This window comes from Paenibacillus tianjinensis (assembly GCF_017086365.1).
GTDB lineage: Bacteria > Bacillota > Bacilli > Paenibacillales > Paenibacillaceae > Paenibacillus_AQ > Paenibacillus_AQ tianjinensis.
Genome location: NZ_CP070969.1, coordinates 4,372,788 through 4,430,458, shown reverse-complemented (window position 1 = coordinate 4,430,458; position 57,671 = coordinate 4,372,788). Strand labels below are relative to the sequence as shown.

Here is a 57,671-nt window from a genome sequence, read left to right as displayed (position 1 = left end):
GACGTGCTGGTGCACGGGGAATTCGAGCGGACGGACATGGTCGAGTTCTTCGGCGAGAAGCTGGCCGGATATCTCTTCACCAAAGGCGGCTGGGTACAGTCCTACGGCTCACGCTGCGTGAAGCCACCGGTTATTTATGCCGATGTCGCTTTCATCGAACCGATGACAGTCAAGGAAAGTGTCTATGCCCAGTCCTTGACGAAGCTGCCGGTTAAAGGGATGCTGACCGGACCGGTGACCATTCTCAACTGGTCCTTCGTGCGGGATGACCTGAGCCGCGAAGAGGTAGCGAAACAGATTGCGCTCGCCCTCCGGCAAGAGGTGCAGGCACTGGAGCAGGCCGGTATCGAAATGATCCAGGTGGATGAGCCTGCCATCCGTGAGGGGCTGCCGCTGAAGGCGGAAGATCATGAGCACTATTTGAACTGGGCCGTCCGGTCATTCCGGATCGCTACAAATCCCGTGAAGGCTACGACGCAAATTCATACCCATATGTGCTACAGTGATTTCAATGACATGATCGGTTCGATCTCGGCGATGGACGCGGATGTCATCTCCATTGAAACCTCACGCAGCCACGGGGAGCTGATCGCCAGCTTTGAAGCGCAGGAATATGATAAAGGGATCGGACTAGGCGTGTATGATATCCATAGTCCGCGTGTGCCGGAAGTGAAGGAAATGGCAGTGAGCATTGAACGGGCTTTGCGTGTGCTGGATGCTGAGCAGTTCTGGATCAATCCGGACTGCGGGCTGAAGACAAGAGGGTGGGAGGAGACAGAAGCTGCCTTGCGCAACATGGTACAGGCGGCAGAGATTATTAGGAAAGAAGCCAGAGTATAAACAGCAGGCCAGCCGGGGAGGGATTCCCCCGGCTGGCCTTTCAACTTACAGGCAATATAAAACGCCACCACATTCCAGCAGTGACGTAATCATCTACTTTAAGGTATTACTTTTCCATAACTGCGAAGTAGTTATTCTCGTCGTCGGCGAAATTGAACACCCGGCCTCCCGGCATATTCACCAAATCTCCAACCGTAATGCCTTTCTTCTGGAAATCCTGATACAAGCCATCAAGATCGTCAGAATACAACAGGATGGAAGGTGTGCCAAGATTAAGCTCCGGCTGCATCTCAGCGATGAGCTGCTTGTTGTGAAGCACAAATGTCGTCGATGCTCCTTGCGCGGGTGCAATTTCAATCCATCGTATTCCCTGCCCGTTGTCATTTTCCGAAACCTTAATGAAGCCGGCCTTTTCCGTCCAAAAGCGCAAAGCCTGGTCCTGATCATTTACATATAGCATTACCTGTCCGATTTGTCTGATCATCATTCACCCTCCGATTTGTATCTTCTTGATAACGCATTTTCATTGTACGTTTTTATATCAAGTCATGCAATTCAGCACAAGTCCGGAGGTTGCAGTGTTAGTTACAGATTTTTTCATGTAAACACTTGATAATAATTCTCATTATTGATAGAATGAGAAACAGAAAAGAAGGAACCGTGGAGGGTCCCTTCTAAGTCTAACTTATTTACGTTCGAATGTTTTGCAATCTGTTTCTTCAGGTTGTGTAGGCTCCTTGGAGCTGTGATAAGCTACAAAGATGGATTCAGCGTTACATTTGTTCTCTTCAGCCCAATAGGTGCAAGAGTTCACTGCACACAGTACGTCTTTTGCCATGAGGGTCACCTCCCCTTATAGTAGATTGGTAATATGCTCAGTGCAAATAGTGCTGCTCTGTTCAGCAAGGTGGAGCTTGTCCGAACAGAACCTTACCCTTATTCTTCTGAATAAAGGGTATTTGGATTTCCTTGCCTTTTTCAGACATTATAATTGTAGCAAATATAGAATGGGTTCGCAAACAGGAACGTTCAGCCGCTGAATGTTCCTGTTTTTTTTATGCAGATTGTTAATTTTGGAAAAAAAGGTTCGAAAAAGGCTTCGAATCCATAGTTTTCATGCAACCTTCCAGTATCTGGAGCGTCAAAGAGTTAGGCGGATTATCACCAAAATAGACAAAGGGTATCTGCGGAACTATTTTTACAAAAGAAGCGGGAATCCACTACACTTTTGGAGGAATGAGAATGCGCAAATGGGGTCTGCATTACTTGGCGGGATTATTAGTTTTGGCGGTTGTACTGGCTGGCTGTGGTTCCAGCAATGATAATTCGGCGGCTAATTCAGCGAGCACAACCAACATGAAGGCAGATCAAGGAGCAGCGAATGCTCCTGCTGAGGAAGCAGCACCTGCTGCCGTTGATGAGGTTGAAATGCAATCTGGGAGTGAGCATTCAACCGTAAGCTCAGCTGATGCAGCTGCTGGAAGTAAAGACTCAGTAAAGGGTTCTGATTCAGATAAGGCGGCAGAAGCAGCGGCGGGATTGACTGGTACTGATGTCGTAGCGGGGCTGAACAAGAAGCTGATGTATAAAGCAAACCTTACGATGGAGGTCGAAGATTACGCTGCTGCACAGTCTGAAGTAAGGAACATGATTACGCTGGCCGGTGGATATATCATTGGATTCACGGAGAGCATGTCTGAATACGAAAAGGGCGGGACCTTTATTATGAAGGTTCCTGCGTCCGGCTTTTCCCCTTTTCTGAATAATTTGGAGAAAATCAAAAATGAGGGGATTCAGCGGAATATTGAAGGCCAGGATGTGTCGGAAGAATATGTGGATCTGGAGTCACGGCTCAAAGCCAAACAGCTGATGGAGAGCCAATATATCGAATTTATGAAAAAAGCGACCAAATCCGCGGATCTCGTTGCTTTTGCCAATCAGCTTGGTGCAATTCAGGAGCAAATCGAACAAATTAAAGGCAGAATGCGTTACATTGATCAGAATGTATCTTTCTCCACTGTAGAGCTGCGGCTCTATCAGACCGACAAAAGTATCGCGGATATCCAGCAAAAAAAGCAGGGGCCGCTGCTGACGAGGGCTTCCGATGCGCTGACGAGCAGTCTGCATGCCTTGTCTGTCATGTTCCAGTGGCTGATCGTTTTCTTGGCGGCTGCACTTCCTATCCTGATTGTTGCAGGAATCATTCTTGTTATCGTACTGTGGCTGCGGAAAAAGTTAAAGCGGCGGGATGACGGTTATCTGCAGCGGATCCGGGAGTCTAATCGTAAGCAAAACCGGGGATTGCCGGGACAGAACAGAGGAGAGGAAATTCAGGCTGAAGCACCTGTCGTAGAGGAATCTAACAAAGAGCCGGAGAACAAAGGGTAAATCCAGCTGTCCTCCGCGAGCGGCAAAGCCGGCTTTTATGAACAGTTCGGTTTTGAGCGAAAAATAAAGCCTCCAAATCCGCAGGATCACGGACTGGAGGCTTTGTGTTGTGAAATGGGCCTATAGCTTATGCATGCTGGAAAAGCACCTGGTACTCGCCATAGCCTTCCTTTTCCAGATCCTCTTTGGGGACGAACCGCAGTGCCGCTGAATTAATGCAGTAGCGCAGACCGTTCTCTCCGGGACCATCGTTGAATACATGGCCGAGATGCGAATCGGCGGTTTTGCTGCGTACTTCTGTACGGATCATCAGATGGCTGAGGTCTGTTTTTTCTTTGACCGCATAGTCGCGGATCGGGCGGGTAAAGCTTGGCCAGCCGCAGCCGGAATCGTACTTGTCCTGGGAGCTGAACAGCGGCTCGCCGGATACGATATCTACATAAATGCCGTCACCATGGTGATCCCAGAATTCATTGTGGAAGGGTGACTCGGTAGCATTATTCTGGGTTACTTCATACTGAAGCGGGGTTAGCCGCTCCTTAAGGCTCTGTTTGTCCTCTTTATGCTTCCAGTGGGTTTCTATAAAGGCCTCCCGGCCGGAGCCCTTCCGGTAACGTTTGTAATGTCCGGGATTCTTATGATGATAATCCTGGTGATATTCTTCAGCAGGATAGAATGGCTTGGCTGGAAGAATCGGTGTCACAATCGGTGCTGAAAAACGTCCGCTGGCCGCAAGTGCAGCTTTGGAAGCTTCTGCTTCGAGCCGCTGTTCTTCAGAATGATAGAAGATTGCCGTACCATAGGAAGTTCCGCGGTCATGAAACTGGCCGCCGGCATCGGTAGGGTCAATTTGCTGCCAGAACAGCTCAAGCAGCTTGCTGTACGGGAAAATATCCGGGTTAAACGTAATCTGAACCGCTTCGACATGCCCGGTTGTCTCCGAGCAAACCTCCTGATAGGTCGGATTAACCGTATGTCCGCCTGTATATCCGGAAATGATCCCTTCAATTCCCGGTAAATCTTCAAAAGGAGATACCATACACCAGAAACATCCACCTGCAAAGGTCGCTTTTTCCGTCTTGAAGCCTATATTGTCAGACTGAACATCACTCATAAATATCCCTCCATCCGTAGAATGCAATTAAATAGATCACAATTCAATTTAATTATAAAGCAAAGAGGCGCTGTCTGCCAGCACCGTCCTTCAGTTCTTATCGGCCTTTTGTACTACCGGCTGGACGCGGGCGCAGAGACAAACCGGCCAGTAAGAGCACAGCGGCATAAAGTACTACTGCGATAACAGCGCTCCGCGGATGCTCGAATAACTGCCCTCCGAGATACGCGTAGAGTGTGATTCCAGGGATTTTACCGAGTCCGGAAGCGGCGAGATAACTCCAAAAGGGCAAGCCGGCGGCACCGGCATAGATATTTACTGCAGTCTGCGGCACAACCGGCGCAAGACGGGCCAGGATGATGGAGGCGAACGGACGCCGCTGCACAGCGGATGTGAACTTTTCCAGCGCTGGAACGGACGCTAGATAGGTTCGGGCTTGCTTTTGGAACAAATATTTAACGAGGCCGTACATTATCGCTGCTGCAAGTGTTGTGGCACTCCAGCAAATCAGCGCTCCGGTGAGACTCCCATATGCATATCCGAACAAGCCAATGATTAGCTTATAAGGCAGGACCGGAAACAATGCAAGCGCCGTTGCGGCCAGAAGGGACAGAACAGGGCTATGATCCTCGCGCAACCAGTCCAGCAGATCATATCTGTAGATAAACGCAAGAATAATACCCGAAACATAAAGTATTGCTGTAAGCCATTTTCTCATTTTACTATGCCCTTTCTTAACCTGTTCATCTCATCATACTGAAAAAAAAGTAATTAATGAAGCAAAGATCATTGTCCCGGCGGGATGTCACGGTATAATACTTCTATAAGACAAGTTGTAAAGGAAGATATGCCATGAATACTCCTGTACGTAAAAGAGTGGCGATGATCGGAATCGGCGATATTGCCCGTAAAGTGTATTTGCCGCTGCTCTCCCGGCATGATCAGGCGGAGGTTGTCGGTGTGCTCAGTCATTCACAATCCACTGTTCAGGGAGCTGTCCGCTCCTACCGTTTTCCCAAGGGTACAACAGATGTGAATGAGCTGCTGTCCTGGGAGCTGGATGCCGTGTTCGTGCACAGTCCAACGCCTACCCATTATGAGCTTGTTACGAAGTGCCTCGAGCACGGGTTGGCGGTATATGTAGATAAACCCCTTTCCTATGACTTGGAACAATCACGGCGGATGGCGGAAATGGCAGAGAATAGAGGACAGCTCCTCGCTGCCGGCTTTAACCGCCGCTTCGCCCCGATGTATACGGCAGCCAAAGCCTGGCTTGAGAAGGCGGGCGGCATCAGCCATTGCCATGCGGTCAAACACCGCACTAAGCTGCAATCCGGCAGCAGCCGCGAGACCATCCATGATGACCTGATTCATATGCTGGATCTGCTGCTCTGGCTGTGCGGCAATGATTATGAGCTGCTGAGAAGCAGCCTGAATTCCGACAGTGAAGGACGGCTCCTGCAATCTTCCGGAATGCTTGGCTGGAATTCAGGTGCTACCGGAATGTACAGTATGGTCCGGGATGCCGGAGCGGACATTGAGAAGCTGGAGCTTCACGGCAGCGGAAGATCGGTGGAAGTATCCGATATGGAACGGGCGACTTTATATGAGAAGGGTGCGCTGCCGCGTACTCAAGGCTTCGGAAGCTGGGATACGGTCCTGGAGCGGAGGGGCTTCAGCGGTGTCGTGAACCATTTTCTAAATACCATGAATACACCGGAGCAATGCGGCATTTCAGCTTCTGCTGTGCTAGCGAGCCATAAGCTGGCGGCAGAGCTTGCCGATTGACAGATGAACAGAGAGGAGTACGGGTATGGACGATTACCGCAAATCAATGGAGGAACAGATCATCGAGAGCTATAAGCGGGATGAGGAAATGATGATTCTTGTGTTTGCCCAGTGGTGTGTGAACAACGGGCTTGATCCGCATGCACTCTATCTGCAGGCTTATCCGCAGCAGGAAGGCAATGCCGCACTTAGCCATGCACTTGCACTTACTGTACCTGAGGATGAGGCAGGTTATATTTCTGATGATACGGTTCTCGGTGTGCTGTCCTTATACAGCAACGATGACCTTGCATACGTGGTCACAGAGGCAATTGCCCAGCGCAAGCCGCGGCAAGGCACAGGGGATTGACACCGAGGATATAATAAGGTGGGGCTGATGAACTTTTTTTTGGTAAACGATGTTCATTATGCTTTAAATGTGTTAAAATTATATATACTAACTAATTGTAAGTTTCACAACTGAGAGGTGAGAACAATGGAAGAACATCAGCTGACGATGTGCCCAAGATTCGAAACGGCCTTCTCTTTCTTAGGCAAACGTTGGAATGGACTTATTATCCAGACATTGATGAGCGGCCCGAAGCGTTTCAAGGATATTTCGGGACTGATTCCGTCGATGAGCGATAAGATGCTGTCTGAACGAATGAAGGATTTGGAATGCGAAGGTATTCTTGTAAGACATGTGTACCCTGAAACACCGGTGCGCATTGAGTATGAATTAACACCTAAAGGCCGTGCACTTGAGCCGGTTATGCAGCAGATTCAGTCCTGGGCCGAGAGCTGGGTCGAGTAGTCCCGCCATAAGTGTCCTATTGATAGCCCCTTTTATCCGTGTGACGGAGAAGGGGCTTTTTCAAATTTTAATAAATAAAACTTGCACAACTCACTGCTGGATGTAATATAATAGAAAAAAACTGCTGCCACCCGCCTGTTCAGTACCTATCAATATTCTGCATATTTATTGTGGAAGCGCAACCAAAATTGGGATATGCTTTCGTGATATGCTTTCGAAGTGAGTTTTGTCGTAGTGACTCGAAGATGTAACGCTAACAAAACTAAGTGTTTGCTTTCGAAGTGAGTTTTGTCGTAGTGAACTCGATGATGTAACGCTAACAAAACTAAGTGTATGCTTTCGTAGCAAGTTTTGTCGTTGTGACTCGAAGATGTAACGCTAACAAAACTTTTAGGAGGCGAGGAAGATGAAAACCACCTTGTTTTCCCGGGAAATAACCTATGGAAAAGAGGATGTTGCCGAACTGGAAGCCGCTTCGATCAAAGTGCAGCTCATTTATGATAAAGCGCTGTTCATGCTGCACGGCCATCTTCCCGATTCCTTGTGGGATGCGTGGATAGGAGTACCCTATGAAATTATCTCTTCTTTATATAAAGGAGACAATGATAGCGGCAGCGTTTTTCAAAAGTGGATCCAGAGTCCTTCGGGCTGGAAATGTATAGGCTGTGAGCGGCATTGCCTGGAGCCTTCAGCTGCTGCACAAGGAAAACCTGCAGGCAATCAGCGGTTGTTTACCTTTCACAACGGGATCCGGCAGAGTATGGTTCTGCAGGCGCTAATCTGGTCTATGTATGAGAACACCGTGCTTTTTCAGACGTATCTGGGTGATGAAGCTTTTCTGGACGGTGATGATCTGGATACCATCTCTTCCTATTTTGTGCCGACCTATTTGAACAAGCTGCGTCTGACGGAGAACGGCAAACCTTCTAAAGAATATAAAGAAAATAATATAAAAGTATATCAGGAATGGATATCGGCCCCCGATCTTGTCCTGCAATGGAACGGCGGGTTGACCGAAGGCAGATGGATGACCGGCGTGTATGTGGACCATTCCCGTTTTGCCGGCCTCGGACCCTATCTGAAGGATGCGCAGGGCAAACGGACCTATATGCAGGCTACGGTTCAGTGAAGTATAGCAGATCTTCAAGGATAACACCTCTATTAAGAGGTGTTTTTTGTACGCAGCTTGTCATCAAATCTCCTCGTTCTATAAAATTTTATATATTTGTGCGTACAATCACAAGCTGAGGTTCCGGTGAGCGTTATGGTGTAGGAGTAAAGAAAAACCTAAACCAATAACGTGAGGGAGGGCCCCATATGACGGCCAATCAATTAAACCATACAACAGAAGCGCTTAGCTTTAGCGGCGAGGATCTGGTGAGAGATATCGTACTGCAATTTCCTAAGGCGGCGGATTATTTCAAAGGACAACGGATCGATTTCTGCTGCGGAGGAGTGAAGCCGCTGGCGGAGGCAGCTGCAGAGAAAGGGCTTGATTCGGATGCGATGCTAAGCGATCTGCACAAGCTGGCCCAGGAGCATCCTGTGCTAGAAGAAGACACCAAGTGGAACGGAGCAACTTCAGAGGAACTGGTGGAACATATCGTGAACAAGCATCACCGGTATCTGCGTGAAGAGCTGCCTTTGATCAGCCAGAACGTAACCAAGGTATTCCGAGTCCACGGCGAGGATTCCCCGCATTTGGCCGAAGTTTACCGCTTATTCAACCTGCTGCGTGAAGATCTGCTGAAGCATACAGCACAGGAAGAAGAAATTGAGTTCCCGAAAATGCTCGCCTACAGCGCGAATCCGAGCGAGGAAGCTTTGGCTGAACTGCGTGGCCTCCTGACGGGACTGGAAGCGGAACATGATGGAGCAGGCGAGATTTTGCGTGAGCTCCGCGCGGTGACGAATGACTTCACCCCGCCCGAGCATGCCTGCACGACTTACCGGTTGACGTATGCCCGGCTCGAGGAGCTGGAAGGAATGACCTTCGAGCATGTGCATCTGGAGAATAATAACCTTTTCCTGCGCTACCAATAATCCGGTGAAATGTAAAAAGAAGTCCCTCCGGGGACTTTTTTTGTTGTACTGCCGGAATTGCGCGGGCGGAGATATTTTTTTAAGCAGAAGGGCCATGTTCATATTGCCTTAATTAATAAATCATGTGAAAATAATGAAGCGAAAAGGACACTATACATAAAGACTACAAGCCTGAGAGAAATGCTGGAAGCTGTGATCAGGCAAAAAAGGGCGGTGCCGGGAATGTCTGTGAAGTTGATGTGGCGCGTATGTCTGGGCCTTCTATTTGTCGTGATCATGGGAGGCTGTTCTGAGCTTAATAGCAATCTGGAGGGAAATATTGCAGACGCCGGGGCAACCCAGCCTGGTTTTTCCCTTAGGGTGGGAGATAATGATCTGACCGGGAGTTCAGGCAGACAGCTTAGTGATGCGTATAAGCAGGAGATAACGATTCAGGAATTGCTTAAGAACAGCGGTCTCGTCACTTTTGCTGAAGACGGATCTACGCTGCTTACTGTAAATAAAGTATCATTGGCGAAAGATATGGTGTGGGAAATTCAATTGAACGGCAAGCGGATTACAGATATGGATACCAGAGTTAAGCAGGAAGATAATCTAGTGATTACTGCACAGGCGGCGGCACCCAATACTCCGTTTCAGCCTGTTATCTTTAAAGTGAACGGGGGGAGTGAGCAGCCGGAGCTGACACATTCATACGTTCAGCCGTTTACGGAGAATCTGTCTGTAAGGGGCCTGCTTCTGAGCAGCGGAATTGTTCATTTGGCGGAGAATAATAAGACTGTGCTGACTGTCAAGGAGTATAAACCGCTTACCAATGAGGAATGGAAGCTGAAATTGAACGATAAGACGCTACTAGACAGCGGTATCGATATGAAGCTAAGAATACAGGATGAACTGGAGTTATCACTTGTACTGCGATAGTGATGCTGTAATCTGACTAGTCTTTGTCTATAGCCATGTTTCTCTGTTGCCGCAGCTGGCTGCAGAGAAGCATGGCTGTTTTAGTTGGAGATATCCATTGAATCGCGATAAGCTAACATGGCGTGTAAAATGTGAAAAAATTCACATTTGATGTGATTACAATCACAAATGCAGTTCAAATTTAAAATGTATAATTCTCTTACGAGATAAGTTTTCATAGGAATTTAGATGCTTCGGGGAGGTTTTAACAGTGAGAGTGGAGAGAGAAAAATTAGTATTAATAGGCAACGGGATGGCAGGCGTGGGTACAATTGAACAGATTCTTAAGCTGGGCGGCGCTTATGATATTACCATCTTCGGCAGCGAGCCTCATCCTAACTACAACCGGATTATGCTTTCATATGTTCTTGAAGGCAGCAAAAGCATTGAGGACATTATTCTGAATGACCGCCAGTGGTACGAAGACAACCATATTACCCTGCATACTGGGACTACCGTAGTCCGGATTGATGAAGATACCCGTCAGGTCATCGCGGATAACGGTTTAAGCGTTTCATACGATAAAGTGATTATTGCAACAGGCTCGAACTCTTTTATTCTTCCTGTTCCGGGCAGCACCAAAGAAGGCGTAGTCGGCTTCCGCGATATCGCAGATTGCGATGCCATGCTGGCTGCAGCCAAGCAGTACCGTACAGCAGCGGTGATCGGCGGCGGACTGCTCGGACTCGAAGCAGCCAAAGGCCTGGTTAATCTCGGCATGGATGTGACAGTAGTGCATCTGCTGGAGGACCTGATGGAGCGGCAGCTGGATCATACCGCTTCGTCCATGCTGCAGGCTGAACTGAAACGTCAAGGCGTGAAGTTTGCCATGGGCAAGCAGACGGTTGAGCTGACAGGCGAAGAGCGGGTTAACGGACTGCGATTCAGTGACGGTACGGAGCTGCAGGCGGATTTCGTGGTGATGGCTGTCGGGATTAAGCCGAACACTCAGCTTGCTAAAGACTCCGGTATTACAGTTAACCGCGGGATTGTCGTGAACGACTATCTCCAGACCTCTATGGAGAATGTTTATTCTGTCGGAGAGTGTACAGAACACCGCGGGACCTGCTACGGTCTGGTAGCACCGCTGTTTGAACAGGGTATGGTGCTGGCTAAGCATCTTGTCGGAGCATCCACCCAGCCATATGAAGGGTCGGTTGTGGCTACGAAGCTGAAGATTTCCGGAGTAGATGTATTCTCCGCCGGTGAATTTACGGAAACAGCTGAGCATACGGTTATTTCAGCGAAAGACGAGTGGAAGAGAACCTACAAGAAGATTTTGCTGAAGGACAATATTATCGTCGGTGCAGTATTGTTCGGTGATGTTACCGAATCGGCCAGCCTGCAGAAGCTGGTGAAGCAGGGCTCTGAAATGACTGATGAAATATACAATGAAGTAATGGGTACTGGCTGCTGCGGCGGTGGCGGAGCCAAACAAGGCTTATCTGTCGAAACGATGGCTGATGAAGAAATTGTCTGCGGCTGTAATGGGGTCACCAAAAAGGCGATTGTCGATGCAGTGACAGAGAACGGATTTACCACTGTGGATGAAATTAAAGCCTGCACCGGAGCCACGCGTTCCTGCGGCGGCTGTAAGCCTGTCGTGGAACAGATTCTCCAGTTTGTCCTTGGCGATAGCTTCCAACAGAGCGCCAAAGCCGGCATTTGCAGCTGTACATCACTTAGCCGTGATGAGATTGTAGCCGAGATTACTGCCAAGGGGCTTAAGACTACCAAGGAAGTCATGAATGTACTGGACTGGAAACAGGCTGAGGGCTGCTCCAAATGCCGTCCGGCCGTGAACTACTACCTAGGCATGATCTATCCGGACACGCATGAAGACGAGAAAGAATCCCGCTTCGTTAATGAGCGTATGAGTGCGAATATCCAGAAGGACGGCACATTTACCGTCGTTCCCCGGATGTATGGCGGTGTAACTACACCGGAGGATCTGAAGCGGATTGCTGATGTCTCCATTAAATATGATGTGAAGGTAGTGAAGGTAACCGGCGGACAGCGTCTGGACCTGATTGGTGTCAAAAAAGAGGATGTGCCTAAGGTCTGGGAAGAGCTGGATATGCCATCCGGTTATGCGTATGCCAAGTCGCTTCGGACTGTCAAGACCTGTGTCGGCAACCAGTTCTGCCGCTTCGGCACCCAGGACTCAATGGGTGTAGGAGCAATGCTTGAACGCAAATATGAACGGCTTGATTTCCCGGCCAAATTCAAAATGGCTGTTAACGGCTGCCCGCGTAACTGTGCAGAATCCTGCACCAAGGATATCGGTATCGTCGGCAATGACGGCGGCTGGGAAGTGTTCATTGGCGGAAACGGCGGAATTAAGCCGCGTATCGCTGATTCCTTCTGCAAGGTGAAGACAGATGAAGAATTGGTTGAGGTCTGTTCAGCGGTTATGCAGTACTACCGTGAAACCGGGAACTATCTGGAAAGAACCTCCGAGTGGGTGGAACGCATGGGTCTGGAGAACATCCATCGCGTGATTATGGACAATGCAGAGAACCGCAAGGAACTGGCTGCACGGATTGATTTTGCCTTGGCCCAGGTTTCAGATCCATGGAAAAAAATGCTGGATGATGATAATACCCGCAGCGCACTGTTCGAAAAAGCCAACCTATAAACGGAACCCAAAGGAGAGAAGACCATGGAAAGCACAAAACTTAAGTATACGCTAGGCACGCTTCAGCATTTCCTGCCGCAGATAGGCCGTGTAGTCACCTGCGGTCCGGTGGAGCTGGCTATATTCCGGACTTCTGATGACCAATTCTATGCTGTGGAAAACCGGAGTCCGCATCCAAAAGGCGGTCCGCTGGCTGAAGGAATTGTATCCGGCTATTATCTGTATGATCCGTTGTATGATTGGAAGATCGATCTTCGCACTGGAGAGGTTCAGGCTCCGGATAAAGGCATCGTTGCCACCTTCCCCGTTACGGTGGATGGCGATAACGTCAATGTCATCCTGTAAGAAACAATGATTCAAAGCTAAACTATGTAGAGAAATGGCGGGGTGGAAAGATGTTTACGCAAAGTGTCGAGAACATCGTAGAGGCAGCAGTTAGCAAACGTGACAAAATGAATGAGAGTTTGCCGAGGTACTTTCTGGCTGCATTACTGGCCGGGGCTTACGTTGGAATCGGAATTATCCTTATCTTCTCCCTTGGTGCGCCTCTGGCTGCAATCAAATCACCGTTTCAGCCGCTGGTAATGGGAGCCTCCTTCGGGATCGCGCTGACACTGGTTATCTTTGCGGGCTCAGAGCTGTTTACCGGGAACAATATGTTCTTTACGGTAAGTACACTTGCCGGAAGAACTACGGTGTGGGATACGCTCAAGAACTGGGTCATCGTCTTTATCGGCAATGTCGGCGGGGCCATTATTCTTGCACTGCTGATTCAGGGAACCGGACTGTTCAAGGCAGCACCTGCAGAGCATCTGATTTTCGCTGCAGCAGCCAAAAAGATGACACTTCCCTTCTCAGAGCTGTTCTTCCGGGGGATTCTCTGTAACTGGCTGGTCTGTCTGGCCATATGGATGTCTTCACGAGCTAAAAGTGAAGCTGCCAAGCTGGTGCTTATCTGGTGGTGTCTGTTCGCCTTCATCGCCAGTGGTTATGAGCATAGTGTGGCTAACATGACACTGCTTAGTGTGGCCGTTTTACTGCCGAATCATCCAGAAACGGTAACGGTTGCCGGCTGGCTGCACAATATGATTCCGGTCACTTTAGGAAATATTATCGGCGGCGGTCTGTTCGTCGGAATGGCGTATTGGCTGATCTCTCCGGTTCGCTCCAAATTCAGCAAACATTAAGCATGTACTGATAAACTGTTCTGAGGCAATAGCCCTCAGGACAGTTTTTTTGTTACACTGGATTTAGAAATGTCGGTGGAGGGGCACAATGAAGAGCTTTAACCATTTTGGGGTTTACAACTTACTCATACATAAGAAAAAAGACGCCAGGTAAGCGCCTTGACCACTCTATTTTATTGTGCAGAATATTTGGGCCATATATGTTTCAATGAGGAGAATAGAGGGTAATGTTACTAGGGAATTAGATACGGCAAATTTCGTTAGGACATAATTCGCAATGGCAGATTTCCTGCAGCATGCTAAGATCCTTAATGACAATCATGCCATTCTCATATTCAACGGCATCTTTTTTACGCAGATCGCTCAGCATCCGGTTGACACTCTCACGGGTAGCACCGATCATGTTGGACAGATCCGTATGCGTAATTTTTTTGTTGATCAGAATATTGTCTCCATTCTTCTCGCCATAGGTGTTGCCAAGACGAATCAGTGTGGAGCAGAGTGCGCCTGGTTTGCCGTACATCATCAAGTCACGGAATTTCGTCTGTGTGAGACGGTGATGGATACCCATCCATTTCATAAAGTCGATGGCGAAATCGCAGTGTTGGCAGATCAGAATCTCCAGATCCTTCTGCTCAATTACGCCAACCTCGCTTTCCTCAATTACTTCGGCAGTGAAGCTGTGCTTCGTGCTGAAGAACGGGTCAGCTTGGCCTACCATGTCACCAGCCTGATACATATAAAGAATCAGTTCTTTGCCTTCGTCGGTAGATTTGGTCAGTTTAACACGTCCACGTTTGATATAAAACAATTTATCCGAGTAGTCACCCTCCCAGAACAGATGTGATCCTTCAGGGACCATACGTTCTTTCATTGTGACCAGAAGTCTGTTAAAGTTCTGCTCGGAGAAACAGTTTGTATTTCCGTGGGCTTCGATAACATTGTAATGTTCCTTTATCATAATCGACATCCCCTTTATTCCCTCAGTTTTTCAATAAATTTTAAATTAATTATACCTTGAAATTCCTCATAATGGTTAAAAATTTTCGATAAAAAGTGTCGAATTTTTAACATTGTGATAATTTTCACTTCATACGTGTGAGATTTAATATGTTTTTCTCCGAAATAGGGGAGGAAATCCATAATTAACGTTTATTATAACAGCCATTTCCCACTTTACACAATTGTGGGGAGGCTGTTTTTTTATCTCCGTAAAAATGCACATAACTCAGATATAGCCTGACATTGGCCTCTTATCTCCTGAAAGGTACGCTGGATAGGAGCGTTGATACTCGGGAGAAGGAGAAATCAGATATGGCAAAAGTAGCAGATAAATATTTAAAGGTCGACCCTTGGGCAATTATTGAAGAGGGCTTTGATCAGGAGCGGAACCGGACCTCGGAATCGATTTTTTCACTGGGCAATGAGTATATGGGGGTGCGGGGTTATGCTGAGGAAGGCTACAGCGGGGATACGCTCATGGGCAGCTATTTCAACGGCCTTAATGAAGAGCAGGCGGTCGGCAACCATTACAAAGGCATTATCCGTTCTCTGCGCTATATGGTGAATGCGGTGGACTGGCTGTATACCCGGATTACGATTGACGGCGAACAGCTGGATTTAGCTTTCAGTAAAATATCGGATTACAGCCGCAGGCTGGATTTCCGCACCGGCACCTATTGCCGCGAATTAATATGGCATCTGGAGAATGGCAAACAACTGAAACTAACCTTTACCCGGCTGGTCAGTATGACCATGTCCCATCTCGGACTGCAGAGGGTTGCCTTTGAGCCGCTAAATTTCTCAGGCAATGTTCAGGTGTGTACGGGACTTGATTTTGCGATGATCCATGAGGAACGGGGCCAAAGTATGTGGAACGGTCTGCGCAGCGGAGGGAGAGACGGGATTACCGCGATTATGGCGGAGACGTTGACTACGGGGAATAAGCTGTTTTCCGGGTTTGTCCTGCAGTCTCCGGTCCAGCTCAGTCCATCGCGTGTAGAGCGGGATAAATTTATCGGTGAGTCGTTCACCCTGCCTTTAATAGAAGGAGAAAAGGTACATTATACGAAGCTTGCCGTCAATTGTGCGGACAGCAGCGGTTCTAGGGCAGCAGATGAATTATGGAAAGAAGGGATGGAGCTTGCTGCAACAACTGCAGGGTTAAATGAGGCTGAAATATTCAACGCTCAAACCGACTACTGGAAAGGGATATGGGAGACCAGCGATATCGTCATTGAAGGTGACCCGGAGAATCAGCAGGGCATCCGTTTTTGTATTTTTCAGCTGTACCAGACGTACCATGGCGACCATCCCGGCTATAATATCGGCGCAAAAGGGTTGACGGGTGAAGCCTACCGCGGGCTTGCTTTCTGGGATACGGAGTCGTACTGCCTGCCGTTCTATATGTTCAACAATCCGAAGGCGGCCAAAAGCCTGCTGGAATTCCGTTATAAAACACTGCCCGAGGCAATGAAGCGGGCCAAGGATGTGGATTGCGAAGGGGCTTGCTATCCAATTGCGACAATAGACGGAACCGAAAGCTGCGACCTGTGGCAGCATTCTAACCTGCAGCTTCATGTCGGGACGGCTGTGTCCTACGGTATCTGGCATTATGTAAAAAATACGGACGACAAGGAATTCCTCTACAGTAAAGGTGCTGAAATGCTGATTCAGATCAGCCGGTTTTATGCCACACGCGGTCAATGGGGGGCACGCAGCGGCCAGTTTGGTTATTTTGGGGTCATGGGTCCTGATGAATTCCAGTTAATGGTGAACAATAACTGCTACATCAACCTGATGGCTAAAAAATTGTTCGATTATACCCTCGAAACGGTGGCTCATATGCAGGCGGCTGTGCCGGAGGCCTTCGTCCAGCTGGCTGCTAAAACCGCGCTCCATGAAGACGAATTGGCAGACTGGAGAAGCAAGGCGGAGCATATGCGCATTCCGTTAGATCAAGACAGCGGTGTTTATGAAGAGCATGACGGATTTTTTGATATGCCTCATATTGATATTCATTCGATTCCGGTGACGGAATTTCCGCTGTATTCGAATTGGTCTTATGACCGCCTGTACCGCTATGACATGATAAAGCAGCCTGATGTACTGATGTTCATGTTCCTTTATAACGGTCAATTCTCCAAGGAAGCCAAACGTGCCAATTACGAATATTATGAGCCGCGCTGCATTCATGAATCATCGCTATCACCATCCATCCATTCCATTCTGGCCAGTGAAATCGGCAAACCTGAGGAAGCGTATCATTTCTTCGAATTCGCAACCCGGCTTGATCTCGACAACTATAACCGCAACACCCGCGAGGGGCTGCACACAACCTCCATTGCGGCTGCCTGGATGAACATCGTCTACGGGTTCGGCGGCATGCGCTCGGACGGGGACCGGCTAAGCTTCCAGCCTTCGCTGCCGGAACGCTGGACCTCCTACAGCTTCCAGGTTTTGTATGAGGGGGTTCTGTTGAAATTGGAGGTTACTATCGATTCAGTGCGGATACAGGCTGTCTCTGGCGGAAGCACAGAGATCATTATGAATGGGCGGCAGATCAAGGTAGGTGCCGACGCTATCGAACTCCCGCTATGCGAAGGGATGATGGCCGGATGAGCTGGATGGTACAAGATCAGGTCTTTGACCGGGAGCGGATCACGTCGAATGGCAACAAATTTATGGCCGGTAACGGTTATATGGGATACCGTGGAACGCTGGAGGAGTTCGGCAAGGAACAGCTGGCCGCAGTCACCTTGGCTGGTGTATATGATCAGGCCGCCGGGAAGTGGCGCGAGCCGGTGAATGCCCCGAACGGGCTGTTCACCAGACTCAGCAGCAACGGACAGCAGCTCGGAGTGCTGGACACTGAGCCTGAGGCCCACACACAGGAGCTTGATATACGCGGCGCAGTCCACAAACGGGAGACGGTATACGGCCTAACCGGAAGTGGACAGCTGGTATTCACTGCTGAACGTTTCGTCAGCATGGATGAATTACATCTCCTGGCAGGCAAGCTAAGCATACGCAGTACGGTGGATTGCCGGATTGAGATTGCGAGCGGAATCGATGGGGATGTATGGGATATAAACGGCCCTCATCTGTATGCGTGTCAGGAGCAGTTTGTGGAAGGTGTGCTCCGCTCAAGTGCGGTTACTGGTGAGCTGGGGGTGCCGGTGTCAGTTGCTGAAAGGACCGTATTCAGCTTCGATGCACAAGAGACAATCGGTGACCGTGCAATCCGGATGATCTCATTCGATGCCAAGGCAGGAGAGACTTATGAATGGTTTAAATTCGCAGCGGTCTACACGGGGCTTGATGCCGGCGGCGATCCGGCCTTACTTGCCGAGCGGAATGTCCGTGCAGCGGAAGAAGCGGGCTATGAACGTCTGCTTGAGGCTCACCGTGATGCATGGGAGGAGCGATGGCTGCAGAGTGATTGCATAATTGAAGGGGATGATGACGCCCAGTTTGCGCTGCGGTACAGCATCTATCAGCTGCTGATTATTGCGCCAACCGGCTCCGAGAAGGTTTCGATTCCGGCCCGGGGGCTGTCGGGGCAAGTGTATAAAGGTGCTGTGTTCTGGGACACGGAAATGTTCATGCTGCCTTTTTTCCTCCACAGTGATCCCAGCACAGCCCGTAATCTGCTGATGTACCGCATCCATACGCTGGAGGGTGCACGACGGAAGGCAGCAGAATACGGATTCTTGGGCGCGTTCTACGCCTGGGAAAGCCAGGATTCGGGTGATGACGCCTGCACCCTTTTCAATGTTAATGATGTGTTTACCGGCCGCAGGGTGCGGACCTATTTCCGCGACAAGCAGGTGCATATCAGCGGGGATGTGGTGCACGGGATCTGGCAGTATGTGATGTTCACCGGAGATAACACTTTACTGACAGATGGCGGTGCTGAGGTTATCTGGGAATGTGCGCGCTTCTTCTATTCTTATGCCTACTACAATCCGGTCAAACAGCGGTATGAGATTCTCGATGTTACCGGGCCGGATGAATATCATGAGCGGGTGAACAACAATGCGTTCACCAATGCCCTGGTGAAAGAAACGCTGGAGGTTGCGCTGAAGAGTGCAGATCTGCTGCAGTCTAAGTTCCCGGAGGAGTTCCGGAAGCTGAACGGGCAATTCGCAGACGGCCCTTTTTTGAAAGAATTCCAAACGATGCTGGACAGCTTCTATGTGCCGCAGCCTGATCCGGAAACACTGCTCATTGAGCAATTCGACCGCTATTTCCAGCTGGAAGAAGTGGGGCTGGCAGAACTGAAATCACGGGTCATCCACAAAAATGAATATTGGGGCGGGGGCAATGGCCTAGCTACGACAACCACTATATTGAAGCAGGCGGATGTTGTGCTGATGCTTAATCTCTTCAAACGATCCTACTCCAGGGAGGTGAAGCAGGCGAACTGGGAGTTCTATGAGCCCCGGACAGAACACGGCTCCAGCCTCAGCCCGTGTATCTATGCGCTGGTGGCCGCCGATATCGGTTCGCCGGATTGGGGATATCCTTATTTTATGCGGACGGCAACCGTGGATCTTACCGGCGAGTCCAAGCAGTATGTCGGAGATCTCTATATTGGAGGAACGCATCCGGCTGCGAGTGGGGGAGCCTGGATGGCGGCAGTGCTCGGCTTTGCGGGGGTACAGTTTGACGGTGAGACGCTATACATCAACCCATCATTGCCGGAGCAGTGGAATGCCGTGGAGTTACCGCTGATCCTGCTTGGGGACAGCTTCAGGCTGCGGATTAGCCGGAATGAGATTACAGTGACCGCAGCCACGGGTAATCGCAATGCTTTGGCGCTGATTGCGATTGGTGGTGAGCGGCAGCTGTGCCTTTCGGGAGCGCGGCTGCGGCTGCAGTTAGAATAGGGAGGACAGGAAACATGCTGGAGCAAATGAAAGGCGCAATTTTTGATCTGGACGGTGTAATTGTGGACACGGCCAAATATCATTTTCTGGCTTGGCGTTCACTGACCGAAGAGCTGGGCTTCGAGTTTACAGAAGAACATAATGAACGGTTGAAGGGAGTCAGCCGGATGACGTCGCTCGATATTCTGCTGGAGATTGGCAACCTGGAATTTACGGAGGCCAAGAAGCTTGAGATGGCGGGCAAGAAGAACCGTCTCTATGTAGAGTATATCTCCCAATTGGACCAGTCTGAGCTGATGCCCGGCGTTAAGGAATATCTGAAGAGGCTTAGGAAAAGGGGTGTAGGCATTGCTCTGGGTTCAGCCAGCAAAAATGCGCTGTTTATTCTGGATAAGCTGAATATTGCCAGGATGTTCGACGCTGTTATTGACGGCAACAAAGTATCCAGAGCCAAGCCGGATCCTGAGGTGTTTCAGACAGCCTGTCATGAGCTTGGGCTGCAGCCCCGGGAGTGCGTGGTGTTCGAAGATGCACAGGCGGGAGTGGCGGCAGGAAAAGCGGCAGGCATGCAGGTGGTCGGCATCGGCAAACCGGAGGTGCTGCGTGAGGCGGATCTTGTGATTACCGGATTGCATGAATTGTAAGGGCTTGATAGACTAGTGGTCGAGGGTAAAGCAACTCCTTAGACTCATTATTCTATTATAGAAGAAAGCTTGAGGGATGCAGATGGAAACATTATTGTTATGGCCGGAGGGGGCTCCGGGGGCACTGGGAAGCAGCGAGGAAGATTGTCCGGCGATTACACCGTATCTGGTGGAAGGCAAAGGGAATGCCGCAGTACTGATCTGTCCGGGAGGCGGCTATTGGCTGCGTGCCGATCATGAAGGAGGTCCAGTAGCCGAGTGGTTGAATACACTGGGGATCTCAGCCTTTGTGCTGCGTTACCGCGTAGCACCATATCAATATCCAAGTGCACTGCAGGATGCTCAGAGAGCGCTGCGCACCATCCGCCTGCGGGCAGATGAATATGGAATTGATCAGGGCAGGCTCGGAATCCTGGGATTCTCCGCCGGAGGGCATCTGGCTTCAACTGCTTCCAGCTTATTTGACCGGGGGAATCCGGAAGCGGGCGAGGAGCTGGACCGCCAGTCCTCCCGGCCGGATTTCTCGATCCTGTGTTACCCGGTCATTTCCATGATGGAAGGCGTGACACATGAAGGTTCAAAGGCCAATCTGCTCGGAGAGCATCCCGCTGAGGAGCTGGTCCGTCAGCTCAGCGGAGAGCTGCAAGTTACAGCAGATACACCGCCTGCATTCCTCTGGCATACCGCGGATGATGAGAGTGTGCCGGTGGAGAACAGCCTGCTGCTCGCCGCTGCGCTGCGCCGCCAGGGGGTTCCGTTTGATCTTCATATCTATACCCACGGGACACATGGTTTGGGGCTCGCCACCGGGGAGCAGCATACCAGCGGCTGGACGGGAGCCTGCGCTTCCTGGCTGCAGATGAACGGCTACACCAAATAATTCACTGTCCCACTTCAGCACTAAAGCCATGCGAGAGAAATAGGCGCATGGCTTTCAACATTATATTATTGAAAATAACTGCCGGGCAGTTGGATGCCACGCCAGCCGTTTATATCGCATTGGCCATTTTGGTTATCACCCGCTGCAACAACCGTACCGTCCGCTTTAAGCCCGATCGTATGAGTGCAACCCGCTGCAACCGCTACAATATCACGCCATCCGCTTACATTACATTGGCCATGCTCATTCCAACCCGCAGCTGCCACTGTGCCGTCCGATTTAAGCCCGATGGTATGATTACTACCCGCCGAAATTGCCACCATATCGTGCCAGCTGCTAACATTGCATTGGTCACGCTTATTCCACCCCACAGCCGCCACCGTGCCGTCCGATTTAAGCCCAACGGTATGAAGGTAACCCGCCGCAACCCCCACCATATCGTGCCAGTCACTTACATTGCTTTGACCATACCGGTTATTGCCGGCAATCGCCACCGTACCGTCCGCTTTAAGCCCGGCAGTGTGCCAGTCACCTGCTGCAACCGCTATGATGTCACACCAGCCGCTAACATTACACTGGCCTTCATTATTTCGACCCGCAGCAACCACCGTGCTATCCGATTGAAGCCCGACGGTACGGCGCCAACCCGCTGCAACCGCCACAATATCGCGCCAGCCGCTTACATTGCATTGGTCATATTTATTCCACCCCACAGCCGCCACCGTACCATCCACTTTAAGTCCGATAGTATGAGCATTCCCTATGTGAGCATTACCCGCCGCAACCGCCACCATATCGCGCCAGCCGCTTACATCACATTGGCCATATTTATTATCGCCCACAGCCGTCACCGTGCCGTCCGAATGAAGCCCGACGGTATGGCGATAACCTGCAGCAATAGCGGATCGAGCGCCCAGTGAGTAGCTGCCCTTAGATGCAACGGGTTCCATAATCTAATCCCCTTAAATCATAATTTTATAGATAGTATTGCAGAACCATCGGGAATTTACAACGATTCACTGCGATCGGTGACCAGATTATCTGATTAACGGTTCGGCTTAACCTTCTGAAAATTTGCTATACGGGTGGATAAATATTGAATATAATAGCATTGTATTTAGAAAAAAATGTAAGTCAATGCTGCGTTTTGTTTTGGCACGAATTGTCTCCTCTTTTTAACAAAATATAAGAAAGTAGAGTGTGTTCCGTGAATTATTTATCCGTGACCGAAACTCCAGACGGATCTAGCGGGATCATCTCTGTCGACTTCCAGCACATCTTGTTTCTTAAGTGCAATACTAGCGAATCACAGTCTATCCTGGTACATACAAGGGAAGGCGTATATTACATCATGGGTCCCTTGCGTTACTGGGTCAGTGCGCTTAACAGCACCGGATGTCATTTCAGCATCATCAATCGGGGGACGGCAGTTAACATTGATAACGTATCACGTCTGGACAGAGCCTTCAGAGCTGCGTATTTTAACCTAATGAATGCCCCCAAATCTCTTACTTGTACGATAGCCCTCCATCGGTACAGATTTGTGGAGAAAGAACTGCTCCGAATAAATCCTAATATCATAATGAGCTAGCAAGTAAACGGAAGGGAGCTGTCAGGTGACAGTTCCTTTTTTCGGATTTGATCCGCTGCGCGGTATAAATCATAGAAATCCGGAGGCAACAGCGGCCGGAGGTCCAAATGTTCCGCGTAATGACTCCTATTAGCCTCCCCTACCACTGCCCACCGGAAAAATTGCATACAAACACACCTAATTGACTTTAAAATAGACCTATGTAAGCGCTTATCTGTTTGTTATATTATTGAAACTGGAGGTGAATCCGGGATGTTGTCCGCATTAATGAAACCTATTGTCAGGCTGAGCGTCAAGCAGCAGCTGATTCTGCTGTTCCTGATTATGTTTGCGCCGATCCTGATTCTTAACAGCTATGGGAACTACAAGGCGGAGCAGATATTAAAGCGTCATGTGACGAATGCCTATGTGGAGCTGAATAAACAAAATTTTGCGATTATCAACAGGGATATCGATACGGTGAATAAGATCACCACAACAGTGATTCAAAATCCGATTCTGCAGCAGCTGAATATGAGCGGACTTGATCCGGTGCTGGAGCGCGTCGAACGGTATGAAACGATAGAAAAGCTGCTCGCCAGCTATTCGCAGGGGGCGGAGCGGGGCGATGCGATTTATTACTCGCTGTACGTATATGATCCGAACAATTATTACTTTTTTGCCCCCAACTTTCCGCAGGTGAAGAAGGCGGGCGTTTATTTTTTCACCAAGGAAGAGGAGCCTTTCTGGTTTAAGCAGGTAGTGGGGCAGAAGGGACGGGGGTATCTGATGTTCATGGACCGTCTTAGTCCCCAGGCTGAGAACCTGAAGACCCTTACCTACGTCAGAGCGGTAAATAACATCTATTTAGGGGCAGGAACCATAGGCGTGCTGGTAGTGACCAAAATGGAGGCGAAGATCGGCACGTCGATGAAATCCATTTCACTGCCGGGCGGGGAAATCTACTTGACGGATATGAATAACCGGGTGCTGGCTTCAACCACGAATTCCACCGGAGAGGCTCTAGAGCTGCCCGAGGGTGCGGAGAGCGGAGATCCGGAGGGCACGCGGGATGTGATTACCAATGATTTTATTTATGTCGTGAACAATAATCATATGCTGGGGCAGAAGCTGGTCTATAAGGTCCCGGTAAAAGCGCTCCTGCAGCAGCAGAATGAAATGAAGCGGGTCATTCAATACATAACGGTTGCATATGCCTTGTTCGGTCTGATCATTATCACTTATTTTTGGCGTTCTCTGATGACACCGCTGCAGAAGCTGGCTTTTTTTGTGCGCAAATATGAGCCGGGCAACCGGGTTCCCGAGACGCCTAAGAGAGGCAGCAATGATGAAGTCAGCGTGCTGATCGCCTCGACCTATGATATGGCCCGCAGGCTGAACAGCCTGATTATGTATAAATACCAGATGGAGATCAAGCAGAAGGAATCACAGCTGCAGCTGCTGTATCAGCAGATTAACCCTCATCTTCTATATAACACACTGGAGAGTATCTATTGGAAAAGCTCGCTGGAAGGCAATGTGGAATCTGCGGAAATGATCAAGGAATTATCCAAGCTAATGAAGATCAGTTTAAGCCGGGGCAGAGAGCTGATTACCCTGGAGGAGGAGCTGGAGCATGCCGGAGCCTATATCAAGCTGCAGCAGCACCGGTATGATTATGTGTTTGCTGTCATCTGGAACATTGCACCGGAAACGAAGAGCAACCTGATTCCCAAAATTACACTTCAGCCTCTGATTGAGAATGCCATTATTCACGGAGTCAAAAATATGGATGAAGACGGTCAAATCATCATTACGGCAGCTGTTATAGATGATACGGTACTGATTACTATTGCAGATAACGGTTATAGACAGGTCGACTACGGGGCGATTGCTCATGTGCTGAATGATGATAGTCCTAATCCAACGGGCGGCTACGGTATCCGGAATATAAACCAACGGGTGCAGCTGCATTTCGGCCCTGGCTATGGTATTCGCTACGGCCCCCGTCCGGGAGGCGGAACAGTGGCTTCTGTCATGCTGCCGATAACGGAAGTTCAAGAATAGAAGGGGGATTCACCATATGTTCAATATTCTGGTTGTGGACGATGAACCGCTAATTTGTAAGGGGCTCAGCAATCTGCTTGCTTCTTCCGGACTGGATATCGACCATATTTATACCGCGAACAGCGGGTTTGAAGCGCTTGACTGTATCCGGATGGAGGAGGTCGACTTACTGGTGACCGATATTCAGATGGGCGCGATGAGCGGTATTGAGCTGATGCAGCATGCCAAGCTGGCGAAGCCCTGGGTACAGACGATCGTAATCTCGGCGCATGAAACCTTTCAATATGCCCAGATGGCCGTAAGGCTGGGGGCGAAGGATTATTTAATCAAGCCGCTCAACAGCGAGCAGTTTCTTGATTCAGTACGGAATGTCTTGCTCAAAATGGACCGGCCTTCGCCGGAGCTGGCCACCTTCATGGCCGGACTTGGCGATAGCTTCAAGCTGGAGGAACCGCTGCCGGAATACAGTAAGGTGCTGAATGCGCTGCTGGCAGACCCGGCTGCTGTTCTAAACGATGAGGAAGGGATGGCTAAGCTGGATGAACTGAAGCTGCAGGGTCCCTATTTCTCCGTACTCAAAATAAAGCTTCCGCTGCCTGACGAAAGTATGGGGGGCAAGAACTATAGCTCCCGTGACAGAGGCCTGCTGCGTTACGGGGCGCTCAATATTGCCAAAGAACTGCTGGATCAGGAATGGAGCTCTACTGCTTTTTACTCCCCGGATGAAGAAATCACAGTCATTATCCAATGGGACGAGAAGAGCTATGAAGAAGCGGGGACGGGCCAGGTAGGCAGGCTGGATGCGCTGGGTCGCAGTCTGCATTTTAATGTCCAGAAATTTCTGCATCTGAATGCAGTCATTGGAATAAGCCAGATCCTCAAGGGACTGTCATTCATGGAGGTGCTGAACCGGCAGTCCTCCAAGGCCATTCTCTGGAACAAGGAGCATAGCGACCATTATGTGTTCTATTACGGCGATTTCAACTGGAATAATTATGCCGCCGATCCTTCGGCAGAGGAGCTGCACACGCGCAGCAATCTGATCGTGCAGAAGGCCAAGGAGTATATCGATGAGAATTACGCCCAGAAGGGATTAACTATCCATGAGGTTGCCAAAAAAAATCATGTCAGCCCCAACTACCTCAGCTACCTCTTCAAAAAAAACACAGGCCATAATCTGTGGGAATATGTAATTAAGCTGCGGATGGAGGACAGCCGGGAGATGATTCTGAATACCGATCTGCGCCGCTATGAGATTGCTGAGCGGGTCGGGTATGAATCGCCGGAGCATTTCAGCAAGATTTTCAAAAAATACTATGGCATCAGCCCGAGTGAACTGAAGAAGTAAGAACGCTCATGACTTCGGTAGATATAGACATGTTCAGCCTCCCCCGCCTTTCCTACAATTAAGGTAAGAAGCACTTTGTCAATGTGCTGCAACACGAAAGGAATGAGGGAGCCAGATGAACCAGACAGCTATATTAAACGATGAGCTGCCGGCGAAGCCGGGGAGTACACCTTACAAACAGAACCGCTGGAAAAAGAATTTTTGGGGCTATATGTTTCTCGTGCCCGCCCTTGTCATCTTCATTATGTTTATGTGGGTGCCGATTTTCAAAGGCTTTCTGTACAGCTTTTATACTGTGGATTTTGTCAAAGGAAATACCTTTGTAGGCTTCGGCAATTATGGTACAGCACTCACGGACCCCGATGTCCTGATCGCAGTCAAAAATACGCTGTATTACATGCTGCTCTGTCTTGTCGTCGGCTTCTGGGTGCCGATTGCCTTCGCTATTGCGATCTCAGAACTCCGGAGGTTCGGAGGGTTTGTGCGGGTAGCAGCTTATCTTCCCTATGTGATGCCTGCGGTAGTTCTTTATGGGCTGTGGAGATGGCTCTATGATCCGGTCGGACCGATTAATGCCTTGCTGGGTACGCTTGGGGCGGACCAGATCCCTTTTTTGACGGACAGCAGGTGGTCTATGCTCTCGCTTGTATTTATGGAAACATGGCAGCAGTTTGGCTCGGGGATGCTGATCTATCTGGCCGCCGTGCTCAGTATTCCGCGTGACTGGTACGAAGCGGCTGAGATTGACGGAGCCGGTGTCTGGGCGCGTATCCGCCATATTACACTGCCATCCCTGCGCAATCTGATTGTCCTGATGCTGATTCTGCAGATCATCGCGACCTCTCAAGGATACCAGTCACAGTTGGCGCTGCTGGACGGCGGGCCGAATAAGACCACACTTACCTATGCGCTGCTGATCGTGAAGTATGCCTTCACCAGGCTTGATTATGGAACGGCGACGGCGTTTGGCATGCTGATGTTTATCGTCCTGAGCGGCTTGGGTATTTTACAGTTCAAGCTGGGGAAGGAGGATAACTAGAATGAAGAGCGCAGAGAGAGGGATTTTGTCCGAACATGATCTGAAAAAGACAAGCAACAAAGTCGTCTACGGCCTTATGGTATTCCTTATTGCCATAATGGTTTTCACCATGATGTATCCAATCCTGATGACCATGTTCAACGGCTTGAAGTCCAACCAGGAGGTCAACTCCTTCCCGCCGCATTTTTTCCCGCAGGAGTGGCATTTCAGCAATCTGAAGGATGCTGTGAATTACATTGATCTTCTGATGTTCCTGAAGAATACCCTGTATATATTTGTAGGGAATATGGTAGTGACACTTGTAGTGCTCGGCATGGCCTCGTTCAGTATTTCCCGGATGAATGTGCCGTACCGGAAAGCCTTCTATTTCTTTTTCCTGATGACGCTGTTTATCCCGGCAACCAGTTATATGATTCCGAACTTTGTCAATCTGAAGGAGCTGGGCCTGCTCAACCAGTATGCGGCATTCTGGCTGCCAGCCGGAGCGAATACGTTCCTTTTCCTGCTGCTGAAGAACTTTTTTGACGGAATTCACCCGGAAATCTTTGAAGCTGCGCGGATTGACGGAGCCTCGGAGCCGAGAAGCTTTTTCTCCATTGCTGTTCCGCTGTCCGTGCCGATTTTTGCTACGCTGGCCATCTTTATTTTTTCTACAGCGTGGAACGACTGGTTCTGGCCGTCACTGGTCATGCACACGGAGGATAAATATACGCTCGCGACTGCGATCTATAAGTATGTTATCAACGTCAAGGCGCTGAATACGAACATTAAGTTTGCAATTCTCTTCCTGGTGTCACTGCCGCCGATTCTCGTGTTCCTGATCTTCCAGAAGTTCATCATGCGCGGAGTAACCTTGTCGGCTGTGAAAGGATAAGCACGGATAACCGGTTTTATATGGAATCGTAAACCTGCACATGAAAGGAATATAAATACACCTCGTTTGTAAACGATTTCTCTTTTAAGATGAATTTGTAAGTTAATTATGAATTGAAAAGGGGAGTTTCAATGCGTAAATTTTCCAGCGTATTAGCAGGTCTCCTTGTGGCCGGTTCGTTGTTATCCGCTTGCGGCGGCAACAATAACAACAACGGAAATGCCCAGGGAAATACAGGGGAGGAAGCGTCTCCGGCACCTGCCACAGCAAATACGGAAACAAATACTGCTGCAACAAATGCACCTGCCGATGATATTACCCAGAGAAAAGTAACGATCAAAATCCACTATCCGACGCCTGACCTGACAGAGATGCGGGCGCAGGAGGACGACCGGATCAAACGCTTTCAGACGGAATATCCGAATGTAGAGATAATCAAGGACGACTGGCAGTACAATGTCAGTGAAATCGGAGTGAAAATGGCCGCCAATGAAGCGCCAACCTTCTTTAACACCTATGCTACAGAAGCCAAATTCCTGGTGGAAAAGGGCTGGGCTGCTGATATTACGGAGCTGTGGAACAAATATGAATACAAGGATCAGATCAATCCGGTGCTGCAAAATCAGTTCATCATTGACGGTAAGGTCTACGGTGTAACTCAAAAAGGGTATGTAACCACAACAATGATTAATAAGAAGATGCTGGATGACAAAGGCGTAGCCGTTCCGGCGATGGACTGGACCTGGGATGATATGCTGAACACCGCCAAAGGGGTAGCTGATCCCAAAAAAGGGATTTCCGGAATCGCCCCAATGGGGAAAGGTAATGAAGCTGGCTGGAACTGGACCAACTTCCTGTTCGAAGCCGGCGGGGAGATCCAGAATGTGGAGGGCGGCAAGGTCGTTGCTACCTTTAATTCCGAAGCAGGGGTAAAAGCACTGGATTTCTATAAAAAGCTGAGATGGGAAGCGAATGCTATTCCGCAGGACTGGGCACTAGGCTGGGGGGATGCAGTCGGGGCATTCCAGCAGGGGCGTACAGCGATGGTAATGGCCGGCTCCGACGGCGTCATTGAACAGGCACTGAACCAGGGCGGACTCAAACCGGAGGATGTGCTCACCTATCCAATGCCGGCAGCTCAAAAAGGCGGCAAGCATACTGGAGTACTTGGCGGCGACTACCTCGTAATCAACCCGAACGCTTCTAAAGATGAGCAGGAAATGGCCTTCCGCTATATTACATTTGATTATTTCTCTGATAAAGGCCTGGGTGCGCTAGATGCGATTCTGCAGCAGCGCAAGGCGGACGGCAAGTATTTTATCCCGCCGCTTCTGGACTATTATGCTGCTGATTCTGATTTCGGCAAGAAAACAAAAGCCGTATACGACAAGTATTCCGACATTGTGTACCAATACAACCCTGACATTATGGCTCTGCTGGATGGTAAGCCTGAAGCACAGTACAACACTCAGGATTATTATGCAACTATGTCCAATGTGATCCAGGAGCTGTTCTCCAAAAAAGGCACAGACTCCAAAGCGCAGCTGGATGCTGCCGCCAAAACGGTGCAGGAGAAATTCTTCGATACTATTAAAGTAGAATAGAATACGCTGGTAACGCCAGAAATGAAAACAAGACGGGCCATTCTTCTGAATCGGGAGAACAGCCGTCTTGTTTTTTTGTTTGTCAAAATCAGACAAAAAGCAGCAATTTCAAATTCTCGTGAACCTGGAGAACCTGGGTTTCAAAAGTCAACATGAAACCGTAATATAAATATTACCAAAATATTTTTATAAAAAATGGAACTAGAACCTGATTATGATTGAATGAAAGCGCTTTGAAAACAAATCAAAAAAACTTTATACTTTGTGAAAGAATTCACTATACAAGACGAGGAGGATGTGATAAGATAAATGTGTAGAGAAAAACAACCTAAAAATTGACAGGAGGACGAGGGAGATGGCAGTTAAAAACGAAGTCGCCGCCCAAGTGAAACAAACCACCGCTGAAGAGTATATTCAGACTTTGGTGGATAAAGCAAAGAAAGCCCTGGATGCGTTCATGGAGCTAGATCAAGAGCAGGTTAACACAATCGTTCATGCAATGGCGTTGGCAGGTCTCGACAAACATATGTACCTGGCGAAATTGGCCGTCGAAGAAACAGGACGCGGAGTATACGAAGACAAAATTACGAAGAATATCTTCTCAACTGAATATATCTGGCACGGAATTAAGTACGACAAGACAGTAGGCGTTATTGAAGATAACACTTATGACAACTTCCAGAAGATTGCTGAACCAGTCGGAATTGTAATGGGGATCACACCGGTAACCAACCCAACATCCACCACGATGTTTAAAGCATTGATCGCCGCTAAGACACGTAATCCTATTATATTCGGTTTCCATCCATCTGCGCAAGAGTGTAGCGCGGCAGCAGCCAAAATTCTTCATGATGCAGGCGTTAAAGCTGGTGCACCTGAGAACTTCATCCAATGGATTGAACTTCCTACTATGGACAAAACAAACGCACTGATGAACAATCCTGACGTTGCACTGATCCTGGCAACCGGCGGATCGGCAATGGTTAAAGCAGCTTACAGCTGCGGCAAACCGGCACTCGGCGTAGGTCCTGGTAACGTACCTGCCTTCATCGAGAAGAGTGCTAACATCGATCAAGCAGTAACAGACATCATCCTTTCCAAAACCTTTGATAATGGTATGATCTGTGCTTCCGAGCAAGCCGTTATTATTGAAGAAGCAATTTTTGACCAAGTGAAGAAGAAAATGATCGCGAATGGCTGCTACTTCGTTAACAAAGATGAAGCTGCTAAGCTGACCAACGGCGCAATGAACGTAGAAAAATGCGCAGTTAACCCGGCAATCGTAGGTCAATCGGCAGTGAAAATCGCTGAAATGTGCGGTATTCAGGTTCCAGCCGGCACGAAGATTCTGGTAGCTGAAATCGAAGGCGTAGGCACTAAATATCCGCTGTCCGCTGAAAAGCTCAGCCCGGTTCTGGCTTGCTACAAAGTTAAAAATGCAGACCAAGGTATCGAACGCGCTGCAGAAATCGTTGAATTTGGCGGCATGGGCCACAGCTCGGCTATCCACTCCAACAATGAAGAAGTTATCATGAAGTTCTCGAACCGCCTGCAAACAGGACGTATTCTTGTGAACTCGCCTTCGACACATGGCGCCATCGGCGACATTTACAATACGAATATCCCTTCGCTTACCCTGGGCTGCGGATCTTATGGTCGCAACTCGGTATCGCAGAACGTTACTGCAATCAATCTGATCAACGTGAAAAGGGTGAACCGTCGTACCGTGAATATGCAATGGTTTAAAGTACCTGACAAAATTTACTTCGAAAAAGGATCCACTCAGTACCTGACTAAAATGCCTAACATCAGCCGTGTAGCAATCATCACGGACCCTATGATGGTTAAACTGGGTTATGTAGAAAGAGTAGAGCACTATCTGCGTCAACGCCAAACACCTGTAGCAATTGAAGTGTTCTCGGAAGTTGAACCGGATCCATCGACTACTACAGTTGAAAAAGGTACTGCTATGATGAACAGATTCCAACCGGACTGCATCATCGCACTCGGCGGCGGTTCCCCAATGGATGCTGCAAAAGGAATGTGGTTGTTCTATGAACACCCGGATGCTGACTTTGACGGATTGAAACAGAAATTCATGGATATCCGCAAACGTGTCTACAAATTCCCTGAGCTGGGCAACAAAGCGAAATTCGTTGCAATCCCAACAACATCGGGTACAGGTTCGGAAGTAACTCCGTTCGCAGTTATTACTGACAAAACAACTGGCAACAATACTAAATACCCATTGGCTGATTATGAGCTGACTCCAGATGTTGCGATCGTTGATCCAGAGTTTGTATACAGCTTGCCTAGAACTGCTGTTGCTGATACCGGTATGGACGTATTGACACATGCAATTGAAGCTTATGTATCTGTAATGGCTAGTGACTATTCCGATGGTCTGGCAATCAAAGCAATTCAATTGGTATTCCAGTACCTGGAAAAATCAGCGCTGACTGGCGACAAGCTGGCTCGTGAAAAAATGCATAACGCATCGACACTCGCTGGTATGGCTTTTGCTAACGCGTTCCTGGGCATCAACCACAGCTTGGCGCACAAATGGGGCGGTCAATACCACACAGCGCATGGTCGTACCAATGCCATCCTGATGCCGCACGTTATCCGTTACAATGCCAAAAAACCTACGAAGTTCGCTTCGTTCCCTAAATATTCGCACTTCGTAGCTGACGAGCGTTATGCCGAAATCGCCCGCATTCTGGGATTGCCGGCCCGCACTACTGAAGAAGGCGTAACTAGCCTGATCAATGCAATCCGCGATCTGAACAAAAAACTCGGTATCGAAGAGTCGTTCTCGGCGCTTGGCTTCGATGCTAAGGATTTCGAATCGCGTGTAGATTACCTGGCTGACCGTGCATTTGAAGACCAATGTACTACTGCCAACCCTAAACTGCCGCTGGTAACTGAGCTGGCTGATGTATACCGCAACGCATTCTACGGAAGATTCGACGTATAATTGGCGCTTGCTTAGCAAAAAAGAAGTTTAAAGGTTAATATGGGACTAGATGGTAGTGACAAATATCACCGGAAAGGTGATATTTGTCACAGTCCTTTTTGAGAAAATAAACTAAAATGTTTATATAAACAACGTTCCCGGATATGAAGTCGCGATTGTGAATTTTATAACAACCATATCATTGGGATCACGAGACACGGGATTAACCTTCAAGCCCGCGATCTCTACAAATATTATAAATATATATGGAGGGATTTAGCATGTCGGTGATTGAAAAAGATGTACAAGAAGTAAAGTCCGGTTGGAGAAGTTTTGCAAAAGGTAAATGGTCCAAGAAAGTTGACGTTAACAACTTTATCGCAACAAACATCAAGCCTTACGAAGGAAATGAAGATTTCCTCGTAGGTCCTACAAGCAACACCACTGAACTGTGGAAGATCATCTCCCAGCTGAGTAAGGAAGAAAGAGACAAAGGCGGCGTATGGGACATTTCCCTGGATACTGTCTCCACTATTACTTCCCATAAACCAGGCTACATCGACAAAGATAAGGAACAAATTGTAGGCGTGCAGACTGATGCTCCTTTCAGACGTTCCATCCAACCATTCGGCGGTATCAAAATGATGATCGACGCCACTAAGGCTTATGGCTTCGAACTTCCGAATAACATTGTCGAAATGTTTACGAACATCCGCAAAACGCATAACCAAGGCGTATTTGATGCATATACACCAGAAATGAGAGCTGTACGTAAATCGGGCGTTATCACAGGTCTTCCTGATGCTTACGGCCGTGGACGCATCATCGGCGACTACCGTCGCGTTGCTTTGTACGGTATCGAATTCCTGATCAAAGATAAGAAACAACAGCTAAGTGAACTTGAAGTTGATTTCATGAGTGAAGATGTAATCCGTTTGCGTGAAGAACTGTCGGAGCAAATCCGCGCTCTGGGCGAACTGAAAGAAATGGCTGCAGCACACGGTCTTGATATTTCCAAACCGGCCAACACCTTCAAGGAAGCTACTCAATGGGTATACTTCGGTTATTTGGCAGCAGTTAAAGAGCAAAACGGTGCGGCAATGTCCCTTGGACGCGTATCTTCTTTCCTCGATATTTATGCACAGCGCGATTTCGAAGAAGGCACTCTTACTGAAGAGCAAGCACAAGAAATTGTTGACCATTTCGTAATGAAACTGCGTATCGTGAAATTCCTGCGTACGCCTGACTATAACGAGTTGTTCTCCGGCGACCCTACATGGGTAACTGAATCCATCGGCGGTATGGCTGAAGACGGAACAACACGCGTAACCAAAAACAGTTTCCGTTTCCTGCATACCCTGTATAACCTGGGTCCTGCTCCGGAACCAAACTTGACTGTATTATGGTCCGAAAGACTGCCTGAAGGCTTCAAAAAATATTGTGCCAAGGTTTCCATCGAAACCAGCGCTATCCAATATGAGAACGATGATGTAATGCGTCCATACTGGGGCGAAGATTACGCAATTGCCTGCTGCGTATCCCCAATGCGCATCGGTAAACAAATGCAGTTCTTCGGCGCCCGCGCCAACCTGGCAAAAGCTTTGCTGTATGCAATCAATGGCGGTGTAGACGAGAAGTCCGGCGCACAAGTTGGACCTGAATTCCCGGCGATCACTTCCGAGTATCTGGATTACGACGAAGTAATGAAACGCTTCAAACCTATGATGGAATGGCTGGCTAAGACTTATGTCAACACCCTGAACATCATCCACTATATGCATGACAAATATTCTTACGAACGCATCGAGATGGCACTGCATGACCGTGACATCCTGCGTACGATGGCTTGTGGTATCGCCGGTCTGTCCGTTGCAGCTGACTCCCTGAGCGCAATCAAATACGCGAAGGTTAAACCGATCCGCAACGAACAAGGCATTGCAATCGACTTTGTAACTGAAGGTGAATTCCCTTGCTACGGTAACAACGACGATGCTGTTGACAGCATTGCGGTTGAACTGGTTGAAACCTTCATGACAATGATCCGCAAAAACAAAACTTATCGTAATGCTGTACCGACTCAATCGGTATTGACTATCACTTCAAACGTGGTATACGGAAAGAAAACAGGTACTACTCCTGACGGACGTAAGAAAGGTGAACCGTTCGCTCCAGGTGCTAACCCAATGCATGGACGCGACAAGAAAGGCGCACTGGCTTCCTTGAATTCTGTTGCCAAACTGCCATACTCTGATGCACAAGACGGTATCTCCAATACCTTCTCCATCGTGCCTAAGGCGCTTGGAAAAGACGAAGAATCCCGTAAGTCCAACCTGGTATTCATGATGGACGGTTACTTCCACAACAACGCTCAGCACTTGAATGTTAACGTATTTAACCGTGAACAGCTGATCGATGCTATGGATCACCCTGAGAACTATCCGCAATTGACTGTTCGTGTATCCGGCTATGCTGTTAACTTCATCAAGCTGACTCGTGAACAACAATTGGATGTAATTAACCGTACCTTCCACGGTACAATGTAATATAAAGAACTGAGTAATATAGTCTTTGTATATTAGCAATAGCTATGAGGTGATACCGCCCTTGGTTCAGGGGCGGTAAAATCTTGCTAAAAAATCATTAAAATTTTAAGCTTTTTTTGAGAGGAAGTCATCATATGGCTAATGGACATATACATTCCTTAGAAACCTTTGGTACTGTAGACGGACCCGGAATTCGATTTGTCCTGTTTATGCAGGGATGCCTATTGAAGTGTCAGTACTGTCATAATCCGGATACATGGGGTCTTAATGAAGGCAAAGAAATGAGCCTCGAAGATGTACTGGCTGAAATTGAGCCTTATATTAACTATTATCGCTCTTCCGGCGGCGGATTGACGGTTTCCGGCGGTGAGCCTACACTGCAGGCGCATTTTGTGAAGCAGCTGTTCACAGAAGTAAAGAAACGCTGGAATCTGCATACAACGTTGGACACCAACGGCTATAATGACGGTTCAAAAATCAGTGATTTGCTAGATGTTACTGATCTTGTATTATTGGATCTTAAGCATATCGACGATGAAGCGCATATCAAGCTGACCGGCAAATCGAATGACCGAACTTTGAAATTGGCCCGCTGGCTCTCTGATCATAACCGTAAAATGTGGATCCGCCATGTGTATGTTCCCGGCATTCATAACAAGGAAGAAGACCTGCTGAATCTTGGCCGGTTCATCGGAACCCTGAACGGTGTTGAGAAGTTTGAAATCCTGCCGTATCATCAGATGGGGATCTATAAATGGCAAGAACTTGGCCGTCCCTATGAGCTTGAAGGGGTACCTTCACCGACAGAAGAGGAAGTGCAGCGCGCTTACCGGCTGATCGAAGAAGGACGTCAAGAGACAGCTTTGGTAAAGTAATGAATGCATTTAAATGAAGCCGTTCCTGACAGTAGCTAACATACTGCGGGAACGGTTTTTTGCTGTCCGGTTAAGGGGGATATGTAGAGGTATCCCCCAATGTGTATAGGTTTTATGACAAAAAGAAGTTGTGATTTTATTGGATTTTTAATATTATGTCACTAAATATAACTTAATATGTGACTAAATACTGTTGTATTCGCTTACATTAGAGGTTTTTATCCCTATTGTAGATGAATCTTAACCTTACGATTACAAAGTCTGTTTTCTATAATAAGAGTTGTAAGGGAAATCATAAATCATTAACCAGGGAGGGTCACCCGTAATGAGAAAAAGTATAACAATGCTCTTGTCCCTAATGTTTGTCACCTCAGCTCTACTGACGGCTTGCGGCAATAATAATAATGCAGGCAACAATGGCGAAGCCGCTGCAACTAACAGCGGGACTGCTGCAACCAATGCCCCGGCTACAGAAGAACCGGTGAACACGGAGCCTTTTGAAATGACGATCCGTCATACTCAGGTAGGTGCAGATAAACAAAAACGCCTGGCGATTCTGGAAGATGTCGTCGGCAAAGTGCAGGAAGAGGTGCCGGGTCTGACCTTCAAGCTGGATGGTGTGGATTCGGATGTGAACCGCAAAGAAAAGCTGCGCGGTGAAATGGCCGCCGGTAATCCACCGGAAATTTTCGACCTGTTCGGCAGCCCTGATTCCAAGATCTACGCGAAAGAAGGCAAGCTGCTAGATCTTACTCCGATCCTCGAAGAGCTCGGTATCAAGGATAAATTCTCCAATCTGGATCCGTTTACTTATGAGGGCAAAATCTATGGACTACCGATTGGCGGTTCGGGTGAAGGATTCTTCTATAATAAAGAATATTATGCAAGCAAGGGCTGGAAAGCTCCTACTACTTTCGCTGAACTGGAACAGCAGCTGGCTGATATTAAGGCTGACGGCAAAGTGCCGATGGCGGGCGCGTCCAAGGCCGGTTGGGTACCCTTGATGCTGGCTAACCATCTGTGGTCACGGTATGCGGGTCCGGATGTAACGGCGAAATTTGCCACAGGTGAAGCGAAGTGGAATGATCCTAATGTTGTGAAAGGGTTCGCCAAATACAAGGAATGGGTCGACAAAGGCTACTTCAAAAAAGGTGAGCTCGGGTTCGAATATGCTGAATATACCACCCAGTTCACTAGCGGTGAAGCGATTCTGATGTATGACGGAACCTGGAAATCCTCTGTATTCAAGGCTGGTCAATCCGGCGAAGGGCTGATCGGTAAAGTAGGGTTCTTCAATATTCCTGCAGTCGAAGGCGGGGTAGGCGATCAGACGGCCCTGATGCGTGACGTGAACAATGGCTATGGCTTCTCCGCTTCCGCAGGTGAAGACGAACGTCAGCTTGCCGCAGTGAAGTCTTTCATCAAAAATATGTACAATGAAGAAATGCAGTTGCGCGGATTGGTGGAAGACGGTGTGCTTCCGGCGATGAAGATTGATCAGGCGGTGCTGAACAAGAATATCACTGATGATCTGATGAGTGAAATTGTGGCGGTGCTAAACAGCTCGGAGTCTTCCTTCCCGGCATTCGACTCTCTGGTACAGGCGGATGTAACGACCGAAATCAGCAATATTCAAATTCAGAAGCTGATCGGCGGTCAGACTACACCTGAGAAGATGGGTGAAGCGCTGCAGAAGGTTCAGGAAGAAGCGAACGCAGCAGTGGAGTAAGCAGCAGCCAATGAAATGTACCCTGGTGCTTGCTCCAGGGTACATTTTTACACTCCGGCCTAATCTTTTCCAGATGTCAAAGCTATCGGAGGTAGTCATGAATAAAGCACTCAGAAACCCCTTGGTCTTCATCCTGTTCGTAATTCCTGCACTTACATTGTTCTTTGTATTCTTCATCTACCCGATCTTCAGTTCAATCTATTATAGCTTCACCAGTTGGAACGGCGTATCAGATACCGTCAAATATACCGGGCTGGACAATTTCAAGAAGGCGCTCGGCGATGATCGCTTCTGGGTCTCTGTGAAGAATAACGGCTGGTTCATCCTCTTTTCCGTATTTATACAGGTTCCACTGATTGTCTTCTTCTCTTTATTGATTGCCAATGTGAAGAAGCTCAAAGGATTATATAAAACAGCCGTATTTATGCCTTCCATTATGTCCACCGCAGTAATCGGTATTCTGTGGGGATTTATTTATGAGCCTAATATTGGTCTGTTCAACAAGCTTCTGGGGCTGTTCGGGGTGGAGCCGATTTATTGGCTGTCGGATGAGCGTTTTGCCATGCTGTCGATTCTGATTACAAATGCCTGGCAATGGACCGGATTCTACATCGTTATGGTGCTGGCGGCAATCCTCTCCATTCCCAGTGAGCTCGATGAGGCAGCAGCGATTGATGGTGCTACCGGCTTCCAGCGGGCTACCCGCATTACTCTGCCGCTGATCGTGCCGATTATTTCTGTGGTGATTATGCTTTCCATCGCTGGGGCGATGAAGGCTGCCGATATTGTTATTGTTATGACCAAAGGCGGACCGGCGGGCTCAACAGAAGTCATGGCCACCTATATGATTAAATATGCCATTACCAACTTTAAATACGGTTACGGCAACACCATTGCGGTCCTAATCTTCGTGTTTACGCTTGTTGTTACGGCGTTATATCAGCTGCTGTTTAACCGGCGTAGTGAAAGGATTGAATACTGATGCCGCGTACCTTGAAGAAAAGTCTGCCCCATATCGCGCTGCTCGGCTATCTTTTAGTGGTTCTTTTTCCGTTCTTATTCGTACTCTTCTCCTCCGTGAAAAAGGACAATAATTCGATCGCCCTGAATCCATTCGGCATCCCGAAGGAGTTTGTGTTTAACAACTATGTAGAGGCGTGGGTAAACGCTAAGATCAGCACGTACTTTTTTAACAGCTTGTACATTTCGGTCCTGGCCTCGGTAGTATCGATCCTGCTGGCTTCGATGTTTGCCTTCGCGGTCACACGGATGCGCCAGGGGAAATGGAACACAATCCTGTTCTCGCTGGTATTGATTGGGATGCTGATTCCGAATAATGCGCTGATGCTGCCGATTTATACCATTGTACGGAAGCTGCATATTTTGAACTCGCATTGGGCACTTATTATCCCTTATATTGCCAATGCAATTCCGTTTACAATTATCATTCTGGCCGCCTTTATGCGATCTCTGCCCAGTGAAATTGAGGAAGCGGCGGTAATGGATGGGTTGAAGGCTCCGGGCATCTTTGCTAAGATTATTGTACCTCTGACGGTTCCCGCCATGGTTACAGTGTTCATCGTCAATTTCCTGGGAAATTGGAATGAATTTTTGCTGGCTAACTATTTTCTTTCGAATGATGAGCTGCGCACGCTTCCGGTGGGAATGGTCCAATTCCGTGATCAGTATCAGATGAACTATGCGCAGATGTCTGCCGGTATTGTCTACAGCGTATTGCCGGTGGTCATTATCTATGCTGTTTTGCAGGAGAAAATAATTGAAGGCGTAACGGCAGGCAGCGTAAAAGGATAACCTTAATCACAGTCAGGAGCGCAGCCGATGAATTTGCGCTATAAATTGTTCACAGCCTTTTTGGGTCTGATTATTATTCCGTTATTTATCCTTGGCATGATTATGTTCTTCGTAACTTATAATTCCATTGAGAAGAAATACAGCCAGCAGTCGGAGTATTCACTCAAAGCGATCAGCTACAGCATTTCCAATGTTTTCAAGGATATGAACAATGTAACGGACAACGGAATTGCCACCTCCGTTTTTCATATGGCGCTTAGTGCGGATGATCCCTCCAAGCAGGATTTGACCGATGCCGAACAGCTCAGTCTGAATGCCAGCCAGCGCAATTTCCGTAGCCTTCTCTATAACCATCCTTCGATCAGTTACGCCTTTCTGTACAATTTTAATGGAAAAGGCAGCTCAGAGATTGTCTCGGTCTTCACCAAAGAAAATTTCCGGACGCTACCCTATGACAAATTCAAAGGGAGTGCACTGTACCAGGAGGTTATGGAGCTAAACGGAGTGCCGAAATGGCTGGCCCCGCATGAGTATCCTGAACTGACCGGAACAGAAGCGGTATTTACGCAAATCCGGCTGATCAAAGAGCTGAGCTTCTTTCAGAATATCGGTATTCTTGTAGTACAGATCAAAAACTGGGAGTTCGAATCCATCTTCCGTAATTTGAAAATTGGCGGCAGTAACCAGAAGGTTTCGTTTATGCTTGTGAATGATGACGGAATGATACTGCTCGACCCGGACCGCAATCTGGACGGCCAGAGCTTAAGCTCTTTTACCACTAAGCATATTACCTATAAGCCAGGCTTTCAGAGCTTCAAAACACAATTTGGCGGAGAGAAGAGCATTCTGTCTGTTTATCATCTGAAGGACTATCCATGGAGCCTTGTTTCGGTGACCTCATGGGGTTCTTTATCCCGTGAAGTTACTGTATTTGCCCGCTGGTTTGTCGCTGTGATATTCCTGTGTTTTCTGGCGGCGGTCATTTTCAACCTGTTCTTCATGAACCGGATTACCGGCGGAATTGCTGTTATTGTCCGCTTTATGCGCCGGGTTGAGGATGGTGATCTCACGACACGGGTTGAGGAGAAGGGCAATGACGAGATGACGCTGCTGGCCAAAGGGATCAACGATCTGATGGACAAAATTAATATGCTGTTCAATCGCATTCAGGTGGAGCAGCGGCGGAAAAACCAGGCGGAAATGCGCGTCCTGCAGGCGCAGATTAAACCGCATTTTCTGTTTAATACACTGGAATCTATTAATGTGCTCGCCGTCCAGAACGAAGGAAGCAAAGTCAGTGAAATGGTCTACCGTCTGGCCAGCATTTTGCGAATCAGCATTCAGGACAGGGATGAAATCACCCTACAGGAGGAAGTCACCCATTTGCGAAATTACCTTGATATCCAAAAATTCCGCTTCGAGGATGTATTCGATTATGAGATCGATATTCCGGAGGAGCTTATGAAATGTGGGATTCTTAAGCTGACGCTGCAGCCGCTTGTGGAGAACAGCATCCAGCACGGGTTCGAGGGGATCGGCTATCATGGCCGGGTTAGCGTGAAGGGCTGGGAGGATCAGGGGAATCTAATTCTGAGAATAGAGGATAACGGAATCGGCATGACTTCCGCCCAGCTCTCTATGTTCCAGTACATGATCAATGATTCGGCGGAGCAGAGTACGGGCGGCCAGGCGGAACAGGTCATTCACCAGGAACGGAGAGGGCTTGGCGTACGGAGTGTAGCTGACAGGATCCGGATTGAATACGGCGACAGATACGGGATTTTCATTTGTGCCAGCCCCGGTGAGGGTACGATTATCCAATGCGTCATACCTAAATACGAGCAGGGGGAAGATCATTATGCTAAAAGTATTATTGGTTGACGATGAAGCCCCTATCCTTAACAATCTCAACAAAGTGCTGCCGTGGCAGGAGATGGGGATGGAAGTTGCAGGCATGGCGCGCAGCGGCATGGAGGCACTGAGGATTGCTGAGGAGGAAGCGCCGGATCTTGTGCTTTGTGATATCCGCATGCCGGTGATGGACGGACTGACGTTCATTGGCAAGCTGCGGGAAATGGGGCTGGAGAGTGAAGTGCTGCTGCTGAGCGGATATCAGGAATTCGATTACGCCAGAGAAGCCATCCGGCTTGGGGTGAAAGAGTATATCTGCAAGCCGATTCATTATGGAGAGCTTGGCAACAAGGTGCGTGAAATCGGTACGCAAATCCGCAACAGGCAGTATAAGGACAAATTGTACAACAGCATCCCGTTGTTTCAGGAGCTGCCTGCCGCAGAGGATTCGGCCAAAAAAACTCCGGATCAGCTGATGAATCTGGCGGCAAAAATAATTTCCGAACGGCTGAGCTATGATCTCGGCATAGAGGAGGTCGCGGGCAGGATCGGTATCAGCAGCAGCTATTTCTGCCTGTTGTTCAAGAACCGTTTTGCGATGACTTTCGTGGAATATGTTACCCAGCAGCGGATTGAAGCCGCCAAATTCATGCTTTCCAGCACGGACAAGAGCATTACGGCGATCAGCTCGGGTGTGGGGTATCAGGAGCGGCGTTATTTTACCAAGGTGTTTCAGAAGCAGACGGGAATGACGCCCAAAGAATACCGTGATCAGAAGAAGCGCCCGGAGAAGCAGTGAAACCTGTGTCCCGGACAATCAGATGGCAGATTTACTTAAATGCTAACTGGAGAAGACGATTAACCTTACTGTTTAAGGGGAATCGTCTTTGTTGTTTGAAGCGCATAGGCAAAAGTGTTTACTGAAATGGCAGTCAATGGTATGATCTAGGTTCTGTGAGATGGAGTTGGGTGGCTGCGGTACTTCTTAGCAGGTAACTGTAAGGTGAAGTAAAAAATGTATTTTCAAGTTATTTTTTATTTGCAGTGAATGAAACTTTTTGAGGTTCGATGCGTCTAATACTATGTTTTGTAAAATGGGCGTGGCAAAACATCACCTCCTGTTTTTTGAGGAGGATTATGTTATGCGGGGAATATAAGGATCAGAGAGATAAATTACTGCCTTATAGACTACAAATGGGAGCAGAAGGAGTCATACCATGAATTTGAAAAAACTAACATTAGTCGCTGCATTGGTTGTATCGCAAGCTGCAGCAGCCGTTCCGGCGTTTGCCGTACCGGTCAGTACCGCAGGGGTATCCAGCACTGTTTATGCAGCAGAAGCTGCTCAGGTGTCTGAGGTGACGCTTCAGCCGGAGGCTACCGATCCGCTGCCAAGTGAAGTTCCAGCCGGAACGGTTACACCAACAGCAACCCCGAATCCTACGGCAACAACAACCCCGGCGGTGACCCCGGCAGTGACCCCGGTTCCGTCGGAGCCTGCAGTTCCCGCTGCGACTGAAGGGATTAATACCCAGCCGGTAAACACAGTGACGGCCGTTTATGCAGCAACCTCCAATCAGCTTATACTTATGATGAACAGCAATAAAATGTACAAGAACGGCACCCCGTATCTGGCCAACCAGCCGATGGCTGTCAAATACGGAGTATCCTATGTCTCCATTCGCGCTATGGTGGAGATGGTGGGTGTGAGTTACACCTATGATTACAAAACTAAAGAAGTTATTGTTACCAAAGGCACCAGTGTGATGCGTTTCAAAACGGACAGCAAAATTTATACCGTAAACGGCAGCAAAGTGACGATGAAAGGTCCGGCTTACCAATATAAAGGAACATTTATGGTTCCTTTGACCTCCATTACCTACGCGCTCGGGATTCCATATACGGTTGATAACATAGGGAAACGTGTCATTCTGACACTAAACACGAAGCCGACAGCTACTTTTAGCGTTCAGCCAACGGAAATTTATGCAGGCCAGACCTTTGTAACTTATAAAACCACTAGTTCTTCTCCAAATGGAACACCCATTCTTGAAGAAATCTGGAGCGGTAATAAGCAGGATATGTATGATCAGCCCGGGTATTATACAGTGACTTACTCCGTCCGGGATGCAAACGGGGTGTTAAGTGACCCTTACTCTGTGACGATTAATGTGCTGCAGCCTAACCAGCCGCCGGTTGCTAACTTCACCACCGACAAAGAAGAGTACAAGATGGGTGAGCCGGTAACCCTTACTGATTTAAGCTATGATCCGGAAAATGAGGCACTGACCGCTGAGTGGACGAACCGCGCTTTGGCTTTCTTTAATCCAGGTCCGGTGTCGATTCAATTGAAAGTAACCGATAAGCACGGTTTGAGCAGCACTTTTGAGAAAACCATTAATATTACCAGCGAGCAATTATATACCCAGGACGAAGTAGCGAAGCTGTTTACAATTCCGGGAGACATTATTTCTATGGATGGCGGAATGATTCCTGGATTGACAAATGTGAATAATACCACTTCATCCGAGGATTATTTACTGATCCGCAGCAACAGCCCGGAGACTGTTAATACTGAAGGAATATTGTACCGTGAAACAGCGGTCGGCAAGACACGCTTCCTGGTTCATCATATGAACAATATGTCTACAAGACAGAAGCTGTATGTTATCGCGACCAACAACAATCTGTACCCGACAACCATTACAACGCAATATTCAGGGATTGCCGGTCCGGTTACTTCCCCGGAATATACCGGTAAAATCTCGATCCTGAAGTATTACACTTCCATGCTGACTAATGAAAAATACAGCACAGTGACGCTTCAGCCGGGCCAGAGCATGCCAATCCTGACGGATATCAATAAAGTGTCTATGAAGCCTGGCGAAGTACTGTCGCTTAGTGCCGATCTATTCAGTGACCTTACCGTTCAATACAATGTGGTGATGGTTGAAGAAAGTAAGGACCCCGTAGCTCTGCTGCCTACACTCCCGATTCTGGACCGTGACGGCGTGCACAACCGCGGAACTTACCCGAATTCCACACGGATCATTAATGTGAGCGATGTGGTCGGCACTACTCAAGCTAAGCTTGTGCTTGGTGATAACAAGAATGACTTGAATCTGATTGGTATGGATCCGATGACCGGAACCACAGCATCCAATGCCGGAAACTTCGGTGTGCTGTACAAAATCAGACTCGAACGCGTTGCACCAAACACACTAATTACGTTCAACCCGCGCGGAGGGAATTACCTTGGCTCCTTAATGGTGAATAATACTATTGTCAACCTGCCGAATAAGGGCAATTTGTCCAGCTCGGATATGAATGCTGTAGTCTACCGCTCCGGCAATTATGAAGGTCCGGTAGATATCGTATTCTCCGTGGCTTCCGGAAGCAACCTCCCGGTTAACTTTGTCTTCACGCCGCTTCCGGCATTGAAACAATAGCATTAAGCAATTAGCCAAGTATGTACAGTCCAGACCGGTTATGGCTTCCTAACGGAGCTTTAGCCGGTTTTTTTTATATATGCGGGTTAGCTGAGGTGCAGTAATTACAATTTACGGGCGAAAACAACGGAGGCACTTCATTGACGGGGCATTTGTTTTGGGGCATTATAAAGAGAGTGTAACACCAATGACTTATGTTATGGGAGATGAGCGAATGCTGTCGACAGAACAAATACTGGAAGCAATGTCGGGGCAGGGTCTGCGAATCACCGATCAGCGCAAAACGCTTGCCAAGTTATTCGGCGAGAATACGGGATATTTGTCGGCGAAGGATGTTTACGATCATATGGGGCGCAAGTACAGCGGACTCAGCTTCGATACGGTCTACCGCAATCTGCGTGTGATGGAGGAGCTCGGTGTGCTGGAGCAGGTGGTATTTGAAGAAGGCGTCAAGTTCAAGGCCAGCTGCAGTCAGGACCACCATCATCATCATATGATATGCCTTCAGTGTATGAAGACTTACCCGATCCATTTCTGCCCGATGAATTTAACGGATACCCCGGATCAGTTCCGGGTAGTCAAGCATAAATTTGAGGTGTTCGGTTATTGTAAGGAATGTGAAAGCAGCCGTGAGGAAGACTCAGCCGTAGCTGCTCATGGCAAAGAAGGCCGCTGATATGGCTAGCCTGCGCAGAACAGTTCAAGCTCCTATCCGGGTATACCGCAAGTTCATCTCACCGCTGAAGCCTGCGACCTGCCGGTTTTATCCGACATGCTCAGCATACGCGCTAGAGGCGATAGAGGTGCACGGCCCGGTGAAGGGCTCATGGCTTGCCGCAAAGCGGATTGCCAGATGCCATCCCTTCCATCCCGGAGGACTGGACCCGGTGCCGCCTCGGGAAGATCAGCCGCCTGGTGAGAGCTCTGCCCGCACGACTTGACAGGGCGGGTTATTTTTGGGTATATTTTGGAGAATAACAAGAATTCCGAGGAACGGATGAGTAGATCGGGTTGGCCATTACAGAGAGCCGGAAGTGCTGGGAACCGGTATGGTACACAGATTGAATATGGTCCGGGAGGAACTGTGTTCGAGCAGGAGCGGATAATACACCGGCTCTGGTAAGATAACAGCGTGTTCCAGCGTTAATGGACAGTTCCCTTCAGGGGAACTGGCGAAGCCTGTGCTCTGTGAAGAGCCGGGGAACTTTGGGTGGTATCGCGTGAGTATACTCTCGCCCCATATAGGGGCGGGAGTTTTTTGCGTTAATTAGTATTAAGAGATTTGTCATGACGAAAGGATGACCCCTACCAATGAGCGAGAAGAAAACATTTTATTTAACGACACCGATCTATTATCCAAGTGATAAGCTGCATATCGGGCATGCCTATTCGACGGTTGCCGGTGATGCAATGGCCCGTTACAAACGGCTGCGCGGCTATGAGGTCCGTTATTTGACCGGTACCGACGAGCATGGGCAGAAGATCGAAGAGAAGGCTGGCAAGGCCGGCAAGACGCCTCAGGAGTTTGTTGACGGGATTGTCGAGGGCATTAAAGATCTGTGGCGCAAGCTGGATATCTCCAATGATGACTTCATCCGTACAACCGAACCGCGCCATAAAAAAGTGGTGGCCGATATTTTTGACCGCCTGCTGAAGCAGGGAGATATCTACAAAGGGGAGTACGAGGGGTGGTACTGTATTTCGGACGAGACGTTCTATACCGAGACTCAGCTTGTGGATATCGAACGTGATGCGGACGGCAATATTACCGGAGGCAAAAGCCCGGATAGCGGCCATCCCGTTGAACTGGTCAAGGAAGAAAGTTATTTCTTCCGGATGAGCAAATATGCTGACCGGCTGATCCAGTTCTATGAGGAGAATCCGGAGTTTATATTGCCGGAATCACGCAAGAACGAAATGATCAACAACTTTATCAAGCCGGGCCTCGAGGACCTTGCGGTTTCGCGTACAACGTTTGACTGGGGCGTAAAGGTAAAAGGCGATGATAAGCATGTGGTCTATGTATGGATAGATGCGCTCACCAACTATATTACAGCTCTGGGATATGGTTCCGAGGACCGCAGCTTATATGATAAGTTCTGGCCTGCGGATGTGCATATCGTCGGCAAGGAAATTGTCCGCTTCCATACCATTTATTGGCCGATCATTTTGATGGCGCTGGGTGAGCCGCTGCCGAAGAAGGTATTTGCCCACGGCTGGCTGCTGATGAAAGACGGAAAAATGTCCAAATCGAAAGGCAATGTCGTTGACCCGGTAACACTGATCGACCGCTATGGTCTGGACGCGCTGCGCTACTACCTGCTGCGTGAGGTTCCGTTCGGTTCGGACGGCACATTTACACCGGAAAGCTTCGTAGACCGGATCAACTACGACCTCGCCAATGATCTCGGGAACCTGTTGAACCGCACTGGAGCTATGGTCGAGAAATACTTCGGCGGCGAGCTTCCGGGTTATGCAGGCCAGGTTACTGCTTTTGACGGGGAGCTGGAAGCGGCAGCGCAAAGTACCTATGTCAAGGTGGAAGAAGCCATGGAAAAGATGGAGTTCTCCGTGGCGCTTGCAGCGATTGGAGCTTTCATCAGCCGGACGAATAAATATATCGATGAAACCCAGCCGTGGGTGCTCGCTAAGGATGAGAGCAGAGCTGGCGAGCTGGGATCGGTAATGAGACATCTCGTAGAGGGACTGCGGACAGCCTCAATCCTACTGCAGCCGTTCCTTACCGGCACACCGGCCAAAATCTGGGAGCAGCTTGGCATTCAGCCGGGGGAACTGACTACTTGGGACAGCGGCAAAACCTTTGGCCTGATTCCAGCCGGAACTAGGCTGGCCAAGGGAGACCCTATCTTCCCGCGGCTTGACGTTGCTGTGGAAGTGGCCTACATCGCAGAGGCGATGGGCGCTAGCAAGCCGGCAGCCGCCGAGCCGGAAGCTGTAACGGCAACTGCAGCTCCTGTTCCCGCCGAATCGGAGCCGGAGGAAGAGCACAAAGAAGAAATCGGCATCGACGATTTCGCCAAAGCCGAGCTGCGCGTGGCCCAGGTTATCGCAGCAGAGCCCGTTAAGAAGGCAGATAAGCTGCTGAAGCTGCAGCTGGATCTGGGATATGAGCAGCGGCAGGTCGTTTCCGGGATTGCCAAGTTCTATACACCAGAAGAACTGGTAGGACGCAAAGTTATCTGCATTGTCAACCTGAAGCCGGTGAAGCTGCGCGGAGAGCTGTCGCAAGGCATGATACTGGCGGCCTCCAAAGGCGACCAGCTGACGATCGCTACGGTTCCGGACAGTATGCCAAACGGAGCTATTGTTAAGTAAACATGAATCAATAGGACGATAAGAACGCCAGCATGCCGGGAACGGTTGCAGGCGTTCTTTTTCATCCTGCCGTTCAGGGAGAGTTCGGTGTTGACTTATCGTAACGATTACTATTATAATTCTCATAGTAAAATTTACGATTTAAGGAGTCGATAGTTACTATGTCTTTCAAAGGTTTGCACAGAGGACTGCTGATTGCACTTGCCCTGCCGGTTCTGTTGATGCTCGCAGCCTGCGGCACTAAAAGCAGCGGGAGTATTGTCGAGGGAAAAGTAAACGTGGTCACAACTTTTTATCCCATATATGAATTTGCCGGTGAAATTGGCGGCGAAGATGTGAATGCGATCAATCTATTGCCGGTTGGGGTGGAGCCCCATGACTGGACACCGCGCAGCCAGGACATTATCAATACCTCCAAGGCACAGTTATTCCTGTACAATGGAGCTGGCCTTGAGGGCTGGGTGCCGAATTTCCTGAAAAGTCTGGAAAGCGACAGTAAAACCAAGGCTGTTGAAGTCAGCCAGGGCGTGGATTATATCATGACTGATGAAGAAGACGGACATGATCACGGTAAAGCTGAAGAAGCGGAGAATCATGCGGCGGAAGGCAGCAGTGACAGTCTGCATACGGATCCCCACACCTGGGTAAGTCCAAAATCGGCACTGATCATGGCGGAAAATATTAAAGAGAGCCTGATTGCAGTTGATCCGGAGCATAAAGCAGGCTATGAGGAGCGTTATAATAAGCTCGCTGAGCGTCTGCAGGCATTGGACAGCAAATTCGAGACAGAGCTTGCCAAGATGCCGAATAAAGAGATCGTTGTCTCCCATCAGGCTTTTTCTTATCTGGCACGCGACTATGGCCTGACCCAGCATGCCATCATGGGCTTGTCGCCGGATTCGGAGCCGCGCGGTCAGGATCTGGTGAACCTGGCTGCACTCGTGAAAGAGGAGGGCATCCGGTATATCTTTTTCGAAGAATTAGTCTCCGATAAGCTGGCCAAAACACTGGCAGGCGAAGCGGGTGTAAAGACGATGGTACTGAATCCGGTAGAGGGACTGACCGAAGCGCAGGAGAAGAACGGGGATAATTATTTCACTTTGATGGAGAAAAATTTGCAAAATCTGATTCTGGCTTTACAATAAAAAGGAAAGTATAAGGGAAAGGCGGTACAACACATGCAATCGGTATCCCTGGACTGCCATCAGCATATGATTGAAATACAGGATTTGTCCTTCTCCTACGGAGAGCAGAAGGTAATTTCCGGTCTGAATTACACGGTGAAGGAACGTGATTTTCTTGGGATTATCGGTTCAAATGGAGCCGGCAAAACCACATTGATGAAGATGATCGTCGGCCTGCTGCCCCCAACCGGCGGTGACATCAAATTGTTCGGGCAGTCGGTGCGCAAATTTAAGGATTGGGAACGGATCGGCTATGTTCCGCAGAAAAATGCCTTTAATCCGCTGTTCCCGGCCACGGTCCGTGAAGTCGTGTTGTCCGGGCTGTATAATAATAAAAACCTGATCCGCCGGGTATCCAAGGCTCAGCACCGCCAGTGCGAGGACGCGCTGGAAGTTATGCGGATTCAGGATATCGCCGAGAAAAGAGTTGGCCAGCTGTCCGGCGGCCAGCAGCAGCGTGTATTCCTGGCCCGTGCACTGATCAACCATCCGGATCTGCTCATTTTGGACGAGCCTACGGTGGGGATTGATGCGGAGACGCAGGCGGGATTTTTTGATCTTATCTTCCATATGCATGCCCACCACCACATGACCTTCCTGATGGTATCGCATGACATTGACATGATCAAAAGCTATCTGGGCAACGAGCCCGTGCAGAGTAACGGCAAAATCAACTTCTACTGCCGCCACTCCCACGAGGCCCAGGATTGCGTGGTAGAGAACCTGCAGCATACGCTGACGTGAAGCGATGGGATCTGCGATCTGAGGATAGCCACTAGCACTAAACTAAAAATGTTAGGATTACTGTGTACGAATAACTGTATTCTCTGCAATTAAAACTAATTATCAAGCTCTAGAGTAACATTTATTGCACTTTGTACACTTATATCTGCAGAGAATTGCCCAAACCGTTCTTTTTTGCAAAAATAGCTGCACAGAATGCATTTATTCTGTTAGAAATAACATTTCTGCCAGTTTTAATTGTATGAAGTACACTTATTGCCCGTCGCTCTCTATTCTATACCTAGGCACTAAACACATCCAAGGTTAAGCGTGTCCCTGTAAGGGACGAAAGCGATCCTTCCTCGCAATATCTAGTTACCTGTATGCGAACCTCATACGCCAGTTGCACTTAGCGGGTGTCCAGAGGGCAGAGCCCTTGGAGCCCTCCCTTGGAAGGAAGGGTTTGGGAGGGATCGAAATTTTTTATACAAAAATCTTAAAATGCAATTCAATTTCAGAGGAGATATTATCTTGGAAATCCTATTCAGTGACTTTTTTCAGCGGGCGCTTGCGGGCGGGCTGATGATCGGGATCACGGCGCCGCTTATAGGCGTTTTTCTTGTCTTAAGACGTTTGTCCATGATTGGGGATACGCTGGCACATGTAACCATTGCCGGGGTGGCGCTGGGCTTTTTGACCGGATTCTATCCGCTTGGAGCAGGTCTGATCTTTGCAGTGATAGCTTCTTTTGCCATTGAAAAGCTGCGGAAAGCTTACAAAAGCTACGCCGAACTGTCAATCGCTATTATTATGTCAGGCGGTGTGGCGCTTGCCTCGCTGTTCTTTACCTTGGGCAAAGGGTATAATGCGGATGTAATGAGCTATCTGTTCGGAAGTATCTACACGCTTGACAATACGGATCTGGTTGTAGTGGGGATAGTGACTATTGCAGTTGTTGTTACCGTTACGCTTTTCTTCAAAGAATTTTTCCTGCTGAGCTTTGAGGAGGATGCGGCAAGTGTCAGCGGACTGCCTGTAAAGCTGCTCAATATGCTGATTACAGTACTGACGGCACTGGTCATCAGCACTGCAATCAAAATTGTCGGTTCCCTGCTCGTATCTGCACTGCTGACCATTCCGGTAGCTATCAGTCTGCTGCTGTCACGCAGCTTTAAGTCATCGGTGGTGCTGTCCGTGATTATCGCGGAAATCGCCGTTGTCGGCGGTCTGGTTGTGGCTGGAGTATGGAATCTCGCACCCGGAGCGACAATCGTCCTCCTGCTTATCGCAATGCTCACCCTGACCCTGATCGGTAAAAAGGGGCTGCCTGCCTAATTGATCAAGCACCTGCGGGAATTGCAATACATAAAGTGACCCGGAATCCGAAAGGAGAGCTGCCGCTTTGTCCAATCTGAATGCAGGAATCGCTTTTGCCGCTGGAGTGGCGTCGTTTATTTCCCCTTGCTGCCTGCCTCTCTATCCTTCGTATTTATCGTATATTACCGGATTGTCGGTCCAGCAGATAAAAAACGGCAGCGACAGCAAAGAGGTCCGTTTCCGGACCCTTTCGCATACGCTGGCCTTTATTTTGGGTTTTTCGGCAGTGTTCTATACGCTCGGCTTCGGTGCCGGGCTGTTCGGGCAATTTTTCAACGGCCAGCGGGATTTGATCCGCCAGCTGTCGGCGATTCTGATCATCGTCATGGGGCTGTTCCTGCTTGGTATATTCCAGCCGCAGTTTCTGCTGCGCGAGCGTAAGCTGGATCTGAAATGGAAGCCGGCAGGGTATGCCGGGTCCTTCATATTCGGCATCGGCTTCTCTGCAGGCTGGTCACCGTGTATCGGGCCCATTCTGACAGCGATTATCGCGCTCTCGGCCAGTGATCCAACCACATGGTTCACCATGATCACAGCTTATAGCATCGGGTTCGCGCTGCCATTTTTTGCACTGGCCTTTTTCATCGGAAGTGCCCGGCGCATTCTTAAATATTCGAATGCTCTGATGAAGGTTGGCGGTGCGCTGATGATTTTTATGGGCTTACTGCTGTTCACGGATCAAATGTTCCGGATTACAATCTGGCTCCAGGGAGTGACGCCGGACTGGCTGAAGTTCTAACTGCTTTAGGTGAAATAATCTATGCCCGCTTCCGGGAAATGTTCAAAGATCCGCTCTGTGATGAATTCACGCAGGGCGGTTTGCTGTTCATCGGGATAGACATATTTATTCTGCCCCCAGCGGCCCCATTTCTTTTTTCGCTTCTCGATGTCCATCTCGAGCTTGGATTTCGGATAACGTTTCTCGATGACGGCTTTGGCGGTCTTGGTGAACCGGTGCTGAATCATCTCGAAGGTCAGGCCTTTACCAGCGTCCGGCGGTAATGTCTCTGCCAGCTTGGACAGCAGCTCCGCGTAGCCCTCCTCCCAGCCGTCATGCCAGATTATCGGCGCGATAATGAAGCCGAGCGGGTAACCGGCACGGGCAACCTTTCCGGCAGCCTCAATCCGTTCCTCAAAGCGGGAAGTGGCGGGTTCAAAGTTTTTGATTACGTAATCGGCATTGATGCTGAAGCGGATCCGCGTATGACCGTTATGATTAAGCTTCAGCAGCGGGTCTACATGCTGGTATTTGGTAACAAACCGCAGCCGGCCTAGCGGCTCAGCGGCCATGAAAGTAATCAGTTCTGACAGTGAACCAGTAATATGCTCAAGCCCCAGGGGATCAGAGGTACATGCGGCTTCAAAGGTTGTGATTTCGGGAGCACGCTCATCAATATATTTTTTGGCGGCGTCCAGGATATCACCTGTATTTACATATACTCTTATATAAGGCTTCGCGCCAAGTGTGGTCTGCAGGTAACAATAATGGCAGTGGCCCATACAGCCGGTGGCAATGGGTATGGCGTAATCGGCTGAAGGTTTGGACTGGTCAAAAGCCAGGGTCTTTCGAAGACCGACTACAAGTGTCCGTTTGGCAATTTTGTATTGCTCCACTTCCGTTTCACCGGGCAGATTCGTAATCCGGTTATGCGACGTGGTCATCCGGAAGGGGATGTTACGGGCTTTGACCCATTCCATAATCTGCTCCCCTTTGGGGTAATTCAGCGCATCCGGCTCAAAAAAAACAAGCTCAGGGATGAACAAACCGGTGGGCTTTCTTTGTTTTTTTACGGCAGGGCGTTCAGGTGCTGCGATCGTCATGGATTCACGCTCCTTTGGATGGTCATACCGATATTGTGCCTTTCTCCGGGCTGCTGAAACCATGGTAAACATCGCTAACGGTGGCGTTTCAGCGCCGGAGGACTTGCCAAGGAGCGGCAGAAACATGTATCATTGTTAGAGCAAGGTTGGCCCCGTGCCACGCTCATTATAGAAAAGAGGTAAACTTGAATGCCAACACCCAGCATGGAGGATTATTTGGAGCGCATATACAAGCTCATCGACGAGAAGGGTTATGCGCGGGTCTCGGATATTGCCGAGGGATTAGAAGTACACCCCTCATCTGTGACCAAGATGATCCAAAAACTGGATAAGGACGAATATCTCATCTATGAGAAATATCGTGGGCTTGTCCTAACGAGCAAAGGTAAAAAAGTGGGAAAACGGCTTGTTGACCGGCATCAGCTGCTGGAGGAGTTTCTTGGCCTGATCGGAGTACAGCAGGAGCATATTTATAAGGATGTCGAAGGTATTGAGCATCATTTGAGCTGGGATTCCATTACGCGGATTGAAACGCTGGTGGAGTATTTCCGCCGCGATGAAGAACGCGTGAAGACCTTATATGATATCCACCATGAACTGGTCAGCGATTCATAAAGAAGACTGTTTCTGTATCGTTTACCGCAACCTTTCCAGTTTTTTTACGTCAAAACGGATAACGTCCTTTAATGAAGTCCGTTTTTAAAGAAACGGCCGTCTCCCTTATTCAAGGACGAGAAGGCCGTTTCTTTTTTTGTTTTAAAGCCATATTAATTTTTTACAACTGGGAGGAATTATGAATTACCGTAAATGGATGTTGGGAGTATTGGTGTTGATGTTATGCCTGCCGGTGTGGTCAACAGGCGCACGGGCGGCGGCAGCGGTGCAGATTACAATTGAACTCGATGGAGAGACACTGGATACGGACGTGCCGCCGTACATTACGGTCTCTAATGTAACGATGGTACCGGTCGGCGTAGTCAGCAAAGGACTCGGTGCGGCGGTAGAATGGAACCAGAGCAGTAAGACAGTGACAATCAGCAAGGAGGATACCGTGCTCAAGCTGACCAGCGGCAAGAAGACGGCTCTGGTTAATGAGGCTTCTGTCAGCCTGGATACCTCCGTGCAAATCAAGCAGGGCCGGGTGATGGTGCCGCTGCGGTTTGTGAGCGAACAGCTGGGGCTGCAGGTGGTGTGGAATCAGGCGGCCAAGCATATCGCATTGTATTCAAATGCAGAGATCACTGCTCCGGCGGGTCCTACGGTACCAGCAGTACCCACGGTGCCCGCACCGACAGTACCAGTGCCGACAGTGCCGTCCGTGCCATCTATCCCTGGTGTGAAGTCGGGGAAGGAGATGAAGGGGGCATGGGTCTCCACCGTATTCAATCTGGATTGGCCTCAGGCGGCCTCGGTGAATAATCCCGCGAAGCAGAAGCAGGAATTCGATACATTGCTGGACAAGCTTAAGGCGACCGGATTCAATGCTGTTTTTGTACAGGTGCGTCCGTCGGGTGACAGCCTCTACGCCTCGCAGCTGGTTCCCTGGTCCAAGGTGCTGACAGGTACTCAGGGAAAAGCCCCTGGTTATGATCCGCTGGAATACATGGTCAGCTCGGCGCATCAGCGGGGTATGCAGATTCATGCCTGGTTTAACCCGTTCCGGGCAACTACGGACACCGGCGCAGCAACACTTGCCGGGCTGGCCGCGAATCATGTGACTAAGCTTCATCCAGAATGGATCGTCCAGGCAGACAGCAAGCTGTACATAAATCCCGGCATTCCGGAAGCGCGCCAGCACATTATAGATACCGTGATGGAGGTTGTGCGCGGGTACGACATCGATGGCATACATTTGGATGACTATTTCTACCCTTCCGGCGTAGCCTTTGCTGATGATGATGCATTCAAAGCGTATAATTCGAAAGCCATTGTGAGCAAGGCGGATTGGCGTCGGGACAATATAAATGAATTTATCCGCCAGCTGGGCCAGGAGATTCACACTGCCAAGCCTACGCTCTCCTATGGAGTCAGTCCGTTCGGTGTCTGGCGCAATAAGAAAGCTGACAGTTCGGGATCGGATACCACTGCGGGTGTTTCCGCTTATGACAACATGTATGCGGATACCCGCACCTGGATTCAGAACGGATGGATTGACTATATTGCCCCGCAAATATACTGGAGTCTATCCTTCTCTGCCGCCCGTTATGACAAGCTGGTGGACTGGTGGGTGAATGAAGTTAAGGGAACAGGTGTTAAACTCTACATCGGTCAGGCAACCTATAAAGTAGGCGACACCAAACAGAGTGCTGAGTGGCAGAGCGGTGAACAGATCATCAACCAGCTGAAATATAATGAGAATTATGATGAAGTTGCCGGTAGTATTATGTTCCGGGCTAACGATATTGTCGTCCGTGATCCGTATGGGCTATCTGGCTTGTTGACATTTTATTTTAAATCCTAAGACAGATTTCAGACCCTAATTTAAAGAAGTCATTAAAGCTCCCCCGTGCTCATAGATAAGCATAAGATCTATGGAACGGGGGATTGTCGTATATGGAGATTAACGCAGTATTTGAAGGCGGGGGTGTAAAAGGAGTAGCGCTTGCCGGAGCAGTGGAAGCTACAGAACGGGCTGGGGGCATCTTCAAAAAAGTGGCCGGAACCTCCTCCGGCTCCATTATCGCCTCTCTCCTGGCCGCAGGCTATGACGGGGAGACCATGAGCCGGATTATTAGACAGACCTCTTTTATCACTTTTTTAAAGCGGGGTATGCTGTACAATACTGCTATCGTTGGGCCTGCACTGCGTGTAATGATTAAGAAAGGGTTGTATTCCGGAGAGGCGCTAGAGGCGTGGATCCGCGGCATTTTACGGGATAAAGGCATTGTTACATTCAGCGATCTGCCGCCCGGTAAGCTGTCCATCATTGCGTCGGATATCACGAATGGGAGAATCATTGTACTGCCAGACGACCTGAAGGACTACGGGATATCTCCTGGCGGATTTGAGGTCGCTAAGGCGGTACGGATGAGCTGCAGTATTCCGTATTTCTTCGATCCGGTGATGCTGCGTCTAAACGGGCAGGCGGCGAAGGGCAAAACCTTTATGGAACAGTTTATTTATGTAGTGGACGGCGGCCTGCTGAGTAATTTTCCGCTATGGCTGTTCGATGAGAAGGAGGGCTTTAGAAGTCCGGAGCGCAGGACGCCTACGGTCGGTTACCAGCTGATCGGGAAGACGGAGCCGCAGGCGCACCGGATTACCGGTCCGTTCAGCATGCTGCAGGCGATGGTGGGCACGATGCTGTCTGCGCATGACGAGCGTTATATTGAGACGGAAAAGTTCGTGCGTACCGTCAAAATCCCGACGCTCGGCGTATCCACGACACAGTTTCGTATCTCACCGGAGCAGAGTGATGAGCTGTATACTGCAGGAATGAAGGCGGGGGAAGAGTTCTTTAAGCATTGGCGGCCGCATAAACCAAGCTTTAAACCTTAGGCTACAGGCTCTAACTCTCATGAAAAAGAGCATCCCGTAGGATTGCTGACGCAACATCGGGATGCTCTGATAAACTCTAAATTATACTTCGGTAACAGCGGTTAATGATATTTGGGAAGATGTTCATCATTTTTTCCCTTGCTGCCTTCAATGACTTGAAACGGGTAGGTTTTGCGTTTGCCTGGAGCAGCTTGAGTCTTGCGGACCCCTGCAACTTTGGCCATGGTTTTCTGGGACGGCTTTACTTTGGGTCTCGATCTGCCTGGACCATTGGGCGTCTTCAGAGTTAACCGGTAAGCATAGATCAGAAGGGCGCAAAGAAGCAGAGTAGGAAGCAGCGTCCAAAACAGCCAGCCCAGGCCATAGTCCATAATCCCCGTAACTAATCCAAGTACAGCGAGCGAAACTGCAATCCAAAAAATCAAAGCATGCCTGATCATAGGCCACTCATCCTTTCGCAGGATCCAATATGCCGCCTGACACACTTTCCTCCGCATATCCTCTTGCCTCAATCGCGGCATCAAGCTCCCGCATCCGGTTGAACGAAGCGATCGATACTTCCACCATATCGTCTTTAGGTTCCTTCGTTGTAAGCAGCTGGAGCCACAGTCCCGGATACCCCAAATATTTCAGGCCCGGAATATCCCGTACGGCGTTGGTTCCTTTCAGAACCTCAAAAGAAACACCGATGACAACCGGCAGGAGAATAATCCGCTGAAGAATACGCTCCGTAAGGCTGCTCCAAGGGACAACCGAGTAGATTACCACGCCGAGAATGATGGTTAGCATCATAAAGCTGCTGCCGCAGCGGTAATGCAGACGGCTATACTTCTGTACGTTCTCAACAGT

The 57,671-nt window shown here is 49.0% G+C and carries 49 protein-coding genes (2 of these 49 cut by a window edge); 40 read left to right on the top strand and 9 right to left on the bottom strand.

Annotated features, from left to right (window positions below; genetic code table 11):
• Positions 1-840, top strand: partial view of a 5-methyltetrahydropteroyltriglutamate--homocysteine S-methyltransferase gene (gene metE / locus JRJ22_RS20715; protein ID WP_206101295.1) — the final stretch only. Its footprint begins 1,452 nt before the window's first position; 840 of the gene's 2,292 nt are visible here — the last part of the coding sequence; its start codon lies beyond the left edge, outside the window; it ends in the stop codon at positions 838-840.
• Between the two features lie 106 nt (positions 841-946).
• On the opposite strand, the gene JRJ22_RS20710 is transcribed toward metE, so the two are convergent.
• Complete coding sequence (locus JRJ22_RS20710; RefSeq protein ID WP_206105230.1) at positions 947-1,324, bottom strand: VOC family protein; 378 nt, start codon at positions 1,322-1,324, stop codon at positions 947-949.
• A 201-nt stretch (positions 1,325-1,525) separates the two neighbouring features.
• Positions 1,526-1,678: a DUF1540 domain-containing protein gene (locus tag JRJ22_RS20705; protein ID WP_206101294.1), complete on the bottom strand. Its 153-nt coding sequence runs from the start codon at positions 1,676-1,678 to the stop codon at positions 1,526-1,528.
• Between the two features lie 404 nt (positions 1,679-2,082).
• On the opposite strand from JRJ22_RS20705, the gene JRJ22_RS20700 reads away from it, so the two are divergent.
• Entirely contained in the window at positions 2,083-3,228 is a 1,146-nt protein-coding gene (locus tag JRJ22_RS20700; RefSeq protein WP_206101293.1) for a DUF4349 domain-containing protein, read from the top strand.
• Positions 3,229-3,355: 127 nt separating this feature from the next.
• Here the strand turns inward: JRJ22_RS20700 and msrB are convergent, their stop codons facing one another.
• Both msrB and JRJ22_RS20690 read right to left on the bottom strand, forming a co-directional pair.
• Entirely contained in the window at positions 3,356-4,342 is a 987-nt protein-coding gene (gene msrB / locus JRJ22_RS20695; RefSeq protein WP_206101292.1) for a peptide-methionine (R)-S-oxide reductase MsrB, read from the bottom strand.
• A 97-nt stretch (positions 4,343-4,439) separates the two neighbouring features.
• A complete protein-coding gene (locus JRJ22_RS20690) occupies positions 4,440-5,060 on the bottom strand; it encodes a TVP38/TMEM64 family protein (RefSeq protein WP_206101291.1) in 621 nt (206 codons plus the stop codon).
• Positions 5,061-5,194: 134 nt separating this feature from the next.
• Here JRJ22_RS20690 and JRJ22_RS20685 point away from each other — a divergent pair, with 134 nt between their 5' ends.
• The 9 genes from JRJ22_RS20685 to JRJ22_RS20645 all read left to right on the top strand — a co-directional run bounded on the left by JRJ22_RS20685 (position 5,195) and on the right by JRJ22_RS20645 (position 13,751).
• Entirely contained in the window at positions 5,195-6,130 is a 936-nt protein-coding gene (locus JRJ22_RS20685; RefSeq protein ID WP_206101290.1) for a Gfo/Idh/MocA family protein, read from the top strand.
• Between the two features lie 25 nt (positions 6,131-6,155).
• Complete coding sequence (locus tag JRJ22_RS20680; protein ID WP_206101289.1) at positions 6,156-6,479, top strand: hypothetical protein; 324 nt, start codon at positions 6,156-6,158, stop codon at positions 6,477-6,479.
• Between the two features lie 126 nt (positions 6,480-6,605).
• Positions 6,606-6,923: a winged helix-turn-helix transcriptional regulator gene (locus tag JRJ22_RS20675; RefSeq protein WP_039875309.1), complete on the top strand. Its 318-nt coding sequence runs from the start codon at positions 6,606-6,608 to the stop codon at positions 6,921-6,923.
• Positions 6,924-7,329: 406 nt separating this feature from the next.
• The gene (locus tag JRJ22_RS20670; protein WP_206101288.1) at positions 7,330-8,052 is read left to right on the top strand and encodes a hypothetical protein; all 723 of its coding nucleotides are present in this window, start codon (positions 7,330-7,332) and stop codon (positions 8,050-8,052) included.
• Positions 8,053-8,240: 188 nt separating this feature from the next.
• On the top strand, positions 8,241-8,966 hold the full coding sequence (gene ric / locus JRJ22_RS20665; protein ID WP_206101287.1) for an iron-sulfur cluster repair di-iron protein: 726 nt from the start codon (positions 8,241-8,243) through the stop codon (positions 8,964-8,966).
• 222 nt (positions 8,967-9,188) lie between these two features.
• Positions 9,189-9,887, top strand: coding sequence for a hypothetical protein (locus tag JRJ22_RS20660; RefSeq protein WP_206101286.1), 699 nt, complete (start codon positions 9,189-9,191; stop codon positions 9,885-9,887).
• Between the two features lie 250 nt (positions 9,888-10,137).
• Positions 10,138-12,564 (top strand): nitrite reductase large subunit NirB, encoded by a 2,427-nt coding sequence (gene nirB, locus JRJ22_RS20655; RefSeq protein WP_269751857.1) that lies wholly within the window; start codon positions 10,138-10,140, stop codon positions 12,562-12,564.
• 24 nt (positions 12,565-12,588) lie between these two features.
• Positions 12,589-12,909 carry a nitrite reductase small subunit NirD gene (nirD, locus tag JRJ22_RS20650; RefSeq protein ID WP_206101285.1) on the top strand — a complete coding sequence of 107 codons (321 nt, stop codon included), beginning with the start codon at positions 12,589-12,591 and terminating at the stop codon, positions 12,907-12,909.
• Between the two features lie 50 nt (positions 12,910-12,959).
• The gene (locus JRJ22_RS20645) at positions 12,960-13,751 is read left to right on the top strand and encodes a formate/nitrite transporter family protein (protein WP_206101284.1); all 792 of its coding nucleotides are present in this window, start codon (positions 12,960-12,962) and stop codon (positions 13,749-13,751) included.
• 241 nt (positions 13,752-13,992) lie between these two features.
• Here JRJ22_RS20645 and JRJ22_RS20640 read toward each other — a convergent pair whose 3' ends face one another.
• On the bottom strand, positions 13,993-14,712 hold the full coding sequence (locus JRJ22_RS20640; protein ID WP_370656199.1) for a Crp/Fnr family transcriptional regulator: 720 nt from the start codon (positions 14,710-14,712) through the stop codon (positions 13,993-13,995).
• A gap of 353 nt (positions 14,713-15,065) precedes the next feature.
• Here JRJ22_RS20640 and JRJ22_RS20635 point away from each other — a divergent pair, with 353 nt between their 5' ends.
• From JRJ22_RS20635 to JRJ22_RS20620, 4 genes are all read left to right on the top strand, one after another.
• On the top strand, positions 15,066-17,372 hold the full coding sequence (locus JRJ22_RS20635) for a glycoside hydrolase family 65 protein (RefSeq protein WP_206101283.1): 2,307 nt from the start codon (positions 15,066-15,068) through the stop codon (positions 17,370-17,372).
• Positions 17,369-19,642 (top strand): glycoside hydrolase family 65 protein, encoded by a 2,274-nt coding sequence (locus JRJ22_RS20630; protein WP_206101282.1) that lies wholly within the window; start codon positions 17,369-17,371, stop codon positions 19,640-19,642. Before JRJ22_RS20635 ends, JRJ22_RS20630 begins: the two co-directional genes overlap by 4 nt.
• Before the next feature lie 14 nt (positions 19,643-19,656).
• On the top strand, positions 19,657-20,286 hold the full coding sequence (pgmB, locus tag JRJ22_RS20625; protein ID WP_206101281.1) for a beta-phosphoglucomutase: 630 nt from the start codon (positions 19,657-19,659) through the stop codon (positions 20,284-20,286).
• Positions 20,287-20,368: 82 nt separating this feature from the next.
• On the top strand, positions 20,369-21,166 hold the full coding sequence (locus tag JRJ22_RS20620) for an alpha/beta hydrolase (protein WP_206101280.1): 798 nt from the start codon (positions 20,369-20,371) through the stop codon (positions 21,164-21,166).
• A gap of 65 nt (positions 21,167-21,231) precedes the next feature.
• On the opposite strand, the gene JRJ22_RS20615 is transcribed toward JRJ22_RS20620, so the two are convergent.
• Positions 21,232-22,116: an RCC1 domain-containing protein gene (locus JRJ22_RS20615; RefSeq protein ID WP_206101279.1), complete on the bottom strand. Its 885-nt coding sequence runs from the start codon at positions 22,114-22,116 to the stop codon at positions 21,232-21,234.
• A 248-nt stretch (positions 22,117-22,364) separates the two neighbouring features.
• On the opposite strand from JRJ22_RS20615, the gene JRJ22_RS29790 reads away from it, so the two are divergent.
• The 22 genes from JRJ22_RS29790 to JRJ22_RS20505 all read left to right on the top strand — a co-directional run bounded on the left by JRJ22_RS29790 (position 22,365) and on the right by JRJ22_RS20505 (position 52,242).
• A complete protein-coding gene (locus JRJ22_RS29790) occupies positions 22,365-22,757 on the top strand; it encodes a LytTR family transcriptional regulator DNA-binding domain-containing protein (protein ID WP_408637845.1) in 393 nt (130 codons plus the stop codon).
• Between the two features lie 252 nt (positions 22,758-23,009).
• The gene (locus JRJ22_RS20605) at positions 23,010-24,803 is read left to right on the top strand and encodes a cache domain-containing sensor histidine kinase (RefSeq protein WP_206101277.1); all 1,794 of its coding nucleotides are present in this window, start codon (positions 23,010-23,012) and stop codon (positions 24,801-24,803) included.
• 16 nt (positions 24,804-24,819) lie between these two features.
• Positions 24,820-26,151, top strand: a complete 1,332-nt coding sequence (locus tag JRJ22_RS20600) for a response regulator (protein WP_206101276.1) — start codon at positions 24,820-24,822, stop codon at positions 26,149-26,151.
• Between the two features lie 211 nt (positions 26,152-26,362).
• Entirely contained in the window at positions 26,363-27,190 is an 828-nt protein-coding gene (locus JRJ22_RS20595) for a carbohydrate ABC transporter permease (protein WP_206105227.1), read from the top strand.
• A 1-nt stretch (position 27,191) separates the two neighbouring features.
• On the top strand, positions 27,192-28,064 hold the full coding sequence (locus JRJ22_RS20590; protein ID WP_206101275.1) for a carbohydrate ABC transporter permease: 873 nt from the start codon (positions 27,192-27,194) through the stop codon (positions 28,062-28,064).
• 131 nt (positions 28,065-28,195) lie between these two features.
• Positions 28,196-29,668: an ABC transporter substrate-binding protein gene (locus tag JRJ22_RS20585; RefSeq protein ID WP_206101274.1), complete on the top strand. Its 1,473-nt coding sequence runs from the start codon at positions 28,196-28,198 to the stop codon at positions 29,666-29,668.
• A gap of 355 nt (positions 29,669-30,023) precedes the next feature.
• Positions 30,024-32,645 carry a bifunctional acetaldehyde-CoA/alcohol dehydrogenase gene (gene adhE, locus JRJ22_RS20580; protein WP_206101273.1) on the top strand — a complete coding sequence of 874 codons (2,622 nt, stop codon included), beginning with the start codon at positions 30,024-30,026 and terminating at the stop codon, positions 32,643-32,645.
• Between the two features lie 260 nt (positions 32,646-32,905).
• Entirely contained in the window at positions 32,906-35,167 is a 2,262-nt protein-coding gene (pflB, locus tag JRJ22_RS20575; protein WP_206101272.1) for a formate C-acetyltransferase, read from the top strand.
• Positions 35,168-35,301: 134 nt separating this feature from the next.
• Complete coding sequence (gene pflA, locus JRJ22_RS20570; protein WP_206101271.1) at positions 35,302-36,042, top strand: pyruvate formate-lyase-activating protein; 741 nt, start codon at positions 35,302-35,304, stop codon at positions 36,040-36,042.
• A gap of 325 nt (positions 36,043-36,367) precedes the next feature.
• Positions 36,368-37,771: an extracellular solute-binding protein gene (locus tag JRJ22_RS20565; RefSeq protein ID WP_206101270.1), complete on the top strand. Its 1,404-nt coding sequence runs from the start codon at positions 36,368-36,370 to the stop codon at positions 37,769-37,771.
• A gap of 97 nt (positions 37,772-37,868) precedes the next feature.
• Positions 37,869-38,753: a carbohydrate ABC transporter permease gene (locus JRJ22_RS20560; protein ID WP_206101269.1), complete on the top strand. Its 885-nt coding sequence runs from the start codon at positions 37,869-37,871 to the stop codon at positions 38,751-38,753.
• Complete coding sequence (locus JRJ22_RS20555) at positions 38,753-39,583, top strand: carbohydrate ABC transporter permease (RefSeq protein ID WP_206101268.1); 831 nt, start codon at positions 38,753-38,755, stop codon at positions 39,581-39,583. The genes JRJ22_RS20560 and JRJ22_RS20555 overlap by 1 nt, the downstream gene beginning before the upstream one ends.
• Positions 39,584-39,610: 27 nt before the next feature.
• Positions 39,611-41,464, top strand: coding sequence for a cache domain-containing sensor histidine kinase (locus JRJ22_RS20550; protein ID WP_206101267.1), 1,854 nt, complete (start codon positions 39,611-39,613; stop codon positions 41,462-41,464).
• Positions 41,442-42,233, top strand: a complete 792-nt coding sequence (locus tag JRJ22_RS20545) for a response regulator transcription factor (protein WP_206101266.1) — start codon at positions 41,442-41,444, stop codon at positions 42,231-42,233. Before JRJ22_RS20550 ends, JRJ22_RS20545 begins: the two co-directional genes overlap by 23 nt.
• 418 nt (positions 42,234-42,651) lie before the next feature.
• Positions 42,652-44,883, top strand: a complete 2,232-nt coding sequence (locus tag JRJ22_RS20540) for a stalk domain-containing protein (RefSeq protein ID WP_206101265.1) — start codon at positions 42,652-42,654, stop codon at positions 44,881-44,883.
• 214 nt (positions 44,884-45,097) lie between these two features.
• Complete coding sequence (locus JRJ22_RS20535) at positions 45,098-45,559, top strand: Fur family transcriptional regulator (RefSeq protein ID WP_206105226.1); 462 nt, start codon at positions 45,098-45,100, stop codon at positions 45,557-45,559.
• Between the two features lies 1 nt (position 45,560).
• Positions 45,561-45,824, top strand: a complete 264-nt coding sequence (gene yidD, locus JRJ22_RS20530; RefSeq protein ID WP_206105225.1) for a membrane protein insertion efficiency factor YidD — start codon at positions 45,561-45,563, stop codon at positions 45,822-45,824.
• 370 nt (positions 45,825-46,194) lie between these two features.
• Positions 46,195-48,219 carry a methionine--tRNA ligase gene (gene metG, locus JRJ22_RS20525; protein WP_206101264.1) on the top strand — a complete coding sequence of 675 codons (2,025 nt, stop codon included), beginning with the start codon at positions 46,195-46,197 and terminating at the stop codon, positions 48,217-48,219.
• A gap of 161 nt (positions 48,220-48,380) precedes the next feature.
• Positions 48,381-49,364, top strand: coding sequence for a metal ABC transporter substrate-binding protein (locus tag JRJ22_RS20520; RefSeq protein ID WP_206101263.1), 984 nt, complete (start codon positions 48,381-48,383; stop codon positions 49,362-49,364).
• Between the two features lie 33 nt (positions 49,365-49,397).
• Positions 49,398-50,147 carry a metal ABC transporter ATP-binding protein gene (locus JRJ22_RS20515; protein ID WP_054941513.1) on the top strand — a complete coding sequence of 250 codons (750 nt, stop codon included), beginning with the start codon at positions 49,398-49,400 and terminating at the stop codon, positions 50,145-50,147.
• 510 nt (positions 50,148-50,657) lie between these two features.
• Positions 50,658-51,461 carry a metal ABC transporter permease gene (locus JRJ22_RS20510; protein ID WP_206101262.1) on the top strand — a complete coding sequence of 268 codons (804 nt, stop codon included), beginning with the start codon at positions 50,658-50,660 and terminating at the stop codon, positions 51,459-51,461.
• Positions 51,462-51,528: 67 nt separating this feature from the next.
• Positions 51,529-52,242, top strand: a complete 714-nt coding sequence (locus tag JRJ22_RS20505; protein WP_206101261.1) for a cytochrome c biogenesis CcdA family protein — start codon at positions 51,529-51,531, stop codon at positions 52,240-52,242.
• A gap of 5 nt (positions 52,243-52,247) precedes the next feature.
• Here JRJ22_RS20505 and splB read toward each other — a convergent pair whose 3' ends face one another.
• The gene (gene splB, locus JRJ22_RS20500) at positions 52,248-53,324 is read right to left on the bottom strand and encodes a spore photoproduct lyase (RefSeq protein WP_206105224.1); all 1,077 of its coding nucleotides are present in this window, start codon (positions 53,322-53,324) and stop codon (positions 52,248-52,250) included.
• 189 nt (positions 53,325-53,513) lie between these two features.
• Here splB and mntR point away from each other — a divergent pair, with 189 nt between their 5' ends.
• From mntR to JRJ22_RS20485, 3 genes are all read left to right on the top strand, one after another.
• Positions 53,514-53,939: a transcriptional regulator MntR gene (gene mntR / locus JRJ22_RS20495; RefSeq protein ID WP_054941509.1), complete on the top strand. Its 426-nt coding sequence runs from the start codon at positions 53,514-53,516 to the stop codon at positions 53,937-53,939.
• A 178-nt stretch (positions 53,940-54,117) separates the two neighbouring features.
• Entirely contained in the window at positions 54,118-55,785 is a 1,668-nt protein-coding gene (locus tag JRJ22_RS20490; RefSeq protein ID WP_206101260.1) for a family 10 glycosylhydrolase, read from the top strand.
• A gap of 92 nt (positions 55,786-55,877) precedes the next feature.
• The gene (locus JRJ22_RS20485) at positions 55,878-56,822 is read left to right on the top strand and encodes a patatin-like phospholipase family protein (RefSeq protein ID WP_206101259.1); all 945 of its coding nucleotides are present in this window, start codon (positions 55,878-55,880) and stop codon (positions 56,820-56,822) included.
• 101 nt (positions 56,823-56,923) lie between these two features.
• On the opposite strand, the gene JRJ22_RS20480 is transcribed toward JRJ22_RS20485, so the two are convergent.
• The gene (locus JRJ22_RS20480) at positions 56,924-57,262 is read right to left on the bottom strand and encodes a hypothetical protein (protein WP_206101258.1); all 339 of its coding nucleotides are present in this window, start codon (positions 57,260-57,262) and stop codon (positions 56,924-56,926) included.
• Between the two features lie 7 nt (positions 57,263-57,269).
• Positions 57,270-57,671, bottom strand: the end of a protein-coding gene (locus tag JRJ22_RS20475; protein WP_408637907.1) for a DUF1385 domain-containing protein. Its footprint extends 546 nt past the window's final position; 402 of the gene's 948 nt are visible here — the last part of the coding sequence; its start codon lies off the right edge, out of view — the gene reads right to left on this strand; it ends in the stop codon at positions 57,270-57,272.

Coding starts and splice junctions, on each gene's coding strand:
- JRJ22_RS20710 (WP_206105230.1), bottom strand. CDS start 1,324: ATGATCAGACAAATCGGACAGGTAATGCTATATGTAAATGATCAGGAC.
- JRJ22_RS20705 (WP_206101294.1), bottom strand. CDS start 1,678: ATGGCAAAAGACGTACTGTGTGCAGTGAACTCTTGCACCTATTGGGCT.
- JRJ22_RS20700 (WP_206101293.1), top strand. CDS start 2,083: ATGCGCAAATGGGGTCTGCATTACTTGGCGGGATTATTAGTTTTGGCG.
- msrB (WP_206101292.1), bottom strand. CDS start 4,342: ATGAGTGATGTTCAGTCTGACAATATAGGCTTCAAGACGGAAAAAGCG.
- JRJ22_RS20690 (WP_206101291.1), bottom strand. CDS start 5,060: ATGAGAAAATGGCTTACAGCAATACTTTATGTTTCGGGTATTATTCTT.
- JRJ22_RS20685 (WP_206101290.1), top strand. CDS start 5,195: ATGAATACTCCTGTACGTAAAAGAGTGGCGATGATCGGAATCGGCGAT.
- JRJ22_RS20680 (WP_206101289.1), top strand. CDS start 6,156: ATGGACGATTACCGCAAATCAATGGAGGAACAGATCATCGAGAGCTAT.
- JRJ22_RS20675 (WP_039875309.1), top strand. CDS start 6,606: ATGGAAGAACATCAGCTGACGATGTGCCCAAGATTCGAAACGGCCTTC.
- JRJ22_RS20670 (WP_206101288.1), top strand. CDS start 7,330: ATGAAAACCACCTTGTTTTCCCGGGAAATAACCTATGGAAAAGAGGAT.
- ric (WP_206101287.1), top strand. CDS start 8,241: ATGACGGCCAATCAATTAAACCATACAACAGAAGCGCTTAGCTTTAGC.
- JRJ22_RS20660 (WP_206101286.1), top strand. CDS start 9,189: ATGTCTGTGAAGTTGATGTGGCGCGTATGTCTGGGCCTTCTATTTGTC.
- nirD (WP_206101285.1), top strand. CDS start 12,589: ATGGAAAGCACAAAACTTAAGTATACGCTAGGCACGCTTCAGCATTTC.
- JRJ22_RS20645 (WP_206101284.1), top strand. CDS start 12,960: ATGTTTACGCAAAGTGTCGAGAACATCGTAGAGGCAGCAGTTAGCAAA.
- JRJ22_RS20640 (WP_370656199.1), bottom strand. CDS start 14,712: ATGATAAAGGAACATTACAATGTTATCGAAGCCCACGGAAATACAAAC.
- JRJ22_RS20635 (WP_206101283.1), top strand. CDS start 15,066: ATGGCAAAAGTAGCAGATAAATATTTAAAGGTCGACCCTTGGGCAATT.
- JRJ22_RS20630 (WP_206101282.1), top strand. CDS start 17,369: ATGAGCTGGATGGTACAAGATCAGGTCTTTGACCGGGAGCGGATCACG.
- pgmB (WP_206101281.1), top strand. CDS start 19,657: ATGCTGGAGCAAATGAAAGGCGCAATTTTTGATCTGGACGGTGTAATT.
- JRJ22_RS20620 (WP_206101280.1), top strand. CDS start 20,369: ATGGAAACATTATTGTTATGGCCGGAGGGGGCTCCGGGGGCACTGGGA.
- JRJ22_RS20615 (WP_206101279.1), bottom strand. CDS start 22,116: ATGGAACCCGTTGCATCTAAGGGCAGCTACTCACTGGGCGCTCGATCC.
- JRJ22_RS20605 (WP_206101277.1), top strand. CDS start 23,010: ATGTTGTCCGCATTAATGAAACCTATTGTCAGGCTGAGCGTCAAGCAG.
- JRJ22_RS20600 (WP_206101276.1), top strand. CDS start 24,820: ATGTTCAATATTCTGGTTGTGGACGATGAACCGCTAATTTGTAAGGGG.
- JRJ22_RS20595 (WP_206105227.1), top strand. CDS start 26,363: ATGTTTCTCGTGCCCGCCCTTGTCATCTTCATTATGTTTATGTGGGTG.
- JRJ22_RS20590 (WP_206101275.1), top strand. CDS start 27,192: ATGAAGAGCGCAGAGAGAGGGATTTTGTCCGAACATGATCTGAAAAAG.
- JRJ22_RS20585 (WP_206101274.1), top strand. CDS start 28,196: ATGCGTAAATTTTCCAGCGTATTAGCAGGTCTCCTTGTGGCCGGTTCG.
- adhE (WP_206101273.1), top strand. CDS start 30,024: ATGGCAGTTAAAAACGAAGTCGCCGCCCAAGTGAAACAAACCACCGCT.
- pflB (WP_206101272.1), top strand. CDS start 32,906: ATGTCGGTGATTGAAAAAGATGTACAAGAAGTAAAGTCCGGTTGGAGA.
- pflA (WP_206101271.1), top strand. CDS start 35,302: ATGGCTAATGGACATATACATTCCTTAGAAACCTTTGGTACTGTAGAC.
- JRJ22_RS20565 (WP_206101270.1), top strand. CDS start 36,368: ATGAGAAAAAGTATAACAATGCTCTTGTCCCTAATGTTTGTCACCTCA.
- JRJ22_RS20560 (WP_206101269.1), top strand. CDS start 37,869: ATGAATAAAGCACTCAGAAACCCCTTGGTCTTCATCCTGTTCGTAATT.
- JRJ22_RS20555 (WP_206101268.1), top strand. CDS start 38,753: ATGCCGCGTACCTTGAAGAAAAGTCTGCCCCATATCGCGCTGCTCGGC.
- JRJ22_RS20550 (WP_206101267.1), top strand. CDS start 39,611: ATGAATTTGCGCTATAAATTGTTCACAGCCTTTTTGGGTCTGATTATT.
- JRJ22_RS20545 (WP_206101266.1), top strand. CDS start 41,442: ATGCTAAAAGTATTATTGGTTGACGATGAAGCCCCTATCCTTAACAAT.
- JRJ22_RS20540 (WP_206101265.1), top strand. CDS start 42,652: ATGAATTTGAAAAAACTAACATTAGTCGCTGCATTGGTTGTATCGCAA.
- JRJ22_RS20535 (WP_206105226.1), top strand. CDS start 45,098: ATGCTGTCGACAGAACAAATACTGGAAGCAATGTCGGGGCAGGGTCTG.
- yidD (WP_206105225.1), top strand. CDS start 45,561: ATGGCTAGCCTGCGCAGAACAGTTCAAGCTCCTATCCGGGTATACCGC.
- metG (WP_206101264.1), top strand. CDS start 46,195: ATGAGCGAGAAGAAAACATTTTATTTAACGACACCGATCTATTATCCA.
- JRJ22_RS20520 (WP_206101263.1), top strand. CDS start 48,381: ATGTCTTTCAAAGGTTTGCACAGAGGACTGCTGATTGCACTTGCCCTG.
- JRJ22_RS20515 (WP_054941513.1), top strand. CDS start 49,398: ATGCAATCGGTATCCCTGGACTGCCATCAGCATATGATTGAAATACAG.
- splB (WP_206105224.1), bottom strand. CDS start 53,324: ATGACGATCGCAGCACCTGAACGCCCTGCCGTAAAAAAACAAAGAAAG.
- mntR (WP_054941509.1), top strand. CDS start 53,514: ATGCCAACACCCAGCATGGAGGATTATTTGGAGCGCATATACAAGCTC.
- JRJ22_RS20490 (WP_206101260.1), top strand. CDS start 54,118: ATGAATTACCGTAAATGGATGTTGGGAGTATTGGTGTTGATGTTATGC.
- JRJ22_RS20485 (WP_206101259.1), top strand. CDS start 55,878: ATGGAGATTAACGCAGTATTTGAAGGCGGGGGTGTAAAAGGAGTAGCG.
- JRJ22_RS20480 (WP_206101258.1), bottom strand. CDS start 57,262: ATGATCAGGCATGCTTTGATTTTTTGGATTGCAGTTTCGCTCGCTGTA.